This is a genomic window from Veillonella montpellierensis DSM 17217, assembly GCF_000426745.1.
Taxonomy (GTDB): Bacteria; Bacillota; Negativicutes; order Veillonellales; family Veillonellaceae; genus Veillonella; species Veillonella montpellierensis.
On sequence record NZ_KE384563.1, the window covers coordinates 39,683 to 97,353 of the forward strand.

General features: G+C 37.8%; 45 protein-coding genes (1 of these 45 cut by a window edge). 42 read left to right on the forward strand and 3 right to left on the reverse strand.

Features of this window, described 5'->3' with window-relative positions:
- Nucleotides 1-1,309: 1,309 nt before the first annotated feature.
- From K357_RS0107350 to K357_RS10125, 5 genes are all read left to right on the forward strand, one after another.
- Complete coding sequence (locus tag K357_RS0107350) at nucleotides 1,310-2,152, forward strand: fumarate hydratase (RefSeq protein ID WP_028258104.1); 843 nt, start codon at nucleotides 1,310-1,312, stop codon at nucleotides 2,150-2,152.
- A 19-nt stretch (nucleotides 2,153-2,171) separates the two neighbouring features.
- Nucleotides 2,172-2,732 (forward strand): Fe-S-containing hydro-lyase, encoded by a 561-nt coding sequence (locus K357_RS0107355; protein ID WP_028258105.1) that lies wholly within the window; start codon nucleotides 2,172-2,174, stop codon nucleotides 2,730-2,732.
- A gap of 599 nt (nucleotides 2,733-3,331) precedes the next feature.
- Nucleotides 3,332-3,916: a TIGR01440 family protein gene (locus K357_RS0107360; RefSeq protein WP_051212175.1), complete on the forward strand. Its 585-nt coding sequence runs from the start codon at nucleotides 3,332-3,334 to the stop codon at nucleotides 3,914-3,916.
- Nucleotides 3,917-4,073: 157 nt separating this feature from the next.
- The gene (locus K357_RS0107365; protein WP_028258107.1) at nucleotides 4,074-5,678 is read left to right on the forward strand and encodes an LPO_1073/Vpar_1526 family protein; all 1,605 of its coding nucleotides are present in this window, start codon (nucleotides 4,074-4,076) and stop codon (nucleotides 5,676-5,678) included.
- Between the two features lie 426 nt (nucleotides 5,679-6,104).
- Nucleotides 6,105-6,242: an IS1/IS1595 family N-terminal zinc-binding domain-containing protein gene (locus K357_RS10125; RefSeq protein WP_425314975.1), complete on the forward strand. Its 138-nt coding sequence runs from the start codon at nucleotides 6,105-6,107 to the stop codon at nucleotides 6,240-6,242.
- A gap of 83 nt (nucleotides 6,243-6,325) precedes the next feature.
- On the opposite strand, the gene K357_RS0107375 is transcribed toward K357_RS10125, so the two are convergent.
- The gene (locus K357_RS0107375; protein WP_028258109.1) at nucleotides 6,326-7,042 is read right to left on the reverse strand and encodes a Crp/Fnr family transcriptional regulator; all 717 of its coding nucleotides are present in this window, start codon (nucleotides 7,040-7,042) and stop codon (nucleotides 6,326-6,328) included.
- Between the two features lie 379 nt (nucleotides 7,043-7,421).
- On the opposite strand from K357_RS0107375, the gene hcp reads away from it, so the two are divergent.
- From hcp to K357_RS0107430, 11 genes are all read left to right on the forward strand, one after another.
- Nucleotides 7,422-8,999: a hydroxylamine reductase gene (gene hcp, locus K357_RS0107380; protein WP_028258110.1), complete on the forward strand. Its 1,578-nt coding sequence runs from the start codon at nucleotides 7,422-7,424 to the stop codon at nucleotides 8,997-8,999.
- Between the two features lie 707 nt (nucleotides 9,000-9,706).
- Nucleotides 9,707-10,372, forward strand: a complete 666-nt coding sequence (sdaAB, locus tag K357_RS0107385) for an L-serine ammonia-lyase, iron-sulfur-dependent subunit beta (protein ID WP_028258111.1) — start codon at nucleotides 9,707-9,709, stop codon at nucleotides 10,370-10,372.
- A 316-nt stretch (nucleotides 10,373-10,688) separates the two neighbouring features.
- On the forward strand, nucleotides 10,689-11,561 hold the full coding sequence (sdaAA, locus tag K357_RS0107390) for an L-serine ammonia-lyase, iron-sulfur-dependent, subunit alpha (protein ID WP_028258112.1): 873 nt from the start codon (nucleotides 10,689-10,691) through the stop codon (nucleotides 11,559-11,561).
- Nucleotides 11,562-11,833: 272 nt separating this feature from the next.
- Nucleotides 11,834-13,276 carry an HD domain-containing protein gene (locus K357_RS0107395; RefSeq protein ID WP_028258113.1) on the forward strand — a complete coding sequence of 481 codons (1,443 nt, stop codon included), beginning with the start codon at nucleotides 11,834-11,836 and terminating at the stop codon, nucleotides 13,274-13,276.
- Nucleotides 13,266-15,221, forward strand: a complete 1,956-nt coding sequence (locus K357_RS0107400) for a penicillin-binding protein (protein WP_038113923.1) — start codon at nucleotides 13,266-13,268, stop codon at nucleotides 15,219-15,221. The genes K357_RS0107395 and K357_RS0107400 overlap by 11 nt, the downstream gene beginning before the upstream one ends.
- 135 nt (nucleotides 15,222-15,356) lie before the next feature.
- Nucleotides 15,357-16,214, forward strand: a complete 858-nt coding sequence (locus tag K357_RS0107405) for a bifunctional 5,10-methylenetetrahydrofolate dehydrogenase/5,10-methenyltetrahydrofolate cyclohydrolase (protein WP_028258115.1) — start codon at nucleotides 15,357-15,359, stop codon at nucleotides 16,212-16,214.
- The gene (hypA, locus tag K357_RS0107410) at nucleotides 16,207-16,548 is read left to right on the forward strand and encodes a hydrogenase maturation nickel metallochaperone HypA (RefSeq protein WP_028258116.1); all 342 of its coding nucleotides are present in this window, start codon (nucleotides 16,207-16,209) and stop codon (nucleotides 16,546-16,548) included. The genes K357_RS0107405 and hypA overlap by 8 nt, the downstream gene beginning before the upstream one ends.
- A 150-nt stretch (nucleotides 16,549-16,698) precedes the next feature.
- On the forward strand, nucleotides 16,699-17,349 hold the full coding sequence (gene hypB, locus K357_RS0107415) for a hydrogenase nickel incorporation protein HypB (RefSeq protein ID WP_028258117.1): 651 nt from the start codon (nucleotides 16,699-16,701) through the stop codon (nucleotides 17,347-17,349).
- Nucleotides 17,350-17,358: 9 nt separating this feature from the next.
- Nucleotides 17,359-19,437 carry a hypothetical protein gene (locus K357_RS09430; protein ID WP_051212170.1) on the forward strand — a complete coding sequence of 693 codons (2,079 nt, stop codon included), beginning with the start codon at nucleotides 17,359-17,361 and terminating at the stop codon, nucleotides 19,435-19,437.
- 31 nt (nucleotides 19,438-19,468) lie between these two features.
- Nucleotides 19,469-19,936: a BREX-3 system P-loop-containing protein BrxF gene (gene brxF / locus K357_RS0107425; protein ID WP_028258118.1), complete on the forward strand. Its 468-nt coding sequence runs from the start codon at nucleotides 19,469-19,471 to the stop codon at nucleotides 19,934-19,936.
- A gap of 399 nt (nucleotides 19,937-20,335) precedes the next feature.
- Nucleotides 20,336-22,168 carry a carbon starvation CstA family protein gene (locus tag K357_RS0107430; RefSeq protein ID WP_028258119.1) on the forward strand — a complete coding sequence of 611 codons (1,833 nt, stop codon included), beginning with the start codon at nucleotides 20,336-20,338 and terminating at the stop codon, nucleotides 22,166-22,168.
- A gap of 556 nt (nucleotides 22,169-22,724) precedes the next feature.
- Here K357_RS0107430 and K357_RS0107435 read toward each other — a convergent pair.
- Together K357_RS0107435 and K357_RS0107440 are read right to left on the reverse strand one after the other, a co-directional pair.
- Entirely contained in the window at nucleotides 22,725-24,356 is a 1,632-nt protein-coding gene (locus K357_RS0107435; protein WP_028258120.1) for an L-lactate permease, read from the reverse strand.
- Nucleotides 24,357-24,767: 411 nt separating this feature from the next.
- On the reverse strand, nucleotides 24,768-25,901 hold the full coding sequence (locus K357_RS0107440; RefSeq protein WP_028258121.1) for an Ldh family oxidoreductase: 1,134 nt from the start codon (nucleotides 25,899-25,901) through the stop codon (nucleotides 24,768-24,770).
- Between the two features lie 1,390 nt (nucleotides 25,902-27,291).
- On the opposite strand from K357_RS0107440, the gene brnQ reads away from it, so the two are divergent.
- The 26 genes from brnQ to mreB form a co-directional block, all read left to right on the forward strand.
- On the forward strand, nucleotides 27,292-28,647 hold the full coding sequence (brnQ, locus tag K357_RS0107445) for a branched-chain amino acid transport system II carrier protein (RefSeq protein WP_028258122.1): 1,356 nt from the start codon (nucleotides 27,292-27,294) through the stop codon (nucleotides 28,645-28,647).
- The gene (locus K357_RS0107450) at nucleotides 28,647-29,714 is read left to right on the forward strand and encodes an iron-containing alcohol dehydrogenase family protein (RefSeq protein WP_028258123.1); all 1,068 of its coding nucleotides are present in this window, start codon (nucleotides 28,647-28,649) and stop codon (nucleotides 29,712-29,714) included. Before brnQ ends, K357_RS0107450 begins: the two co-directional genes overlap by 1 nt.
- 620 nt (nucleotides 29,715-30,334) lie before the next feature.
- Nucleotides 30,335-30,577: a DUF1653 domain-containing protein gene (locus K357_RS0107455; protein ID WP_028258124.1), complete on the forward strand. Its 243-nt coding sequence runs from the start codon at nucleotides 30,335-30,337 to the stop codon at nucleotides 30,575-30,577.
- A gap of 15 nt (nucleotides 30,578-30,592) precedes the next feature.
- On the forward strand, nucleotides 30,593-31,372 hold the full coding sequence (locus tag K357_RS0107460) for an HAD family hydrolase (protein WP_028258125.1): 780 nt from the start codon (nucleotides 30,593-30,595) through the stop codon (nucleotides 31,370-31,372).
- 150 nt (nucleotides 31,373-31,522) lie between these two features.
- Nucleotides 31,523-32,077, forward strand: coding sequence for a peptidylprolyl isomerase (locus K357_RS0107465; RefSeq protein WP_425314976.1), 555 nt, complete (start codon nucleotides 31,523-31,525; stop codon nucleotides 32,075-32,077).
- 76 nt (nucleotides 32,078-32,153) lie between these two features.
- Entirely contained in the window at nucleotides 32,154-32,417 is a 264-nt protein-coding gene (locus K357_RS0107470; protein WP_028258127.1) for a GIY-YIG nuclease family protein, read from the forward strand.
- Between the two features lie 172 nt (nucleotides 32,418-32,589).
- The gene (locus K357_RS0107475) at nucleotides 32,590-33,048 is read left to right on the forward strand and encodes a YwiB family protein (RefSeq protein WP_028258128.1); all 459 of its coding nucleotides are present in this window, start codon (nucleotides 32,590-32,592) and stop codon (nucleotides 33,046-33,048) included.
- Nucleotides 33,014-34,678 (forward strand): arginine--tRNA ligase, encoded by a 1,665-nt coding sequence (gene argS, locus K357_RS0107480; RefSeq protein WP_028258129.1) that lies wholly within the window; start codon nucleotides 33,014-33,016, stop codon nucleotides 34,676-34,678. Before K357_RS0107475 ends, argS begins: the two co-directional genes overlap by 35 nt.
- Nucleotides 34,679-34,840: 162 nt before the next feature.
- Nucleotides 34,841-36,451 carry a CTP synthase gene (locus tag K357_RS0107485; protein WP_028258130.1) on the forward strand — a complete coding sequence of 537 codons (1,611 nt, stop codon included), beginning with the start codon at nucleotides 34,841-34,843 and terminating at the stop codon, nucleotides 36,449-36,451.
- Nucleotides 36,452-36,692: 241 nt separating this feature from the next.
- Entirely contained in the window at nucleotides 36,693-37,169 is a 477-nt protein-coding gene (locus K357_RS0107490; protein WP_028258131.1) for a S1 domain-containing RNA-binding protein, read from the forward strand.
- Between the two features lie 188 nt (nucleotides 37,170-37,357).
- On the forward strand, nucleotides 37,358-38,266 hold the full coding sequence (locus K357_RS0107495) for a Ppx/GppA phosphatase family protein (RefSeq protein ID WP_244869392.1): 909 nt from the start codon (nucleotides 37,358-37,360) through the stop codon (nucleotides 38,264-38,266).
- A 224-nt stretch (nucleotides 38,267-38,490) separates the two neighbouring features.
- Nucleotides 38,491-40,008 carry a tRNA lysidine(34) synthetase TilS gene (gene tilS / locus K357_RS0107500; protein ID WP_071838050.1) on the forward strand — a complete coding sequence of 506 codons (1,518 nt, stop codon included), beginning with the start codon at nucleotides 38,491-38,493 and terminating at the stop codon, nucleotides 40,006-40,008.
- Complete coding sequence (gene hpt / locus K357_RS0107505) at nucleotides 39,998-40,543, forward strand: hypoxanthine phosphoribosyltransferase (RefSeq protein ID WP_038113932.1); 546 nt, start codon at nucleotides 39,998-40,000, stop codon at nucleotides 40,541-40,543. Before tilS ends, hpt begins: the two co-directional genes overlap by 11 nt.
- A 157-nt stretch (nucleotides 40,544-40,700) precedes the next feature.
- Nucleotides 40,701-42,623, forward strand: a complete 1,923-nt coding sequence (gene ftsH, locus K357_RS09185; RefSeq protein ID WP_051212171.1) for an ATP-dependent zinc metalloprotease FtsH — start codon at nucleotides 40,701-40,703, stop codon at nucleotides 42,621-42,623.
- A gap of 560 nt (nucleotides 42,624-43,183) precedes the next feature.
- On the forward strand, nucleotides 43,184-44,161 hold the full coding sequence (locus K357_RS0107515; RefSeq protein ID WP_028258135.1) for a biotin--[acetyl-CoA-carboxylase] ligase: 978 nt from the start codon (nucleotides 43,184-43,186) through the stop codon (nucleotides 44,159-44,161).
- Between the two features lie 10 nt (nucleotides 44,162-44,171).
- Nucleotides 44,172-44,939 (forward strand): type III pantothenate kinase, encoded by a 768-nt coding sequence (locus K357_RS0107520; RefSeq protein WP_028258136.1) that lies wholly within the window; start codon nucleotides 44,172-44,174, stop codon nucleotides 44,937-44,939.
- Nucleotides 44,923-45,912 (forward strand): tRNA dihydrouridine synthase DusB, encoded by a 990-nt coding sequence (dusB, locus tag K357_RS0107525; protein WP_038113936.1) that lies wholly within the window; start codon nucleotides 44,923-44,925, stop codon nucleotides 45,910-45,912. The genes K357_RS0107520 and dusB overlap by 17 nt, the downstream gene beginning before the upstream one ends.
- Nucleotides 45,913-46,115: 203 nt before the next feature.
- Nucleotides 46,116-46,589: a transcription elongation factor GreA gene (greA, locus tag K357_RS0107530; RefSeq protein WP_028258138.1), complete on the forward strand. Its 474-nt coding sequence runs from the start codon at nucleotides 46,116-46,118 to the stop codon at nucleotides 46,587-46,589.
- Between the two features lie 51 nt (nucleotides 46,590-46,640).
- Nucleotides 46,641-48,149 (forward strand): lysine--tRNA ligase, encoded by a 1,509-nt coding sequence (gene lysS, locus K357_RS0107535; RefSeq protein ID WP_028258139.1) that lies wholly within the window; start codon nucleotides 46,641-46,643, stop codon nucleotides 48,147-48,149.
- Nucleotides 48,150-48,497: 348 nt separating this feature from the next.
- A complete protein-coding gene (speC, locus tag K357_RS0107540; protein WP_028258140.1) occupies nucleotides 48,498-50,678 on the forward strand; it encodes an ornithine decarboxylase in 2,181 nt (726 codons plus the stop codon).
- Nucleotides 50,679-50,988: 310 nt separating this feature from the next.
- Entirely contained in the window at nucleotides 50,989-51,939 is a 951-nt protein-coding gene (locus K357_RS0107545; protein WP_028258141.1) for a cation diffusion facilitator family transporter, read from the forward strand.
- Nucleotides 51,940-52,102: 163 nt separating this feature from the next.
- Nucleotides 52,103-53,392, forward strand: a complete 1,290-nt coding sequence (serS, locus tag K357_RS0107550; RefSeq protein WP_028258142.1) for a serine--tRNA ligase — start codon at nucleotides 52,103-52,105, stop codon at nucleotides 53,390-53,392.
- 50 nt (nucleotides 53,393-53,442) lie between these two features.
- Entirely contained in the window at nucleotides 53,443-54,087 is a 645-nt protein-coding gene (gene fsa, locus K357_RS0107555) for a fructose-6-phosphate aldolase (RefSeq protein WP_028258143.1), read from the forward strand.
- Between the two features lie 107 nt (nucleotides 54,088-54,194).
- Entirely contained in the window at nucleotides 54,195-55,160 is a 966-nt protein-coding gene (gene glpX, locus K357_RS0107560; protein WP_028258144.1) for a class II fructose-bisphosphatase, read from the forward strand.
- A 525-nt stretch (nucleotides 55,161-55,685) separates the two neighbouring features.
- Complete coding sequence (gene murA, locus K357_RS0107565) at nucleotides 55,686-56,948, forward strand: UDP-N-acetylglucosamine 1-carboxyvinyltransferase (RefSeq protein WP_028258145.1); 1,263 nt, start codon at nucleotides 55,686-55,688, stop codon at nucleotides 56,946-56,948.
- A 64-nt stretch (nucleotides 56,949-57,012) separates the two neighbouring features.
- Nucleotides 57,013-57,671, forward strand: the 5' portion of a protein-coding gene (gene mreB, locus K357_RS0107570; protein WP_081658431.1) for a rod shape-determining protein. The gene runs 433 nt beyond the window's last position; 659 of the gene's 1,092 nt are visible here — the first part of the coding sequence; the start codon lies at nucleotides 57,013-57,015; its stop codon lies off the right edge, out of view.

The window sequence follows — 57,671 nt, forward strand, 5'->3', positions numbered from 1 at the left end:
AGTACATTTGTTATTATAGGTGATATGTTGAAATAATGCAAGTCTTTTTTTTTAAAGATTTTGCTCGTCTTTTATAGTCGTTACCTATGTGTGACATAGACGGCTAATAGTACCTGTAAAAAGTACGTTTCTATCTATTCATTAGGTGATTAAAAATCAATACTATTTGCGCTATGTTGATATATCTACGTCTTAGTTGTTACACATATGTTACACATCGAGAAGTATTCTGATACAACTTGGTTTGGGCTTTTGAAGTCAAGAGTAGTCTTTGCTGTATTGTTATATCTTGTTTCATGTTTTCTACTTATTTGATGAATTTTTTTTCGCTTGTAAAAACTTTTCTACCATATAAAATTTTTCCATCTTCTTTATGACTTCTCTCAACGTTACCATGCTGCCATGGTGAGTAAGGACATTTCTTGCCTGAAAGTTGCACAAGAATCGCCTGATGCGCAGTATCGTTTAGTGCTATATTCATTATACAAGCACAGTAAGAATGACTCGTTGAACAATCGAGTAAAATTTAGTAAATATAGTCTATTAATTATAATATATACATATATATTGTAATTTTAAAATGGAGAAAGTGAGTAATATATATCATAAATGCATAATTATAGGTATGCTATGATTGAAATGCTTATGACAAAAATTCATAATACGATTATTTTTAGTAAGGTCTGATACCATGTTTATTAATAACCTCTATAGATAGGCATGACAGTAAAACGTCAAAAAAATAGATGGTTACTTATGTTGTGATAGAAATGATCAAAAATTTTTCTTTCTAAGTGGCAGATTCTGAGAATAGCTATATGTGTGTATACGATCTAAAAATTTATAAAAATATGATAATTACTATCAATAATAAGGGATAAAGGACCCTTGTATGAGGTAATAAATATAAATTAAACTGTTGTGGTTACAAAAAAATAATCTCGATGGTTTACTTGTCATAGAGAAGATGCTAGAAATTTTGCGTTTTTAAATGAATGAAGGAATGTTGATTAATACAGTTATTTACAATCATTGTGATAAATCCTATTAAAAATACAGACTATTAAAGTTTGACATGTAAAATACCGTGGCTAGACGAAAGAAATGTATTACATCAAAAATGTTCGTACTGGATAGATAAATGTCTATAAATGGTGGATATGATAAAGCTTCTCATAAATGAAAATGGCTTGATAAAACGGCATAGTATGTGCCTTGAATGACCCTATTTAGCATGTTATGATAATTTCATAGAGTTGATTTATGTTCAGTGTTTTGACTAAATCATGTTAATTGAGGAGGGATTATTTTGCGTACAATTAATGTTGCAGAAATTACAAAAGCGGTTAGACAATTATGTATGGATGCTGCTTACTACTTACCACAAGATATTTATGAAGGATTAAAAAAAGGTCGTGAAACAGAAGAATCTCCAGTAGGTTGCGTTGTATTAGACCAAATCATTAAAAACGCAGAAATTGCTCGAGAAGAAGATCGCCCATACTGCCAAGATACAGGCATGACATTAGTATTCCTTTCAATTGGTCAAGATGTACATCTTGAAGGTGGAGATCTTACTGAAGCCGTTAACGCTGGTGTAGCAGCAGGGTATGTTGAAGGATATCTTCGTAAATCCGTTGTAGCTGAACCATTGTTCAATCGTAAAAATACTGGTAACAACACACCAGCTATTATTTACACTGAAATCGTACCTGGCGACAAGATTGATATTCAAGTAGAACTTAAAGGTTTCGGTTCTGAAAATAAATCTGATGTAGCTATGTTAGTTCCTGCAGATGGTGTAGAAGGCGTAAAAAAAGCCGTACTTGATATTGTAAAACATGCGGGCCCAAATCCTTGCCCTCCAATCGTACTTGGTATCGGTATTGGCGGTACTATGGATAAAGCGGCAGTTATGTCTAAAAAAGCGTTACTTCGTCCTATCGATGTACCTCATAAAGACCCTGAATACGCTAAACTTGAAGAAGAAATTCTTGGCATGGTAAATAAAACTGGTATTGGACCGCAATTAGGTGGTACTACTACTTGTATTGGTGTAAATATTGAATGGGGTCCTACTCATATTGCAGGTCTTCCTGTAGCTGTTACCATCATGTGTCATGCAGCGCGTCATGCACACGTAGAACTTTAATTGATAGGAGGAACTCAGAATGGCTGAAACAATTCGCATTAACACTGAAGATTATAATGAAGAAGTATCTCGTAAATTAAAAGTAGGAGATAGCGTATTATTCACTGGTAAAATTTATTCAGCTCGTGATGCAGCTCATAAAGTTATGACAGAAGCATTGGCACGTGGTGAAAAATTACCAATTGATTGGACTAATAAAATTGTGTACTATTTAGGACCAACTCCTGCAAAACCTGGTGATCCAATTGGTTCTGCTGGTCCTACTACATCTGGTCGTATGGATGCGTACACACCAACAATGCTTGATCAAGGTATTAAAGGTATGATCGGTAAAGGATCTCGTAAACCAGAAGTTGTAGAGTCTATGAAGAAAAATGGTACAACTTATTTTGCTGCTGTTGGCGGTGCTGCTGCATTGATTGCTAAATCTATTAAAAAATATGAAGTATTGGCATATGAAGACTTAGGCCCAGAAGCATTGGCAGAATTGACTGTTGAAGATTTCCCATGCATCGTTGTAGGCGATACTGAAGGTAATAACTTCTATGAAATCGGTCAAAAACCATATAAAAGAGACTAATTGTAGTATTTATTAATACGTAGTTTTACATCATTAAGTGCTATCAAACTGTTAATCGGCATGAAGGTATTAACCTTTGTGCCGATTTTTTGTGCTGTTTGTAAAGCACTAGGCAGAACTAATAAGAAGTGCCATACATATAATTTGCTATGGAAAAGGAAACGTGTTGTGAGATACAAACATTAATTTATATGGAATGGCATTTAAACCATGTAGTTAAAGTATGTTGTATCACTCACATAAGAAAGATGCTGCATATCATTGTTAGTAGTATCATCATGGGACTAGTAAGATAAGAGTTTTTTACAGTAATGATAGACATATGGGGCTGAGTAGTATCTTATCGATTTAGGGGGAAGTATTTTAAATTTTTAATACTATTTTTCTAAAAAATACGGCGTCACATAATTATAAAAATAAACTATTTTTACCTTTAATGGATACGTAAAGTATGATAGGATATAACGTAGTGGATATATAATTCCATATAAACATTTAGAGATGAGATGAAAAGAGGGGTTGGTGTGGGACCTAATAAGAGAGTCTGTCACGCTCAGGCAGAAGAAAATAGGGATGACTACCCAGTGCAAATGACTTGTATGAAACAAGAAACGAGTCCCGATGATGAAAAACGTCGCTGGTTAGATACGATTACTGGTGCTACAAAGCAGGCGGTCATAGAGTTAATCGAAGTGGCCAAGTTAAGAGAAGGAAGTCGATTGATTATCGGCTGTTCGACTAGTGAAATTGCAGGATATCATATTGGTAAAGCATCTAATTTACATGTGGCAGAAGCTGTATATACTGGTTTATATGATGTGACACAAAAGCAGGGTATTCAATTGGCCATTCAATGTTGCGAGCATTTGAACCGTGCATTGGTCATTGAAAAACAGACGGTTACTACCGAAGAAATTGTCAATGTGATACCTCAACCCAAAGCGGGAGGGTCGTTAGCTACGGTGGCCTATGAACGATTTAAAGACCCTTGCGTAGTTGAGTTTATTCGTGCTGATGCGGGTATTGATATAGGCGATACTTTAATCGGCATGCATCTTACACATGTGGCGGTGCCAGTTCGATTATCTGTTACAACGATTGGATATGCCCATGTGACAGCAGCGCGCACACGCCCTAAAAGCATTGGCGGTAGTCGTGCCATATATAATGAAGAATTAGGATAGCTAAATCTATGGGATTGTCGTTGTCTACGATGAACGATGATTAGCGGATGGATTGAGCTACTTTTTATGAATATAAATTGTAGATTGTATAGATGATTAGACTCTAGATACTAGATATACTAGAAATATATAGTGAGATGTATGTGTAGGAGGAATTATGGAAGAATTCATACCATATCTGGTCATTGCAGTTGTGGTGATTATCTTTTTTTTAATTTGTTATTGGCTATTTAAATCGCCACAATCGAAAGATGCTAGATTGCGTCAAACTAATGGAAAAAGAGCGGGCGAGAAACGATATAAGGCACAATCGAATCGTCAGGAACGGGCGAACAGTATGCCGTATAGACGTGATGATACACGTACATCGATGAATACATATAGTGAAACTACGACTGATGATGAAAACACATCGCTATCTAATCGAAAACATGCTATCGAAGAGGCAGATCGCATGGTGGGAAATCGATTAACGGGGAGCCATACAACCGTAGTGCCTAAGCAGTTAGTAGAAGAAATGCCCGCAACCGATGGGGTGGAAGACGATGTAGAACGCGACTTTTATAGCCCTATTGATGAACCGTATGATGATATAGACATAGATAGTAATGATACAGAAACATCCGCCACATTAGTCATGCCTGCGGTAGATACGCAACATAGAAATGTACCAATGGATGAAACACGTGTGATTTCTACAAGTGCTATGTGGGATACGCATTCTATGGGAGAAACCTGTGGCGTAGCAGATGCAAGTAGAATGGGTATGGATCATAACAAAGACGCCACTGAGTCGATGGTGCCTAAATCTCATGTTGATATCGCCATGGCTCCGTTTCTCCATTATTTTGGAGGCGTTAGTGAAGCAACACGTAAGGTTGTTACAGAGATTACAACGGATGCATTGTATCACTTAGATGTGACACATCCTGAAGAGGCACAAGCTTTATTAGAAAGTATTGTTGTACAAGAAGCTATGCTATGTATGCAGAAAGCCTATGCGGCAACACCAACGTTTTGGATGAAATCGGCAGCACTAGAAGCGTTTTTAGATGTAGTGCAAGAACCAAAATCTAGTACGCCTTATTTAGTGGCCTTTGATGCATTACGTATCTTACCACATTTGACACTAGGTCACTTTCAAATTATGGCCATCATTTTGCTGTTGCAATATTCTCGTAATTCTAATAATTACACCTTAGATTATTTTCAACATTATGTAGAAAAATATATTGAACCATTTATTTCGGATATTCCACGAGATAATTCGGTATTCCGTCAATTAGAATATTTGCGTTGTAGTATGCCGGAACGGGAACAAATTACCTTTGCCCACTTAATGAGTAATTCCTATCCATTCGTATTCAACTTTAGAGGATTTACCATTGAGGAATTAGAACGTGCTATGGGTGGAGAAACCTTACCAACATCGTTTGTTGTTAAAAGTATGAATTCTTCATTGTACAAACTTGCTATCGTAGATGAATCAATGGCACAAGCCTTATTCCGTCAAGCACATATTAACGATATAGATATACAACAACGATTAATCGGATTAATGAAATCGAAACCTACCTCATTCTCTGGGGCAGAGGCTCGCAATATTTTAGAAAAAATTTCTCCTGTGTTGCTCGATTTGGCAGATATATTTGATAGCGGCGAATTATCGAATATATCCTTAACCTTGTTGGGGTTATATTTAGGACGAGCTCATGTGAAAGCTACCATCGGTGAGGAATTTGACATTAGCCGTTGGTTCTAATCAGTAGAACTTGTATCAATCTATGATGCCACATTTTACTGATAGTGTAGGTATTGAGAAATATAGTGACAGAAAAAGCGATACAACGTATAACTTGCTGATAGTATAGTTATGGTGAAACTAACATGGGCAAGGTAAAGAGTAGATGATGATAGGCTATTTATAAATGATACCATCTTATAGATAGATATCAACGCGGCTATAGAAATGTTGGTTTATCTGGTGTGGAGAGCGTTATATAATAAAAACCATATAAAAGCACTGAGTCTAGTACTCTTACTAGACTCAGTGCTTTTTGTTTGTTTTGGTGGATATTTTAGGCTTATAGGACAAAAAGAGTTGGTAAAAATACTCGAAACTCTTGAAATCTTAAGGAAAATTAGTGTTATATCTTCTTTAGAAAATGAATTTTCGGAGGTAGATATAATGAAGAGGGTTATCCGTCCTGTTTGCAATAGTATTTGTATGAAATATAGCAAGAATAAATCAGGTTCTCAGAGATGGTTTTGTAAAGAATGTTCATCTATAACGACTCAGTTAGGTGGAGATTGCATGCTTATATAGAGATGGTAAATGAGTTGTATGTCTTAGAAACATGGTAAGCCTAGGTATAGGTGTTAGAAATGATTTACGTACATGCATACATACTAGAAACGGTATTCTAAAATAGTATCTAATTCTTGTAGATGTACTGTTTTACCATGAATGGCAATGATATGTTCATCTCGTAGACGACCTAGCTCACGGCTTAAGGCAGTGCGGCATACATTGAGGGCGTCTGCCATTTCTTGGCGTGAATGTGGTAGTTCCAATGTCGTGGATTGTTGCATCGTGTACAGATCGGTTAAATAGGCAAAAATTTTTTCTCGCATACCTTTCAACGTTAAATAATGAACTTTTTTAGTCAGTGTTAATGCTTTTTCTGACAGATCATGGAGCAAATTAGTTAACATCTTAGTTTGACAATATTGACAATTTGGCAACGTTTGGATAAAACTGTCTAGCGGTATAAAGAGTACAGTAGTAGGTTTTGTTGTTTTAATCGTAGCCGGCCATAAGGGGCGAGCAGTAAATAGTAAGGCTTCTCCGAACATAGATGATTGTGTTAATTCTGTCATAATCACTCGCTGGCCAAGTACATTTTCACGAGTTAATAGGGCACTACCTTCTACTACGATGCCGATACCTTCCATGGGATCTCCAGAAATAGCGATAAAGTCATGTTTTTGATAGTTTTTTAGTAAAATAGGAACAGATTGCAAATAGGATAATAACTCATCGCGCTGTAAACCGCGAAATAGAGGACAAGCAGCAATGGCTTCATAATGACTCTCTAGTAATGAAATCGTTGAATTTTTTACCATATATATCTCCTTTTATGCGTGTTAGATATTTTATACGATTACATATGTTGAAAGCTAGTTATAGTAGAACACGAAAGGTGGATACCACAGGACATGAATCGTATGACACGGGTAGCGATTAGATAATACGTGTATAATAGGTCAATTATACATTGGTACTATTGTATAAAAAATCGTATACAGATCTCTGATTGGTCATAGCCATGATGGTAGTATGAAACTTTCAGCATATAAAATATCAGATGTAGCTGAAGCTACAGATTTTGTTCTATGATTATAGTACACTATATTCGTAGTTATGACAAAGGTCATATCGTACAAGATATGAATAAGAATGAATAGTATATAAAGCGAGAAAGTCTCGTGAAGGAGGATCATTATGAGTATGTTTTGCTTTCAATGTGAACAATCAGCAGTACCAGGTGGTTGTACAGTACAAGGTGTTTGCGGTAAGAGTGAATCAGTTGCCACATTACAAGATCAAGTAACGGCGGCATTGATAGGATTAGCACGTGCTTGTAATGCGCATCGGGCTACAAGAGAAGCGATTAATATATTAAAAAAAGGTCTATTTATTTGTGTAACGAATGTAAATTTTGATGATACATCGATCAAAGCCTTTTTGGAAGAGGTACATGCGTGCCGAGATAGTATCGATACATCGATAGCAGATTTTGATTGGGAAGCACTTTGGACGGGAGATGAAGATATTGTATCCTTGCGCTCTACCTTATTGTTAGGATTGCGTGGTATGGGTGCCTATGCTTGGCATGCGGCGATATTAGGGTATAATGATGAACAGGTAGATGCTTGGTTCGTTAAGGGATTAGTGGAAGTGGCTACTGATCATTCTCCTGAAGAATGGTTAGACTTATTGATGGAATTTGGTAATGTTAATTTAGCGTGCATGGGTTTGTTGGATGCTGCTAATACAGAAACCTATGGTACACCAGAACCAACAACAGTGCCTTTGACGGTAGAACCAGGACCATTTATCGTGGTTACAGGTCATGATTTACATGACTTGAAAATGTTATTGGAACAAACGAAGGGGACAGGCGTTAATGTGTATACCCATGGGGAAATGTTACCATGTCATGCATATCCAGAATTAAAAAAATATCCACAATTAAAAGGAAATTTTGGTACAGCATGGCAAAATCAGCAACAAGAATTTGATAACGTGCCAGGGTGTTTCTTGTTTACTACCAACTGTATTATGCCACCAAAAGAAAGTTATCAATCCCATATTTATACTACCGATATGGTGGCTTTCCCAGGGTGCTCTTATATTCCTACGAAAGAGGACGGAACGAAGGATTTCTCGCCTATCATTGCACATGCTAAACGATTGGGAGGCTATCAAGAAGCACAAGAATTTACAGGTATTAATGGAGGCCACGAAGTGACTACTGGTTTTGGCCGTGGTACAGTTCTTAGTGTGGCGGATACAGTTATCGACGCAGTAAAAGCAGGACAGATTAAACACTTCTTTTTAGTGGGCGGTTGTGATGGTGCTAAAGTAGGTCGTAATTACTATACTGAATTTGTTAAACAAACACCAGCAGATACCGTTGTGTTAACGCTTGCTTGTGGTAAATATCGATTTAATGACCTTGATATGGGGACTATTGGGGGACTACCACGTATTATGGATATGGGTCAATGTAATGATGCGTATTCAGCCATTCAAGTGGCATTAGCGTTAGCAAATGCCTTTGATTGCGATGTGAATGAGTTACCGTTGACACTCGTTTTATCTTGGTACGAACAAAAAGCGGTTTGCATTTTATTGACTTTATTAGCATTAGGTATTCGCAATATCTATATTGGGCCATCGGTTCCTAAATTTTTCTCATCCAATGTGTTGCAAATACTAGTGGACAAATTCCAATTACATCCGATTACGACACCTGAAGCGGATATGAAAGAAATACTAGGCTCTCATCAATCATAAGATATAGAGTAAGGTACTCTTATTTTCAATATATCGATATTGTAATAGATTCATCATAAAATATATAGCATGTTACAGTGCATCGCGTATGGTAGGATACGTTGCAAGTATCATAAGTTATCTACTATGTTTCAGTGTATAAAGGTTTATATGACGATACACTACGATATAAGAGAGAACTGCTACGCATAAAGAATTGAAAGGCACCTCATACACTTGTTATGTGTGAGGTGCTTTTTTATGGAGTGATTTATATAATTATCATCGTTGTTTAACATTCATGGATTAGAGGTATAGCACATGGTTCGATACCACTGAACATAGTAATATAAAAGAATCCACCGTAGAAAGATTTGATGATACACCAGATAGTGTACCTAGGTGGTAAGACAGTCAAAATGAATGGATAAAAAAGATTGAAAATTTTCATTGACCTATGTGGTTAGAAAAGCCTCATTATGCATGCATTCCTCATGTCACATTAAAGAAACATCGCTAATGCGTGTGCGGCGGAAACTATAGCATTTTAACTAGCGAAATAGGTATTATTATGGATACGATGGATTGTCAATTCTATTGATGTGGTGCAGTATAGATATCATTTGCGTGAGAGGGCGATGGTAATTTGTGGTAAAACATATAATGGCGAGCTAGTTATAGACTTTTACTACGGTTATTTATATAATGAAAGCGATAGGAGGTGCTGTATGAATAGTATTTTTGATATCATTGGTCCCGTTATGATTGGACCGTCTAGTTCTCATACTGCAGGAGCCTCTCGGTTGGCTAACATGGCACGATATATTTTTCAAGAGCAACCTGCGAGAGTGGATATGACCCTATACGGATCATTTGCTAAAACCTATAAAGGACATGGTACGGATAAAGCGTTATTAGCAGGCTTGTTAGGACTTTGCGCCGATGATGAACGCATTCGAGAAGCGTACACACTAGCAAGTAAGAGTCATTTGTCATATCGCTTTATTGAATCGCCGATTGATGTAGGTCATCCTAATGTAGTGCGATTTGATATGTATAATGCGGATGATTCGCATCATGCTTCTGTGGTAGGCAGATCCTTAGGAGGCGGACGCATTTTAGTTACTGAAATTGACGGTATGGCAGTGGACATTACAGGTGATGAAGAAACATTAATTATTTTGCATAATGATAAACCGGGTGTTATTTTCGGCGTATCTGGTGTATTAGGTCAGAAACAAATTAATATTTCCGGCATGCGTGTATTTAGAAAAAATAAACATGAAGAAGCTGTTATGGTGATTACTACAGACTCGCCTGTGGATAAAGCGTCATTAGGAGAAATTCGTAATCTGCCAAATGTGACCGATGTATTAATGTTTGCTAAACTTTAGTGATGAGTAGATGGTTATCTAGCGCGAGCTATCTGGTTCTACATTGCGGTGATACGAGGTATCGATTGCATAGAATATGTAGTTCATATGATATAGGGCTTACTAGATAGGTAAACGCTTGATGCATTTACTTTTAGTTGTTAGTCATTGTATAGATGTACATGATAATAGAACGTGTGTTGTTAGGCATAGTGAAAGATAGATGGGCACTCATTGCGCCCATAGTATAGTTGGCGAGGAATAGGCCAGCATACGAGAAAAGTAGTTATTAGAGAGATAGGGGTTGTACTAATTAGATATGACGATGGGTGATACTATGAGATATCAGTATGAAACAATAGCAGATATTATTGAATTAGCACAAACGGAATCCATTTCTTTTAGTGAAGTCGTTTTACGGCAAGAAATGGCACAATATGAGAAATCTCGTGAAGATGTTATCAGAGAAATTCAACGACGGTTACAGATTTTTGAAGAGTCCGTTCAATCGGGGTTAGATAATATTGATCGTACGCAAAGTGGCATGTCGGGTGGTCAAGCGGCTAGGTTATTAGGCAATACGCCACGGTTTATGAGTGAACTCGCCTATCGTGCGATGACTTACGCCATTGCGGTCAATGAGGCGAATGCAAAAATGTATCGTATTGTAGCATGCCCGACGGCCGGATCATGTGGTGTGTTACCAGCCTGTTTAAAAGCAGTGGGAGAAGCCTATACATTGCCAGAATCTGCCTATATAGATGGTTTTTTAGCGGCTGCTGGCATTGGCAATGTGATTACGGAACGAGCTTGTGTGGCAGGTGCGGTTGGTGGTTGTCAAGCTGAAGTGGGCTCAGCAGCGGCTATGGCGGCAGGAGCAGTAGTAGCTATGATGGGGGGGAAACCTTCGACCGTAGGCCATGCAGTGGCATTATGCTTGAAAAATATATTAGGCTTGGTGTGCGACCCCGTAGCAGGACTAGTGGAAGTACCTTGTGTTAAACGAAACGGTGTGTATGCCGTGCATGCATTGACGGCGGCAGAATTATCCATGATGGGGATTGCCTCTCAAATTCCTCCCGATGAAGTGATTGAAGCAATGAATGAGATTGGACGGGCCTTGCCAAGCACGTTGCGAGAAACGAGTGAAGGCGGTTTGGCGAAAACTATGCATGGCGAATTAATTGCAGAACGAATTAGAAATTTATAAGTCCATAGAGTTTATATACTAGTGGCAAGGTGTTTCTTTTAACACTCGTTTTCGTAAAAAATAATTTTTATGGATACCTATTTTACATGTCCTATGCGTATTGTCTATAATGAATTATGTAATCTTGTTGAAGAAAGATACATAGTATCACGATAGGCATACGCATTTTTAATGCATAAAACATATTCCTGTAGTACAATAAAATAATAGTTACTAGTTGTATCGATGTGAGTCTTATTCTTGGTAGGAGGTGACGTATGAATATATCAATTATGTGGAAAGGGGCTAATCGTATTTTAGCGGCCCTTACTGCAGCTGGTTATGAAGCATTTATTATTGGTGGCGCAGTCCGTGATATTGTGATGAAGCGAGAACCGCATGATTTTGATATTGTTACCTCTGCTAGACCAGATACGGTTGTACAGATTATGGAACGCAACGGCTACCAAACGACTGGACTCGTAGGAAAATCATTCGGTGTTGTAGTAGTTATCACGCCAGAAGGTCACTATGAAGTGGCTACGTATCGTCGAGAACAATATGGAAAAGATAGTCATCGCCCTACTTCTGTGGCATACGCAGATTCCTTGGAAGAAGATGTTAAGCGACGGGACTTTACTGTCAATGGGATGGCCATGAATGAAACTGGGCATATTATCGATTTAGTAGGCGGCGTTCATGCGATTTCTCACAAACGGTTGGAAACAATCGGTGATCCTCATAGACGCTTTCAAGAAGATGCATTGCGTTTGTTTAGAGCGTGTCGTTTCGTGGCCAAATTAGACTTTTCACCTAGTGAAAGTTTGGTAAATGCTATGCCATCTGCTTTTTCACGCGTAGAAGGACTTTCATTAGAACGGGTGAAAGCAGAGATAGAGACATTATTGTTGGAACCGTTTGCTGAAAAAGGCTTAGATTTACTAGTGCAATCAAGATTGGGAAACTGCGCTTGTAAAGTTGTGCGCCATGGACAAATAGAAATGGTCCCTATTTTGCCAGAGCTATATCATTTGGTGAATTTACCGCAAGAAAAACGGTATCATGAATTTGATGGATGGCATCACACCTTGGCGGTGGTTCATGCTACACAACCAGATTTAATTTTGCGATGGGCCGCATTATTGCATGATGTGGGTAAAGGGTTACCAGAGGTGCGAGGCATTCGTAATGGAAAAATTACGGATTGGGGCCATGATGAAGCTGGTGCCGTGTTAGCACAGCAGATACTATTACGGTTTGGATACGATAAAAAATTCGTCAGTCGAGTTGTATGGTTAGTGCAAAATCATATGCGCTTTCATTATTTTGTCAGTCATCCAGAGGCGAATGCGGAAAAGTGGATGCGCAAAGAAGCCAATAGTGGATCTTTTCGATATAGCCGCGAATTACAAGAAGCATGCGAGCAACAATCGAAAGTGTGTGTAGCTGATATTATCGGTACGGGCAAGTCGGAGCAGATGGTGGATGATACGGTGACATTTGGAAAAAAATTAGCGCGTATCGCAAAGAGTATACCTATTCATACGCGGGATTTACAGTATGATAGAGAGCTATTGACAGTGATGGGGGATCGCGTAGGAGAATTATTACCCCATGTATTACATCAAGTGCAGTCTAAGCAGGTAAAAAACACACCAGAAGCACTGATGCATGCAGTGAAACGTAAATTGATGAGGGATACGATTAAACAAGAGGAGATAGAAAATGGAGAATAAAGACGTTAATCGCATACAAAAACGGTTACACATTTTATATCTATGCATTCTATGCTTTATTTTCTTATTAGTAGGCCGCTTGTTTCAGTTGCAAATTTTTGATGCCCGTGAATTGATTGGTAAAAACAATGCACAAGTAGAAGTGGATCGTAAGTTGCAATCGCCTAGAGGGACCATTTATGATCGCAATGGCAATCCATTAGCCATGAGCATGATGACGAAATCCCTCTATGCTGATCCGGCGATGATTAAAAAAACACCAGAGGAAATCGCTGAACTGTTAGCACCGTATGTAACGATTCCTAAAGATGAAATCGCAGCTCGTCTTAGACAGGACACAGCTTTTGTATGGTTAGATCGCATGATGGATCCAGATAAATCAAAAGCGGTACAGGAGATTATGGCACAAGAGGGCTTGGAAGGACTTAATTTTGTGGAAGAAAGTCGGCGCTTTTATCCAAATAGTGAATTGGCAGCACAAGTATTAGGATTTGTTGGTACAGATGATAAGGGATTAGATGGCCTTGAAATGGTGCTAGATGACACGATTAGAGGAACGATTGCAGAGGAATTAATTGCTACTGATGCTAAAGGAAATGCTATATTTGGTTCTGTCATGTCTAAATTTTTACCCAATAAAGGGGAAAGTGTGACCTTGACCTTAGATTCTACGGTACAGTTTATAGCGGAACGAGCGTTAGATACTGCTATGGCTACTACAAAACCAGCCCATGCGAGTGTTATCATTATGGACCCTAAGACGGGGGAAATTTTGGCCTTAGCTAATCGACCTACCTACGACCCTAATCATTACGAAAAAGGGTCGAAAGAATCTTTTAAAAATATTGCAGTTACTAACTTGTACGAACCGGGATCTACGTTCAAGCCAATCATTGCATCGGCGGCACTAGCTTCTAATAAGTGGAGCCTTGACACAGTGTATCACGATGTAGGCTATATTAAGACGAATGACCATGTTATGAAAAACTGGAATGGAGAAGGTTATGGGGATGTGCGATTGTTGGATATCCTTAAATTTTCTATCAATACAGGGATGGCGAAAATCGGCATTACGACAGGTCCTAAGATTTTAGTGGACTATGTGAAAAAATTCGGGTTCGGACAACCTACGGGGATTGAATTGCCTGGCGAAGGGGAAGGTATTTTATTTGAAGCGGATCAGATGGCAGATGTCGATACGGCCTCTATGTCAATCGGTCAAAGTATTGCAGTTACGCCACTTCAAATGGTGCGTGCTTTTGGGGCGATTGCTAATGGTGGTAAAATGATGAAACCACATATTATCAAGTCCTATAATAATTCAGATGGTTCTGTTGTGAGTACTACAGAACCAGAAGAAGTAGGACAACCAATTCCGTCATCAGTAGCTCAGACAATCGTAGATATTCTAGAAAAAGAAGTATCCGAAGGGGGCGGTCACAATGCCATGGTAGAAGGATATCATTTTGCTGGCAAAACGGGGACTGCTCAAAAATTAAATACTGAGTATGGCGGATATTTAGATGGTCGCTATATAGCATCATTCATAGGGTTTGGTCCCGTAGAAGACCCTCGGTTTGTGGCGTTAGTGGTAATTGATGATCCTAGTCAAGGCTCTATTTATGGCGGACAAATTGCAGCACCAGTATTTAAGGATATTATGTCCCAATTAGTACGATACTATCAAATATCTCCATCTGTGCGCGAACAAGAAAAGACGACAAAAGTAGAAAAACGGTCATTGCCAACTGTCACTAAACAAGGGAATGAACGCATCGTGATTCCTGATTTTACGGGCTATTCTTTCGGTGAAGTTAGACAGTGGTTACATGAGGCGGGTCTTGCCTTTATACCTGATGGTACGGGATATGCCGTATCACAAGATATACCGGCTGGCACAGAAGTAACCGACGATGAAACAGTTCGAGTTGTCTTTTCCCATTAACATATATGTTTAGCTAGATTTCATCAAGAAATCATTCGTAGTTGGGTATAATGAAATCATGTTTTTTAGCGTGTATTGCTTTGGTCAATACACATATAGTAAATGGTTAGTTAGTTGAGAGATGGAGAGATAGTTATGTTGGAATTAAGAGGTAAAGCTGTTGCAGAGGCACATAAGAAAATATTATTAGAAAAGTTAGGGGCATTGAAAGAAAATAATACGATTCTTTCTATGGCGATTATATTGGTAGGCGATGATAAAGCGGCTGCTATGTATGCTAAATTTATGGAAAAAACTGCGTTACAAATAGGATTCAGTTGTCGACGTATTACATTGCCTACAACAGCTACACAAGAAGAGGTAATTGGCGTCGTGCAATCATTGAATGAGGATCCTAGTATTCATGGCATTTTACCATTAATGCCTATGCCAAGTCATATTCATACAGATGCTATTATCGATACATTGGCACCCAAAAAAGATATTGATGGACTCACCACTTACAATATAGGGCGCATGACTTGTGGCAAACCAAGTTTAGTACCATGTACAGCTAAGGCGTGTATGGCGATATTAGCACACTATAACATCTCTGTGGCAGGTAAAAAAGTTGTTGTTGTAGGTCGCAGTCAAGTGATTGGAAAACCGGTGGCATTAATGGTATTGGCACAACATGGGACAGTGACTATTTGTCACTCCCGTACGGCTGATTTGCCTGGCACCGTGAAAGATGCAGATATTGTGATTGCTGCGGCTGGCAAGGCGCATATGATTACTGCGGATATGGTAAAAACAGGCGCTGTTATTATTGATGTGGGCATTAATGATTTAGATGGCACCACTATAGGCGATGTAGATTATACAAATGTAAGCAAAGTAGCTAGTGCGATTACGCCTGTACCAGGTGGAGTAGGATCAGTGACTACGACTATGATGCTAGAGTCTGTATATGAAGCGTACCAACTACAAAAGGCAGGGGATATACATGCATGAAATGTCGATAGCAGAGGGAATTGTTGATATTGCACTCGACACATTACAGAAAAATAATGGGACGGTGGTTCATAGTATTCAATTGAATTTAGGTCGTATGAGTGGTGTTGAAAAAGAGGCACTCTTGTTTTGCTTTGATGCCGTTACTAAGGGAACACCTGCGGAAGGGGCAACACTTGCCATCACAACCTTGCCAATCGTGGGTCATTGTGTGGATTGCGATAAGGAATTTCCCGTTGAAAACTATCGGTTTGTATGTCCCTATTGTAAAAGTCATATGATTGCTACCGTAAGTGGCCGTGAATTACAAGTGACATCCATTGATATGGATTAATATTTTATTAGATTTGTCATGCAAAAAAAGATAAAATAATATATGATATAGATAAGGTAAAAGTTACTAGTCCATGACCTCGGGTCTAACTAGTAACTTTGTTAGTATAGTAATTTAATAGATACATAGAATACTAAGAGGCAAATACGTATGGAAGTACCAGTAATGACAAATGTGCTAGCTAAGAATGATGCCATAGCACATAGTTTAAAAGAAGTATTTAAGGATAAACATATTTTTGTATTTAATTTATTAGGTTCTCCAGGGGCGGGGAAAACGTCTTTACTAGAGGCTACATTAAAAGATTTAGTGAAAGACTATCGATTGGCTGTCATTGAAGGTGATTTATTTACATCAAAAGATGCAGAACGAATTCATGCATTGGGTATACCTGTATTGCAAATCAATACAGTAGGAGGGTGTCACTTAGATGCACAGATGATAGAAAATGCATTGCAAGAATTAGATTTAGATGCATTAGATATGATTATTATTGAAAATGTAGGTAATTTAGTATGCCCTGCAGAATTTGATATTGGGGAACATATGAAAGTGACTGTATTATCCGTTACAGAAGGGGAAGATAAACCGCTAAAATATCCTCTTATTTTCAAAGAGGCTGCTGCGGTTTTAGTCAATAAAATTGATTTACTTCCGTATATTCCCTTTAATAAAGAAGTGGCGTTACGAGATATTCATAATTTAAATCCCCATGCAAAGATTTTCGAGATTAGTTGTACAACAAAGACTGGTCTCGATGCGTGGACATCATGGTTGCGGCAGCAGTTAGATAAACGGTAGAGGTATAATATGCATAAAAGACAATGGTTAGTAGCAGTTATTTTGAGTAGTATGGTAGGTGCATGTAGTAGTTTGTCTATGGCTACATCGGAAGGCAATCAACAGGGATTAGTAGAACTAGCACCAAAAGAAGCGGCCCATCATCAGGTACAACTTGACAATACGAAGCCCCATACAAGTGACACATCTCATAAAAGTATGGATACCACATCATCTTTACAAGAGGATCACAAACATGGGGTTATGCATGATGATTTTGATTTAGCAAAAGTGGGTACCGATATTACGGCTAATAATTTATTTCCCATTGAAGGCTCTGACTTTTCCATGAATGGCTATTCCCTAGGTGATGTATATAGAGGGGCTAAAATCGTCAATCAACATGCAGCATTCTTACTTTCAGAGAAAGAAAGAAAGGATGAGGAAACAAAGAAAAAGGACACGATGAATACGAATCAGTCCTTAGCGGAGCGATTGGCGGCAAAGCGAGATAAACATGAAGGTCGTAAGGATGGGCATGACAAAGTTACATCTGATACGAATGAACATACTGATTCTGTTACGTCAACACAGAAAGAGTTGAAGAATAGTCAAGAAGATAAGGATGGGCATGCAACGGAGGCATCTCGGGTAAATCAGGATGAAAAGTCTTGCAATAAGGATAAAAAACAGTCACTTGCTAAGACAGCACCGACAAAGATAAAAAGCACTACAGAAGAGAAGACTGTTGATAGGAACGATAGTAGTGAAGGTCAAGACATAGGCTCTTGCGAGAAAGAGTTGGATCATGATCGCATGCAGCCTAAGGGTAAGGTGGAACCAAGCGTAGATGACAATAAGACGGCTAAGAAAAAGGAAACATCCCTATCAGGACATCTTGTGTGTGCCGTACCCGCTATGGAAATGATGGAAGAATCGTCTTCAACGATGCATAGTGAAATGAAGAAAGGTGTAAAGAATATTAGTTCTGGTGAAGATGAGCATGTCCAGCATACAACGGTAAAGGATAAGAAAGTGGCGGATCTCAAGACAGATTCTTCTAAGAAACATACACAGTCTACTAATGCAAAGCAAGCTACTAAGCATAGTCATAGTGAAAAACAACAGCCTACGGCAAAGGATGAAGAGAAGGTAAAAGATAGTTTTACCTTGCCAGAAGGTATTGGTTGGCATGATGTGTTACAGGTTAAGAGTAATGATAATTTTACGACCTATACAATGATAGGCTCTACTATTACTACCTATACAGGGGTTGAATCAAAGCGGTTTGCTCATCAACGCTTGCGTGGGCAAGGAGCACATTATTTTTATTCAAAGGATGGTACAATTACTAATATCCATGTAGAGCATGGAGAGGGAACTACTGTACGGGATATCGGTATTGGTAATACACGAGGCGAAACATTGTTTGCCTATGGAGCACCTAATGTGATTTGGCGCGATGCGAATACATCGGATTTGCTATTTCTCTATGAAGGGCATAGTCAGTTTTATGATATACGAAATGATCGTGTCACTCGCGCACCGCGTATGACACAAGATGCGGCTTCGCAAATGAAAAATAAGAGATATTTGTTATTCACATTCCATGATGATAAAATTAAGGCCATTGATATGATTGATGGGCAAGTGTGGCCACGATTAGGTGCGCCTAATCTAAGAATGAATCATTTTCAGGCGGGACAATTAACCTCGGAAGATTTTGTATTGCGTGGCTTACAGTTAAATGATACTTTCCATGGTAGTGTAGATGGAGAATGGAAAACGAGAGGCACTGTATTTAATTCAGATTTTATTTCCTATCGAGATTACGCAGTAGGCATTGACAAGAAACAATGTATTAATCGCATATTTTTAAATGGTAATTCGTCGACCACACGACGTGGAGTAACTATTGGTGACACTAAGTATTTACTATTATATATGTATGGGGAACCAACACATATTGAAACGGTAGATGGTGAACATATATATGAATATAAAAATCCATTTGCAAATAATAGTTACTTGTTGTTTACTATAGATAAGAAGGATAAATTTATTAATATGGTTATGGTATCGGATCGTCCTGCCAGTCGGCTACGATAAGATGATACACTTCATTATTAAGGAGGTACCTATGATTTCAGCACAAGATGTAAAAGCAAGATGGGAATCGATTCAAAATGATGATGAACGTATTTTGTTTGTTGTAGGTGGGCCAGGCAGTGGCAAAAGTAGAATTATTCGCGAGTTAGCAGAACAACGTGGATGGAAGTACATGGAAGCAAAACATTTGATTGATGCAGATTTTTTAGAAGTGCCTAGGGAAGAACGGCCTGCATTAGCCGAAGAAAGCATACGTCGTGCTCTAAATATGAATATTGTAGAAGTAGCGTTAGTGGATGGCATTAATGTTCTTTTTGCACCAATTTTAAATTTAGAACCTATTGAATTGCTCCGTAAACTTAGTACGACCATTCCTATTGTAGTGGGGTGGCGCGGCCACTTAGAAGGTAATACATTATACTTAGAACATAATGGAAATACGAAATATGCCTCCTTTGAAGTACAAAACTTAAATCATATTATTACCATTGATGAATAAAGATGGTATATAAAATTTGCATAGATATTGTAACTAAATGTAATAAAATCATTTTTTAGTGGTGCACAACTACTATTGTTGTATGTGTATAAGGTAATACATATATGATATATATATCATGAAAATGAGTTATGTATCATAGAAAATACTATATAATATGCAGTATACAATATATCTGCCTAGTTATAAATCATTATAACTAGGCAGTTTTTTCTATTCTTTTATGAAAGGTAGATACACTGAAAAAAATAATATATGAAAATAAATCATAATATAATACCGAAATATGAAATAATGGTTGACATATTACAAAATTAAGATTAATATTATAACTGTATTAGATTTCAAGAGCATTGGCGTTTGAAATTCTATAGTACTTGTATGTTGGAGGTGTTATTTGTGGTAATGAATGGTATTTATTTAGTCATTGCATCAGCCTGTATCTTGATGTTAGCATATAGGTTTTATGGTGCATTCTTAGCCGCTAAAGTATTGACATTGGATCAGTATCGTTTGACTCCATCGGTAGTACATAATGATGGACATGATTATGTACCAACGAATAAGTGGGTTACCTTTGGTCATCACTTTGCAGCGATTGCTGGAGCAGGGCCATTAGTAGGTCCTGTTATTGCCGCACAATTTGGTTATTTGCCAGGTGCTTTATGGATTCTTATTGGATCTGTTATGGCTGGCGCGGTGCATGATATGGTTATTTTATTTGCATCAATTCGTTATGATGGTAAATCAATTGCGGACATCGCTAAAGAAGAAATTAGTAAGCTAGCAGGCTTAGGTGCTATGTTGGCAACGTTGTTCTTGCTTATTATTACCTTAGCAGGGATGGCTGTTGTAGTAGCGAATGCATTGCATAATTCTCCATGGGGATTCTTTTCCGTTAGTATGACGATTCCTATTGCTATTTTTATTGGTATTTATTTACGTTGGATTAGACCTGGTAAAATTCAAGAAGCTACTATTATTGGCGTGTTACTTATTTTTGCAGCGATTATTTATGGTCCTGTTGTTGCAGAATCTTCCTATGCTTCCTGGTTTACTTATGATTTACAAACGATTGAAATTATGTTAGCTGTGTATGGTTTCTTCGCAGCAGCTTTGCCAGTATGGTTATTATTAGCGCCCCGTGATTATCTATCTACGTACCTCAAAATTGGTACTATTGGGGCATTAGCATTAGGCATTATCATTGTTATGCCAGTTATACAAATGCCAGCTGTCACTCCGTATATTTATGGTGGCGGCCCTGTATTGAAAGGCTCTGTATTCCCATTTATCTTTATTACCATTGCGTGTGGTGCTTTATCTGGATTCCATACAGTTATTGCGACAGGTACTACACCTAAGATGATTACGAATGAAAAAGAAATCTTGCCAATCGGTTATGGTGCTATGTTGACAGAAGGGTTTATTGCTATGATGGCATTAATTGCGGCCACTGCATTACATCCGGATGATTATTTTGCGATTAATAGTACAGCAGAATCTTTCAAAGCCTTAGGCTTGCAAGTGCATGAATTGCCAGTATTGTCTCATATGGTAGGCGAAGATTTGATGCATCGTCCTGGTGGAGCCGTATCATTAGCTGTAGGGATGGCTCACATATTCTCTAAACTTCCTAATATGGAACAATTGATGGGATATTGGTATCATTTCTGTATTATGTTTGAAGCGTTGTTTATTATGACCTTAATCGATGCAGGGACTCGTGTAGGGCGTTATTTATTACAAGAATTATTGGGGCGTTTCTATAAACCGCTTGGCAATGTTAATTGGAAACCTGGTGTGTATGGATGTGCCGCTTTAATTTGTCTTACATGGGGATACTTAGTATTGCAAGGTAACATTGGTATTATTTGGCCACTATTTGGTGTATCGAATCAATTACTAGGTACTATGACATTAGCTGTTGGTACTACTGTTATTATGCGACTTGGCCATAAACGTTATGCATGGGTTACTGGTGTGCCATGCGTATTAATGGCAATTGTAGCTATTGCTGCGGACTATGAAAATGTATTTAATAGTTATATTCCAGCAGGTAAGTGGACATTAGTAGCATTTAGTGTCATTATGTTTATTATGATATTAATCGTTTTAGTAGAAGCTGTTCGTAGTTGGATTCGTTTATCGCGTATACCACAAGACTACAGAACACAAGAAGAAATTGAAGCTGAAACATTAAAACAATTACATGCACAACAAAATGCATAATACATTATAAACATCTATACCAGCTATACGTATAAGTAGTAACTTAGATACGTGGCTAGGCGAATGCCTAGTAGAACTACATATCTATACGTATAAGTAGTCATGTAGTATAGGATGAAAGTAAAAGATTAGCAAGTAGCAACTATATAGTTGCTACTTGCTTTTTATCCTTGTATGAAAATAGATGCACCCTAGTTAAACTAGGGTGGGAGTAAAAACTTTAGAGAATAAGACATAGATCGTGATAGGCTTGGATGCTATAGGCTCCAAGCCTATAGTACTTCTGATTGTTATAGTGATTGTAACGATACTATACATAAAAGTATCATAGGAGTGTAATTAATTACGTAACATAGTAGCCTTATGATACTAGGAAATAGGTTAGCTAGTTATGATAGTCAATGTAACATAAGATGGTGTACATGATACAATACATGGTCACCGTGTAGGTCTAGCGCACAAAAAAGTAGCAGATAGCTGATTATAGTATCAACTATCTGCTACCGTTAGCAGTTATGAATCATTTAGTATAGTTTATCTGTTCTTTATGTATTACTTATAGAAGAATGTCATAAAGCTGGAATACTAATTGTAGACCAAAGTAGGAAATTAATCCATCAGCAATTAAGAATAGTAAGAAGTATCCTACTACAGCTTGCATGATAGAACTTGCTTCGATGGATTTGTTTAGTTTGTCGGCTTCACTAGCATTCACGTTGTTTTCCTTAACAAATGCGGCAAGTGCAGGTCCCACAGCGCCAATTGCGATAGCAATGGATTGAGGAGAGAACATTTTGCCGATGCCGGCAGCACCAGAGTTAATACCTGCTAACCAAAGTGCTAAATGTGGATGTGATGGATCTAATTGAGCAGCAGCGGCTATTTGTAGTGGTCCAAATAGTACATTGGCATTTGTACCAGAACCTGTTAAGAACGCACCTAAGGCACCAACTACAGGAGCAAACGCTGGATACAAGGAGCCTGTAGCAGCAACTAAGGCATTCGCAATATCGATAGTCATACCGCTATATGTCATTAATTTTGCAGTAATAACAACGGCGATAATAGTAATATATGTGAATTTTAATCCTTTGAAAGTATTTCCTAATACATTAAATATTTCACTTGCTTTTGCTTTTTGTACGAAACCACCGATGAAAGCAGAAATAAAAATCATAATACCAGGAGTGGCAATCCAAACGAATGTGTAAGGTTTAGCTCCTTCACCTTGATAGATTGGCACAGATGTTTTAATGGAAGCTAAAGGTCCATTGATAGCTGGAATTAATTTTGATGTACATAATAACAATAAGAAAATTAAAATAAATGGGCAAGTAGCAATTAACCCTTCTTTGAAGGAAATTTTTGTTGTAGGTGCTTCTACTTGGTATTCAGGTTCATTGTTAGGCATAATTTTGGCCATAATAATGATGATAGCCATGATTATGATGGAAGAACCGATAACAGATAATTCAGGGCCCATGAATTTATTAATAAGTAATTGAGGAATAGCTAATGCAAAACCACATAGTAAAGTGATAGTAAATACGCCTTTAATAGCGCGGATACCACCAGCGATAATAGCTACAATAAAGAATGGGGTAATTACATTTAGAATAAATAATTGAGCGGAAATGAATGTACCTAAATGTAATGGATCAAGTGTTGTCAAAGCAGCTAATGTAGTTGTTGGAATACCGATAGAACCATATGTTGTTGGCACAGAGTTAGCAACTAAGCAAGCTACAATAGATTTTAATGGATTGAATCCAACAGCGACCATCATAGCTGCAGGAATAGCTACAGCGGTACCAAAACCAGCCATACCTTCCATAAAGTTACCGAAACCCCACACTAATAACAATGCGAGAACACGTTTGTCGGAAGTTACAGAAGAAAGCATAGTTTTTATAGTTTCCATAGCTTTCGTATGCACTACTAGGTTATAGGCAAAAATAGCAGCAGTAATAACTAGTAGAATAGGCCAAATGGCAAGCGCGGCACCTTCAGCTGCACCTGATAGCATGATAGCAGGACTTTTGTCATAAAATGAAGGTATTATAGCAATAATGAATGATACGATAGCAGCGATAGAACAAGCTTTCCATGCAGGAATTTTTAATATAGCCAGTGCTAACACTAACCAGATGATAGGTATAAGTGCAATTAATACCATAAGTGACATGATAATTCACCCTTTCCATAATAAATATAAACTTTTATATATACGATATATTAGATTTGCTTTGTGAATTACTTTAAGGCTATAGACATATTTGTATAGGCACATAATAATAGCAGTAGGTATAATACGCATGATACATACTATACCTCTAAATAATTGATGGACTATAGCAAAAAAAGTTATCACTGTGAGTAAAAAAAATTTAACTATAGATACAGTTTATAATTAAATAAAAGTTATTATATTATTGATTCCTATAGTTAGTAATATTTTACACGATACTAACATAACATAAATGAGAATAATAAGGGGAAATAAACCTGAGTTTATTTCCCCTGTTTGGTATATAATACTCGTTTATTAGAAGTATACTCAGATAATAGCTGAATTTATGACTTCTGCTATCGTATAGTATTAGTAGTTACCTTTAAACATTGTTTGAGGTGCTTTTGGTACATAATCACCAAAGTATGATTTAAAGTCTAAGCCTAATTCATTGCAAAGATCTTGAACTTCTACCATTGTACCTTCGATAATTGGCACACCTTCTTTAAGAACGCGAGCTACAGATTCATGTTCTTTTTCACCATGAGTGTAGATACGAGGTTGACCGTCAGCTTTAGGAGCATCACGAAGTTCTTGTAAGAATGTGCTGAAATGAGCTTTGATTTCAGCAGGGTCACCAAAGAATGCTGGGTTGATAGCCATGAAACCATGACAAATGTTGGAACGACCATCTTTCATACATTTATTGGATGTACCACCTTGAGAAAGAATGGAAGCGAATAATTCGGCAATCATACCGTTACCATAACCTTTATGGGAACCAGAGATTTCAGTAGCTCCGCCTAAAGGTAAGATACCGCCACCTTCATGACGAGAAATGTTGCCTAATACTTCAGCTGCATTAGTAGAAGGAACACCTTCTTTATTTACAGCCCAACCATCTGGAGTAGCTTTACCCATTTTGTTGTACATTTCTAATTTACCGCGAGTTACTACAGTTGTAGAGCAGTCAAAGAAGAAATCTACTGGATCAGCAGGTACAGTCCAAGCAAGTGGGTTAGAACCTAACATAGCTTTACGTGCATAAGTTGGAACCATGATTGCTTCGGAGTTAGTACAAGAGAAACCAATCAAGCCTTGGTCACTTGCCATTTTAGCGTAGTAACCAGCGATACCATAGTGGTTGGAATTACGAACAGAAACGATACCAACACCGGATTTTTTAGCTTTTTCGATAGCCATTTCCATAGCTTTGTGACCGATAAGTTGACCCATGCCATCTTCACCGTCGATAACTGCAGAAATTGGAGTTTCGAAAACTACTTTGCCTTTAGAGGCGATTTTAATCAAGCCAGAAGTAATACCTTTGTGGTAACGAACCATACGTTGCATACCATGGGATTGAATACCAAATAAGTCGGAAGTTAGAAGTACATCTTGAATGATGTCAGCTTCTTTTTCAGTGAAACCGAATTTTTGGAATGCATCCATGGAAAGTTTTTTTAGAGTTTCATAAGGAAAATAAACGATATTTCCAGCCATTGTCAAAACCTCTTTTCAAAATATAATAATGTACCTAGAATGCTACGGCAAGAAATGTAAATATCAACTAATCGTTTATAATTAAACGCTCCACATTAGATGATATCCTCTTGCGTGCTTCCTTTAATTGACAATGTCAGTATAGCATAGAATACAACATTGTTGAATAGTGTTTGACAGCGAATACCCTTACTAAATATGCATAGAACTAGCAGTTTTGACGAAAAAAAGACGGTGCTATTCAAGAGAAAGTAAGAATTAATCAACGTTAATTCAATGATGAATTTTAGTTATAGGTAATCTAACTATTTGTATTGTCAACGTGCATTTTTATGAAAAACATGAGTTTTTTGCATAGATTATACCTAAAATAGATGATAAATATAAAAATACATTCTTATAGCATTGGTAGAGAATATAGAGATATTTAAAAATATAAATTGGGTTATTTTTATTCTTGTTAATGAATAAAAACTCTGTATTGCGTTGTGGACATCACTTTCTTAAATATATCGATATGTAATTCGTTTCAAGAAAGACTATTAATTTAGTATATAGTAAATGTATTTATCAATAAGTTAAATAATAAATGGGAAAATTGAGCCATACGTATTACATAGAGATACTAGTTAGATGATGTGATAGAGTATAAAACTTAGAGGCTGGTGATAGAGTATATAAACCATATATATCAACCTATTTTATGATTTTAGATCCCTGCAGGTTGAGTATAGAGGTAAGTGATCATTATGCCACCGTAAGTTCTGCTATTATACGAATTGTTTTGTGTGCTAGAAATAGTTGTAAAGCATTATATAAAAGTAAGAAGAGATACTTAATAGCGTGTAATGGTTGGCGTAGGTCTGAGCATTGCTATGCATCATATTTAATTGTTAGTGCATAATTATAGTTAAGTTATAGCATGTATAGTCATGAAATTATATTGATTATCTATGACTAACCATAGAGAATATCTACTATACGCTGTGGTGGAACGTATACTATGATGAAGAAGCTAATATAGTGTTAATGATACACAACAATCGTTGGGTCTATCATTCATACATTGAATCTTGATGGATTCTATTAGTGATAGAATTCCATAGTTTAATAGGCAACAGTACTCTATACGTTAGCATATAGTATTCATATATTTATTAGTATTTGGTGAAGATATAGAATGCAATGCTACTATAAAATTTGATTATGATATACATTATAGATTGTCATATGTGAAACTTTAGTTTATACTATATAAAATAACTACTGTTGATAGAATAGATGATTCGTACTCCATATGTTCTTACATGTGTTGTTATAGACATTATTTTCTAAGTAAGTAGAGATTATGTGGTAAATCATATATGTGTTATTGTAGAGGAGCATTGTTATGAAAAGTTCTCAAAATTTATCTGGCCGTGCGTATGTGGCGATTGGACTTATGCTGTTCGCCTTGTTTTTCGGCGCGGGCAATTTGATTTTCCCTGCCGCCTTAGGGCAACAGGCAGGTGTTAATGTGTGGTGGGCGATTATAGGTTTTATACTTACTGGTGTAGGACTTCCACTATTAGGTGTATTGGCAATGGGCCATTCTGGTTGTAAAAATACTGATGAATTAGCAGGGAGAGTTCATCCTTGGTATGGTCGAATTTACACAGTGCTATTGTATTTAGCCATTGGACCTATGTTCGCCATTCCTCGTACAGGGACTGTATCTTATGAAATTTCAGTTAAACCCTTTTTGGATGCCAGCATGTATTCACTTGAAACATGGTTTCTATTATTGTTTTTCTTGATTTCTTTATGGCTATCGATTAATCCTGCTAAATTAGTAAATCGCATTGGTAAAGTGTTAACGCCTTTATTGTTATGTGCCATTTTATTACTCATTGTAAAATCTTTAATAAGCCCTATGGGAAGTTATGATGTAGCACAAGAGGCCTATGCCACACCAATGATTGCTACAGTACAAGGCTTTTTAGATGGTTATAACACGATGGATGCATTGGCATCGCTGGTATTTGCTATTTTAGTGATTGATTTTGTTAAGTTGAGTGGCGCTACAAGTCGCGAAGAAATTACAGCATCTACAATGAAAGCCGGTATGATTGCCGTAGGACTACTTGGCTTTGTATATATATTTATTGGTAATATTGGTGCTACTAGCGTGGGGCAATTGGGTCTTTTAGAAACGGGAGCTCCTGTTTTGGCTGAAAGTGCGAAGTACTTTTTCGGTAACTTAGGGGCCGTAATCTTAGCCGTTATTGTTCTATTGGCTTGTTTGACTACTAGCATTGGGCTTATTACATCATGTGCTAGTTACTTCCATCAAATTTATGGTCGTATTGGATATAAAACATATGCCGTTATTTTTACACTTGTATCTTTTGTAGTTAGTATGTATGGATTGAAAACTATTATTTCTGCGGCAATTCCAATTTTAATGCTCTTATATCCATTGACGATTGTGCTTATTTTCTTGGCACTAGCACATAATATATTTGGTGGACGCCGCTGTGTGTATGCCGTAACTATGGCATTTACTTTGGTTTCAGGTGTTGTAAGTGGTTTGGAAACGGCAGGTTTTGCACCAGCAACGGTAGAACTTTTATTTAAAGAATATGTGCCACTACATAGTGTTGGCATGGATTGGTTACCACTTGCCATTGTAGGCTTTATTATTGGATTAATTGTAAAAGCAATGACAAATGGAACAGATTGTGGAAATGAGAGAAGGGCTAATTAATGAATACTAATTTTTTACCTAATTATACGATTGGTGGTCATGAGGCATATGAAGCAGTACCACATATTGTAAGACCTGTGGGAAAACGTGTTTGTATTATTGGGGGAAAAACAGCATTATCTAAGGCGATGCCTATTTTGCGACCTATTTTAGTGAACAGTGATTTGGAAATCACTGGTGAAATTGTATATGGTAAAGAATGTTGCTATGAACGAGCTGATGAAATTGCATCTATGCCAGAAGTGCAAGATGCGGATGTACTTTTTGCTATCGGTGGGGGACGCGCAATCGATACTGTGAAAATTGTATCGGGGCGACTTGGAAATAAACCATTTTTTACATTCCCTACGGTAGCGTCAACCTGTGCAGCCACTTCGAAGGTAGCTGCTACATATACACCAGATCATATCTTTCGCGATGCTTATTATTTGGATCGCCAAGCAATTCATTGCTTTATTGATGCACAAATATTAGTAGAAGCGCCTGTTAAATTTGTTTGGGCCGGCATGGGAGATACGATTGCTAAGCATTATGAACCAGAATTTTCTTCTAGAGGGCAAGCATTAACCTACGAGTCTGAATTAGGTGTTACTGTATCGCGCCTATGCTCAGAACCTATTAAGCGAGATGGGGTTGCTGCCTTACAATCGGCTAAACGAGAAGAACGATCCGAGGCATTTGATCAGATTTGTTTAGCCATTATTGTAACCACTGGAATTGCCTCAACGTGTTTGATAGAAGGATATAATAGTAATTTGGCACATGCTATTTGCTATGGTGCGTCTACCTTTGAAACGGTGGCGACAAGACATTTACACGGGGAGATCGTTTCTTATGGCGTACTTGTGCTTTTAACGTTGGATAAACAAATTGAAGAACGAGATACGTGGCTTGCTATTTATAAAGAAATGGGGTGGCCTACGTGTTTGGGAGATTTGGAGTTAGACGTAGCCGCAATCCCAGCTATATTAGATAAAGCTATGGCTGTACCAGATACGAATGTGAGTGCTTACCCCGTCACACGCGATGCTGTGGAAAAAGCGATATATGAATTGGAAAGAGTATAATTTATATGATTTATGCCATCTAATGGAGATTCTATTAGATGGCATATTTTTAGAATTATAGGACAAAACGTGTTGTTTTAAATGCTGATAGAACTAGAAAATACCTAGCTTCATCGGCATTTTATCTTTTTTGTGAACTTTAAAGGGCGTACACAATGTGTTGCAAAAAAGCTGAAAACACTTTCATTTACTGACCTAAATAGGGTTTTATCTTTCTAGAAATATATTTTTTTATGTAGTTTTAGAAAAAAGAGGGTATTTGAACTATGTATCTAGTATGTGGCGCCACGTTGTTAGATGCAGAATACTTTATTACATACAAGAATCTTTCGCTACATAAAGGAAATATCTAATTAGAATATACAAACAAGCTAGGTAATGATTCATTTTGCATAGATAGGAGTTATGAAAAGAATTCATTGTATAACACATTATGCGGATCTACTATAGAATTAGTGAATAATTACTAGTAAGAGTATCAAGGAGGAGTAGAAAAAATTAGGAAAATTTGTTAGTATAATGAATAGAAATTATTGGAACTTAAAATATTATATATGCAGAGAACTATCTATTGGTGTAGTCGTGCATAGTGATAATTCAGTGATGATAGAGAGGTTTATATGCATGAAATTGTAGTAGGAGGATTATACCGTCATTTTAAAGGAATGCTATATTATGTTTCTAATATTGCTATTCATTCTGAAACGGGTGAACCCTTTGTAGTATATCAACAATTGTATGGGGAACGAAAAACCTATATACGTCCGTTAGTCATGTTTGCTAGTGAAGTGGATCATGAAAAATATCCAGAAGTAACTCAAAAAGAAAGGTTTAAACTGCTGTCTGGAAGAGATGAGAGATAACGATTAGGAGGTACTGTGGAACAAAAACTTTTCTTTTTTGACGTGGATAATACATTGGCTGTTTGGCCAGATTGCCATATTCCTGATAGCGCTATATATGCATTGGCACAATTGCAACAAGCGGGGCATCGTGTGGCATTAGCTACAGGCCGTATTCAAAAGGATGCAGCTAGATTTGCGGCACGCTTGGGGTTGACAGATTTTGTGGCAGATGGGGGCTATAGTGTTACGATTGATAATACAATACATTGCATGCAAGGCTTACCCCATGATACATGTCTTAACTACTTGTCCATGTTGGAAGAAAAAAATGTGTACTGGGCGGTTACTGACAGTAATGAGTTGCGTCGCATTACGCCTTATAAGGAAATTTTGGAATGGCATCCTGAATGGGATGTATTTCACACTGTTGTTGATCCGTCATATGATTATCGACAATCAAAGCAGTTTTACAAAATTTATGTATTTTTTAAGCCAGGGGAAGAAGAGGCTAAACAAATTACGCATATGACAGAAAAATTAATCCGTTATGGTGAAGGCTGCCTTTTGTTTGAACCTATGGATAAATCACGGGGCATTTATAAAATGCTTAATTATTTTGGTATGCGTGAGGATCAAGTCGTTGTGTTTGGTGATGGTTATAATGATTTATCTATGTTTAATCCGGCATGGACTAATATTGCCATGGGCAATGGTAGAGAGCCGTTAAAAAAGGCCGCAGATTATGTAACGGCTTCTTGTGATGATGATGGTATTTTGAAAGCTTGCCAACATTTTGGATGGGTCGATACATAGATATTTGATGATATAGATAGTGATAATGTACAAGTGGTCCTTCGTGGCTACTAGTAAAGGATAATGATGAATAGTAAACAAATTTTATGTGTTATGATGTTAGTAATTATGGCCGTGATAAGTTCTGCTTGTAGTCTAAATACAACGCAGATGAGCGTTCAGTCAAAAGGCACTGTAGAAAGCACGGGCATGCCTAACTTTACACCAGAACCAATAGCAGATAGTTATGCCACATTTAATACAAACATGGGAACATTCAAAGTTCGCTTATATGGGTCCAAAGCACCAATTACGGTGAAAAATTTTGAATATTTAGTGAAGCAAGGATTTTATAAGGGGCTTACATTTCATCGTGTTATTGATGGATTTATGATTCAAGGCGGCGATCCGGCTGGCAATGGTACAGGCGGACCTGGCTATGAAATACCAGATGAGTTTTCTAATGATTTGCACTTTAACCAAATGGGTGTGTTAGCGATGGCTAATCGAGGCCCTAACACAGGGGGATCGCAATTTTTTATTACCTTAGCACCTACGGATTGGTTAGAGAATAAACATACTATTTTTGGTGTCGTTGTACAAGGTATGGACGTGGTTATTAACATTGGAAAAGTACCGACTAATGAGCAAAATAAACCTAAAAAGCCAGTTATTATTAACTCTATTGTTTTAGAACCAATTCCAGAAACTAAATCGAGTAAGTAACAAGCAACATGAGTAGGCATGACTTGTAAAAATGATTATGTAATAGAGTACTGATATATACTTATATAGGAGTAACGTGAATTATACATATATAGTGGAATGTAGTGATCATACATATTATACAGGATGGACAACAGACTTAAAGCACCGCATGAAAGCACATAATGGTGTAATCGCAGGTGGTGCCAAATATACGAGAATACGTCGACCTGTGCAGCTTGTATGGTATGCAGTATTTTCTACAAAGCGTGAAGCACAAGCAAAAGAATATGCGATTAAACAACTTTCTCGTAAGGATAAAGAAAAACTGATCGAAACTTTTACCGGTGACGATTTGTGATAAAGCATGATTATGAGATGGAGTTGATAGGTTGGTTAGCATGCATTCTGCTAATGGTGCGATAGAAATTATAAAAGAAACTAAGATATAGAAGTCAAATCATCTATTATATGATATACTATAAAAGATTAAGTAAAAAAAGTAGGTTTCCATAGGTCAAGGGAGGAATCGGATGAAACAGGTGTTAGTGTCTGTTAAAAGTATTCAGCGAGACCGTGATGGCGAAGACACCGTTGTAGAACTAATTTCATCGGGTCGTTACTATGAGCGACAAGGTGTAAAATACATTATATATAATGAAAGTGAAGTTACGGGATTAGAGGGCGTTAAGACAACTATTAAAGTCTATCCTAATTCCGTTGTTTTATTGCGTACCGGTGATGTCAATATGCGTCATCAATATGTGCTCAATGAAAAGCATGAATCTGTATATCAAACACCGTATGGACAACTTCATATGGCAGTATATACACATGAGTTTAATGTATCTATTCAAGATGGCATAGGAAGTGTTCACTTAGGATATGATATTTCAGTAGATGGAGAATGGCAATTTTATAATCAATTAACAATTACATTGCGGGAGGATACAGAAAATGGATATGAAAGAAATTCTAAAGGAAGGGATTAATACAGCCTTACAACAAGCAATTCAAAAAGGTCATTTACCAGAAGGTGTGTATCCAGAAGTAGTACTAGAAGTGCCACCGCAAAAAGAGTTTGGAGATTTTTCGTCGAATATTGCCATGCAGTCAGCACGTGTGGCCCGTAAAAATCCAAAAATGATTGCAGAAGCGATTATGGAAGAAATGAAGTTTGACTGGTTAGACCATGCAGAAGTGGCTGGTGCAGGGTTTATTAACTTTTACTTGCAATCTGATGTAGTATATGACACATTAAAACATATATTAACTACAGGTAAGGAATATGGTAATCAACCGCTTCGTGAAACTGATACAATTCAAGTTGAATATGTAAGTGCAAACCCTACGGGACCATTGCATGTGGGACATGGCCGAGGTGCTGCCTACGGCAGTGCATTGGTAAATTTGTTGCGTGCTAGTGGATATCATGTGCAAGCAGAATATTACATCAATGACGCAGGCAATCAGATTAATAATTTAGCTAAATCAGTGGAAGCACGGTATCAAGAATTGTTAGGTAATAGCGTGGAATTTCCTGAAGATGGGTATCGTGGGGCAGATATTGTGGATACTGCTAAATCATTGTTAGCCACATATGGCAATCAATTAGCAGCCATGACGGTGGAAGAACGGCATGCATTTTTTAAAGAAGAAGCATATAAATTAAAATTAGATGCTTTAAAAGATACATTGGGAAAATTTAATGTTCATTTTGATAAGTGGTTTAGTGAACGCACATTGCATGATTCTGGAGATGTGATGGCAGCCATTAAAGAATTACAAGACAAAGGCGCTATTTATGAAAAAGAAGGTGCATTGTGGTTGAATTCTACTGCCTATGGTGACGACAAAGATCGTGTGGTTATTCGTGATAATGGGGTACCTACTTATTTGGCAGCGGATATAGCATACCATCGCAATAAATATCAACGAGGCTTTAAAGAAATGATAAATATTTGGGGGGCTGATCATCATGGGTATGTGGCTCGTGTGAAAGCGGCTATGTCCTCCTTTGGCTTTGATGCAAATCGACTAACCGTATTGTTGTTACAAATGGTGGCATTATTCCGTGATGGACAACTTGTTAAAATGTCGAAACGGACTGGTGAATCCGTTACACTCGATGAATTGATGGAAGAAGTAGGCGTTGATGCAGCGCGATACTTTTTCTTAATGCGTTCCTTAGATAGTCAATTAGATTTTGATATTAATTTAGCAACATCTCATAGTAATGATAATCCTGTGTACTATATACAATATGCCCATGCACGAATTCACAGTATTTATCGACAAGTTAGTGAAGCAGGCATTTTTTATGGCGATTGGAATCACACTGATTTTACCGTATTAACGGCGGAATCTGAATTAGAATTGATTAAAAAATTAGGCTCCTACGAAGAGGAAGTACAGGTGGCAGCTAAATTACGAGCACCACATCGAATTTCTCGTTATTTATATGATTTGGCGGGTATGTTCCACTCATTCTATCGCCAAGGCCGTATCATGGGTGTGGATAGCCAATTACAACAAGCACGCTTAGGATTGATTACGGCAATAGCTTTGGTGTTGGAGCATGGACTTAATATATTAGGCGTATCGGCACCAGAAAAAATGTAAATGGCACTTTCTACGACGTATCATAGGAATTCTAATGATTAATTGGTAATTAGAGATAACAAATTTAGAAAATTAGTATATAATAAAATGTATGAGATTTGATGTATGACAATGACATAGTATTATATTCACATAGTTTCAATTTTCGCTTTGGGAGGCATCATGGCAACTAAGTATATTTTTGTAACAGGTGGTGTTGTATCTTCTCTGGGAAAGGGAATTACAGCAGCTTCGTTAGGTCGTTTATTAAAGAATCGTGGTTATAAAGTAACAATTCAAAAATTTGATCCTTATATTAATATTGATCCTGGCACCATGAGTCCGTATCAACACGGTGAAGTCTTTGTTACTGACGATGGGGCAGAAACCGATTTGGATTTAGGCCACTATGAACGATTTATTGATATTAATTTAGGAAAGCGCTCTAATGTTACAGCAGGGAAAGTATACTGGTCTGTTATTAATAAAGAACGTCAAGGCGATTACTTAGGGAGTACGGTACAAGTTATTCCTCATATTACGAATGCGATTAAAGAAAATGTCTATAAAGTAGGTAAAGAAGAAAATGCCGATTTTGTGATTACAGAAATTGGCGGTACTGTAGGAGATATTGAAAGCTTGCCATTTATGGAAGCCATTCGTCAGGTGAAAAAAGATGTGGGCCGTAATGATGTATTATATATTCACGTTACGTTAGTACCATATATATCGGCAGCAGGAGAACTTAAAACTAAGCCTACACAACATAGTGTAAAAGAATTACGTAGCATTGGAATTCAGCCAGATATTATCGTATGCCGTGCAGAAAAACGATTAACGGAAGATATGAAAGAAAAGTTGGCTTTATTCTGCGATATTGATAAAGAAGCGGTTATTGAAAACATGACCTGTAACAGTATTTACGAAGTGCCATTAATGATGCAAGAAGAAGGACTAGATAGCATCGTAGTAAGAAAAATGGGATTAGAAGACGTACCAGCAGACATGACTGAATGGCAAGCTATGGTAGACAAAATATTGAATCCTACGCAAGAAATTCAGGTGGCCTTAGTGGGTAAATATGTAGCTCTACATGATGCGTATTTGTCCGTAGTAGAGGCATTAGGTCATGCAGGTATTGTGGCCGACACAAAAGTCAATATTAAATGGATTGACTCTGAAGAATTAGATAATGCATCACAAGATGAGTTGGCAGAAATTTATGCAGATTGTGATGGTATTGTAGTACCTGGTGGATTTGGTCATCGCGGTGTGGAAGGCAAAATACGTACAATTCAATATGCCCGTGAACACAAAGTACCATACTTAGGACTATGTTTAGGCATGCAATCGGCAGTTATGGAATTTGCGCGAAATGTATGTGGCTTAACTGGTGCGACATCTAGTGAATTTGATGAAAGTGCAAAGCACTGTGTAATAGACTTGATGCCAGATCAAGTGGACGTAGATAAAAAAGGTGGTACGTTGCGATTAGGTTTATATCCTTGTAAAACCGTAGAAGGCACAAAAGTACGTGAAGTATATGGAGAGGATTTAATTTACGAACGTCATCGTCATCGCTATGAGTTTAATAATGAATATCGTCAACAATTGACTGAAGCGGGATTAATATTATCTGGTACATCTCCCGATAGTCGCTTAGTAGAATGTGTGGAAGTGAAAGATCACCCATTCTTTGTAGGCGTTCAATTTCATCCAGAATTAAAATCCAGACCAACTCATGCACATCCTTTATTTAAAGGGTTTGTAGATGCCATACTTGCTTTGAAATAATGTATTGTAAAGATAATAGGACTATTTTGATTCGTGAATAGTCCTATTTTTCATAGCTCTTTTATGAAGAAAACCATCGAATTACTACTGGTTAGATAGAAAAAGTAATTATTGACAATGTTTTTTATAGACCGTTATAATGATACAACAAGTAGTTTTTAGTTAGTAGTCATGTACTATAAAGTGAGAAAGCTGAGAACTTAATTATTGATGTATAATCTTGTGGAGGAAAGAAGTTAGCATGGCTATTGAAGTAGGCAATGTTCTAGAAGGAACAATAACAGGAATTACCAAATTTGGTGCCTTTGTAGATTTAGGAGAAAAACAAACAGGACTGGTTCACATTTCTGAGGTTTCTAACGAATATGTAGAGAATATTAATGATTTTTTAAAAGTGACCGATCAAGTAAAAGTAAAAGTGTTAACGGTGGAAGGTAATAAAATCAGTTTATCCATTAAACAAACACAACCAAACACGGTTTCTGCTAAAGAAGAGGGAACGGCTAGAAACTTTGATAGTACTTCTACAAGAGGGTATGTAACGGATAAAGGCCTACGGCGAGATAGCTTTGATAAAAAACGAACAGCGAGTCGAAGCGGTCAATTGTCGTTTGAAGAAAAAATGAAACGCTTTTTGAAAGACAGTGATGAGCGTTTAACCGATATAAAACGTAATACCGAATCTAAACGAGGCGGTCGAGGTGGCCGTAGAGGTTAATAAACAAGAGGTGACAGTTAGATGTCATCTCTTTCTTGTTATAGGGTGAGCAAATGAGTTATAGAGCTAGTAGATAGTAGAGAAATATAATAGATAATTCATGCATAAGGAATATGCTAAGTTCATTTAAATTGTAAATGAAGCGTACTAATATGCATGTTAATCGATTAAATTGTTAGGTGTAGGGTATGATGAATGTAAATGGTATAGGTAAAAAAGTCGCTATTGTTGATATGGGGTCTAATTCGATTCGTTTATTATTAGGTACATTACAAAAGGGTGTATGGCATAATGAACCAAAGCGATTATGGACTACACGCTTAGGCGATAGACATAGGGATGGTTCTTTGAAGAAAGAACGCATGGAGGCTAGCTTTGAAGCACTTTCAGAAATTTATACGCTAGCGCAAATGTATGGAGCTAGTGATATATATGGATTTGCCACTAGTGCTGTGCGAGAGTCGACGAATGGAAAGACATTTTTGACAATTGCGAAGAGTTATTGTCCGATGCATACGCGTATATTGACGGGAGAGGAAGAAGCGTACTATGGATTTCAAGGCGCTTTGCAAACCTATTTGCCGGATGGAAAGCAACATGCCCTTATAGATGTAGGTGGTGGTAGCACTGAAGTGGCCTTAGGATCGATACAGGGCGTTGCGTGGAGCACATCATATTTGGCTGGTGCAGTACGATTACAATCGGTTTCTGAAGAAGGACCGCAAGCGGTGTGGGAAGTAACACAAAGTATGTGGCTATCTATGCCGATGAAAGAACCGTTTGGCGTGGTTGTTGCTATTGGTGGTACTGCTACCACATTAGGGGCTATTGATGTAGGAGTGGATGTCTATGATCCTTTACGTATTCAGGGACATATGATGAGTCGAGAAACGATAGAAGGCCTTGTCATGAGACTTAGATATATGTCTATGGAAGAAAGAAGACAAGTGGTAGGATTACCAGAAGGCAGAGCAGATATTATTGTGAGCGGCGGAGAGATTATTACATCATTTTTAGATTTTTACGGCATTTCAGCAATATATATTAGTGATACAGATGGTATGGAAGGCATACAAGCATCTTTGTATGAGTTATGATGAATGTATAGTGTGTCGTGCATAAAGTGATACTTTCATCGTGAACTGTCATATCCGATAGACGTGATGTATCAAGAAAAGCGTATGTACATAACATAGATACGATACTGATAGTAGCCAACGCGTGTATGAGAGTATATCGTTGCTATAGTCTGTTCTTCTATAAGGATTTGATAGATGTGATGGGCGTAGTAGATGATTAGAGAAAGTGGGGTTTTGTATATATGGTTCAGCTTTGCGTGGAAACAATTCGTCATACTTGTGAAAGAGAGCATTTATTCGATCAAGTGTCACGTATATTAGTGGCCTGTTCTGGAGGACCAGACTCAATGGGGCTCTTATATATACTACAAGAACTATATCCACAGTGTCATATAGGCGTTGTGACTCTAGATCATCAGTTGCGCTTAGAAAGTGGCGAGGAACTCTCCTTGGTAGAAAGAATAGCACAGAAAGAAGGCTGGGACTTTTATGGACAGTCCGTAGACATTACGTCGTTGGCAGAAAAAAAGGGACTTTCCATCGAAGAAATGGGACGCATTATGCGCTATAAAATCTTTCAAGACATTGCTACTCTTCATGAGTATGACTGTATTGCCGTTGCTCATCATAAGCGCGATCAAGCGGAAACGATACTGGCGCATATGATACGTGGTTGCGGACTCAATGGCTTGCAAGGTATGAAATATCGCACCGATTCAGTGAGCGGCATACCCATCATACGACCGTTGTTAGATGTGACAAAAGAAGAACTGGTGGAATATGTAGAAGCGCATCATATTCCCTATGTAATCGATCACTCTAACTTTGATACGCAGTATACGCGTAATCGCATACGTTGGGACGTGCTCCCCCCTATGGAAACGATAAACCCAAAGGCGGTGGATGCCATACTTCGATTAGGTCACTTGGCACAACAGGCCTATATGTATATCGATAAAAGAGCGCAAGAAGCGTTAGAAGCATGTGTATTGCTATCGGATCAAGAAAAAAATGATAGACATAGGAATAGTACTACTACGGATAGCGATGCCTTACCCTTCCATGAGAAACGAGCGATAGGGCAGCAGCAACATGATGCGTATCCGCTAGAAAGTTGTTCCTACATTAGTTTATCAAAAACTGGTATGCGTCAGTTGGATAGAGCGATGTTGCCCTATGTGTGGCGGCGAGCGTTTTCCATGATTAAAACGGCCTCTATCGATGGAGAGCTGGTGGCTCGTCGTTTGGAAGAAGTGCATGAAAAGCAACTATGTACGTTACTAGGTAGTAAAGAAGTAAAAGTTTTTGCTATAGGACAGATGAAAGTTGTAGCGCAATATGATAAAATAGTAATCGGTGTTGCCTCTGTTGTTGATGAGGTTTTCAAGTCTAGCGTGCAGCAACTAGTGACCATTGAGAAGGTGTGTATACAAGATACTGCGCCTAGCATGTTAGATAATAATCAATTTTGTATACCTTATGAGTGGGTAACGGATGCGATTACAATACGGAATCGTGCACCAGGTGATCGTATTATTTTATTAAATGGACAGGGACAACGAATTGGTAGTAAAAAATTAAAGTCCTATTTAATTGATAGAAAAATACCGACCTCAAAGAGGGATGTGTTATATTTTATAGCGATTGGACATCAATTGGTATTGCCTTATAGAAACAATTGTGCACTACGCGTAGTTGATAGCACTGCGAGCGCATACTATGTAGGAACCATTAAGGAGACGGATCATAATGTTACATAACGATGTGAAAAAAGTACTATTATCAGAAGAAGAAATAAAAAAACGGGTACAAGAATTAGGGGAGGCGATTTCTCAAGACTATAAAGGAGAAGAACTTGTACTTGTCTGTGTCCTTAAAGGGGCGGTTGTATTTTATACAGATTTAATTCGCGCCATTGGTAATGATGTAGATGTGTCGCTAGATTTTATCTCTTGTTCTAGCTATGGTAATGGCACTGTTAGTAGTGGAGAAGTACGGATTATGAAAGATTTAGATCGATCCGTTGAAGGCAAACATGTGTTAGTAGTAGAGGATATTGTAGATACAGGCACTACATTGCATTATCTACTAGATAACTTGAAAGCTCGTCAAGCTAAGTCTGTAAAATTAGCAACCTTATTAAATAAACCAGAACGGCGTAAAGTGGAAGTACATGTAGACTACAATGGATTTACCGTGCCAGATTATTTCGTGATTGGCTATGGTTTAGATTATGCAGAACGTTATCGTCAGTTGCCATATATTGGGATTTTGAAAGAAGAAATATATCAATAAGTACTATCTACCAGCATAGCTTTTACTAGAGTGAACACTACTATCTTGATTGTCTAGTTCTATCAAATGTGATACAATAGCAAAAGGTATATCTGCATAATTTATGAGATAGATAGTAAAATGATATAACAAGTATAATAATGAAAGGAGTCATACATTGGGCCGATTTACAAAAAATGTCCTTTTGTATTTACTGATTATTGTAGCAGCGGTAGCAGCTATAGACATGTTTGCTAGCTCTACTTCTAATAAACCAGAGATTAGTTACTCTGGTTTTATGCAACAAGTAAAAACAAAGAATGTAGAAAGTGTTTCCATTACAGATAATCACTCGATTATTGGTAAATTAAAAAATAATGGTACGGAATTTACAACCTATGCACCGACAGATGCTACGTTGATTCAACAATTAACAGAAAATGGCGTAGAAATTACAGCAAAACCACCGGAACAACCATCTATATGGATGAGTTTACTGACATCTATTTTGCCAATCGTGTTGTTAGTAGCTGTTTGGTTTTTTATTATGCAACAGACGCAAGGTGGCGGTGGCCGTATTATGAATTTTGGCAAAAGTAAAGCCAAAATGATGGAAGGTAATACGAATGTTACGTTCAAAGATGTGGCTGGAGCTGATGAGGCAAAACAGGAATTACAAGAAGTTGTTGATTTCTTGCGTAATCCAGCAAAGTTTAATGCCATCGGAGCCAAGATTCCTAAAGGAGTGTTATTATTTGGCCCTCCAGGGACTGGTAAAACCTTATTGGCTAAAGCAGTAGCTGGTGAAGCGGGCGTTCCTTTCTTTAGCATTTCTGGATCTGATTTTGTGGAAATGTTTGTCGGCGTTGGAGCTTCTCGTGTGCGTGACTTGTTCATGCAAGCTAAAAAAAATGCACCTTGCATCATCTTCATTGATGAAATTGATGCAGTTGGTCGTCAACGTGGCGCCGGGTTAGGTGGCGGTCATGATGAACGAGAACAAACATTGAATCAATTATTGGTAGAAATGGATGGGTTTGGTGCGAATGAAGGTATTATTACTGTAGCAGCTACTAACCGTCCTGATATTTTAGATCCTGCATTATTGCGCCCGGGTCGATTCGATCGCCAAATTACTGTAGGTCGTCCCGACTTGCGTGGTCGTGAAGCCATTTTACATGTACACGCTAAAAATAAACCATTAGCCGATGATATTGATTTGAAAGTGATTGCTCGTAAGACACCTGGATTTACAGGAGCTGATTTGAGTAACTTGCTAAATGAAGCAGCTTTATTAGCAGCTCGTCACAATAAAAAAATTATTTCTATGGATGAGTTGGAAGAAGCTAGTGAAAAAGTTATGATGGGTCCTGAAAAGCGCAGTCATATTGTGAATGAAAAAGAACGTCGATTAACGGCGTATCATGAATCAGGACATGCCATTGTGGCTCATTTATTACCAGAGGCAGATCCAGTCCATAAAGTAACGATTATTCCACGCGGTGGTGCCGGTGGTTATACATTAATGTTGCCAGAGGAAGAAGTAAACTTTAAGACGCGTTCCCAATATTTGGCGGATATTCGTGTAGCTTTGGGGGGACGTTGTGCAGAAGCCCTTATTTTACATGAAATTAGTAGTGGCGCTTCTAATGATTTACAACAGGTGACCAACATTGCTCGGACAATGATTACTCGTTTGGGTATGAGTGATGAATTAGGACCAATGGTATTTGGTGAACATCAAGAGCAAGTATTCTTGGGACGTAATTTAGGCCACGAACGAAATTATGGCGAAGCAGTGGCGGAAAAAATTGATAAAGAAATGCATGCTATGGTAGCTGATGCCTATAATGATGTAATGGAATTATTAGCGAATAATATTGACTTCTTACATAATATGGCGCATGCTTTATTAGAAGAAGAAACGATTGATCATACACAAGTGGAAAATTTGTATAAGTATGGTACTGTTACATCGCCAGAGGTAGATGAATCGAAAGATGCTAAACATGCATTAGAAGAAGCGGGCATAGTAGTGCCTAAAGAAATTATTACACCTGGTGTATTAAAAGACACTACATCAGAGGCAGATAAATCATAAGCATGAGTCATTGGGCTATGAATATAAATTATTGTTCTTAAAAAGACTATCTCTATATGATACTATCATATAGAGATAGTTTTTTTATATGTGCCATTCATAGAATGTCAATTAGATGTAGAACGTATTACTATGAATGACATAATCTACTTGTGTAGGTTTAGTGGGGTGTATTACTAGTAGTCAATGCTATTGATAGTGATGGGGCGTAAGCAATGATATAAATATAGATATAGGCAAGTGTACTAGATAGTCTGTAGGCCTATTAAGGCGCGTGTTACGATTCATTTCACATATCTATACATAGATATGTGAAACATTGTAAGGAGGTTACTATTCTAGATAGTCGTTATAGGGGAAAGGTTTATTTTTCTATTGCGTATAGATATATATTTTGGGCTATTTCTAATAGTGGTGATAACTGGTAAGGCATAGGACAGGATACAATTTATATAATTTCCTATGAATAGGAGTCTATCAGCTCATAAAAACTTGATTTACATTTCTATTTTATTGTAGAATCGTATTGTAAACTTAAGTTGACAAAAAGGAGGGGTATTATGAGAGACATGGTTTTAGATCTATTAAGAGCTAAGAATGGAGAATTTGTATCTGGACAAGATATGTCGAACACGTGTCATGTATCTAGAACAGCAATTTGGAAACATATTAAAGCATTACGCGATAAGGGGTATGTAATTGAGTCTTTTACTAAAAAAGGATATCGTCTTATAGAAGAACCAGATCTACTAAGACCTAGCGATGTACAAAAAGATTTACATACAAAGTACTTTGGTCAACATTATATATACATGGATAGTACTGATTCATCGAATCGTGAAGCTAAATTATTGGCACAAGAAGGTGCACCAGAGGGGACAATTGTGGTGGCGGAAACGCAATCAGCAGGGAGAGGTCGATTGACACGAGGTTGGTTTTCTCCTTATGGCAAAGGTATATGGATGAGTTTAATTTTGCGCCCTAAATTTTCACCCATAGAAGCGCCTAAATGTACGTTAATGGCTGCAGTAGCGTTAACAAAAGCTTTTCATGCATTAGGACTAGAAGCAGCTGGGATAAAATGGCCTAATGATATTTTAGTGAAAGGGAAAAAAATAGTTGGCATTTTAACAGAAATGAGTGGCACTATGGAAGAAATTTCCTATATCATTATGGGCATGGGGATTAATATTAGTGTGGAAAAAAGTGAACTGCCTGAAGATATTAAGGATATTGCTACGTCATTTGCGATGGAAGGTGTAACGGTTGATCGCAAGGTTGCGTTACAAACTATTTTACAAGAACTAGAAAATCAGTATAATAAAGTGGTTAGTGGTGGATTTGATACGACTCTTGAAGAGTGGAAACAGTTAAGTGTTACATTGCATCAAGATGTAGAAGTTAGAGCCCCAGGTAATACCTATGTAGGTCATGCTATCGATATCGACCGAGATGGTAATTTAATAGTTCGCTTGCCAAATGGCAAAACAGAACGTATTATAGCAGGTGATGTATCTATACGACCAGCTATGAAATAGGAGGATTATAATGTTATTAGTAATAGACGTGGGAAATACCAATATTGTATTGGGTGTGTATGATCATGAACATTTAGTAGGACATTGGCGAATTTCCACGGATCGAGTTCGTACGACAGATGAGTACGGTGTTATTATTATGAATTTATTCTTTCATGATAGAAAGGTAAATGTTAGCGATATTACATCGATTATTATTTCGTCGGTTGTACCCCCATTGATGCCAACCTTGGAGCATGTGTGCTTACGCTATTTTAACGTAAAACCATTAATTGTAGGACCTGGCACCAAAACAGGCATGGCTATTAAGTATGATAATCCTCGCGAAGTAGGAGCTGACCGTATCGTTAATGCGGTGGCCGCTTTTGAAAAATATGGTGGACCTAGTATCATTATCGATTTTGGTACGGCGACTACCTATTGTGCCGTTTTAGAGAATGGGGACTATATGGGTGGTGTCATTGCACCAGGTGTTAATATCTCAGCAGAAGCACTATTCCAACGGGCTGCTAAATTGCCGCGCATCGAAGTGCGTGATCCAGGTAGAGTCATTTGCCGTAATACTGTTTCCTCTATGCAATCAGGCATGTTTTATGGATATGTGGGACAAGTAGAAGGCTTGGTTAATCGTATGAAAAAAGAATTACCAGAAGGTGTGACCGTTATTGCCACTGGTGGATTGGCTAATTTAATTGGCAGTGCTACAGATTGCATTGATTATGTAGAACCTATGTTAACACTAGAAGGATTACGGTTAATCTATGAAAAAAATCAATAAAAAACGTTGGCATATTGGGAATGTGGAAATTCAAGGACAGGCTATTTTAGCACCTATGGCAGGTGTTAGTGACATAGCCTATCGGTTACTAGCCAAAGAACATGGAGCGGCCCTTGTGTGCACAGAAATGGTTAGTGCCATGGGGCTTAAATATAATAATGACCGTACGCATGAATTGTTGCGGATGGAAGATGGGGAACATCCTGTATCGATGCAAATATTTGGTTCTGACCCTAGTGCGATTGCATTGGCAGCCCAAGCGGTTGAAAGAGCAGGGGCTGATATTGTAGATATTAATATGGGATGCCCCGTAAAAAAAATCGTGTCTTCCGGTGATGGATCTGCATTGATGAAAACACCAACCCTTGCGTGGCAAGTGGCTAAGGCCGCTGTTAAGGCTGTATCCATACCCGTTACGGTAAAAATGAGAATAGGATGGGATGAAGATCATAAAAATGTAGTTGACTTGGCTAAAGGTATGGCTGATGTGGGAGTCGCGGCTCTTGCTATTCATGGTCGAACCAGGGAACAAATGTATAGTGGTAGTGCTGATTGGTCTTTTTGCAAGGTGGTTAAAGAAGAAGTGGATATACCAGTGATTGCCAATGGTGATATAGTTGATGCTAAAAGGGCACTTGATGTGCTGACATATACTGGGTGTGATGCGGTCATGATAGGACGCGGTGCGCAAGGTAATCCGTGGATTTTTGATCAAGTAAATCAGTATTTAGCAGATGGCACATTACTAGCAGAACCAACAGGCATGGAAAAATTAGACATGTTGTTGCGGCACTTTCATCTATTATGTAACTATAAAGGCGACATGTTAGCCGTTCGTGAAATTAGAACGCATGCAGGATGGTATATTAAAGGCTTACCAGAAGCAGGCAGGTGGCGTAATTTGATTAATACGGTAACGACAGTATCACAGTTTGTAGAAACGATTCATCAATATAGAAGTTTATTAGGTTAAATTGATGAGCTGTAGTATAATAGACTACAAATGGTTGACTACGCTAGATGTATTACATATGTGCTTATGGATTAGCATTGACAATAAAATTGTATCTAGCTATAATAATATAGATTAATTATATATTTATTATATGATTGTAAAGGTGTCATCATTGTGACACTTTTTCCTTTTATAGACTTTAGGAAAGTGGGATTGTAAGAATGGCTGATGTAAAAGAAACTTTATTAACAGCTGAAGGGCTAAAAAAATTAGAAGAGGAATTGGCTTATTATAAATCTGTGCGCCGTATTGAAGTGGCAGAACGTATTAAAATTGCCATTGAATATGGGGATATTAGTGAAAATTCTGAATACGATGATGCGAAAAATGAACAAGCGTTTATTGAAGGTCATATTTTTGAATTAGAAAACAAAATAAATACAGCAAAAATCATCGACGAAAGTGCAAAAGGTGATGTGGTAACTGTAGGTAGTAAAGTTAAATTATTAGACACATCGTATGATGATGAACTTGAATATGTAATTGTAGGATCCTCTGAAGCAGATCCATTTAATAATCGCATTTCTAATGAATCTCCTGTAGGCAGTGCCATTTTAGGTAAACGCAAAGGTGATAATGTAGAAGTCATTACTCCGGACGGCCCTGTTACTTTTAAAGTATTGGCGATTAATTAAGTAATGCATCATAGTGGCGAGTGGTACAGTGTACGTACAAGGAGGTAACAAATGAGCGAGGAAAAACAAATTCCACAGACGGAATTAGAAAATTTGAATGATCAAATGATAGTGCGTCGTGATAAATTAGCTCAATATGAAGCAGATGGGGTATATCCATTTGGACAACGATTTGTAGCGAAACAGCATGCACAAGAAATTAAAGATGATTTTATTAATTTTGAAGATCAACCTGTGACCATGGCGGGCCGATTGATGACGATTCGATCACATGGAAAAACAGCATTTGCTAATATTCGTGATTTGTCTGGCGATATACAAATATATTTTCGTAAAGATGTATTAGGGGACGATAACTATAAACATGTTAAAATCCTTGATATTGGCGATATCATTGGCATTGAAGGCCATGTTTTTAGAACGCATACAGGTGAAGTGACTGTTAAAGTATCGAAATTAACACTATTATCGAAAGCGCTACGTCCATTGCCAGAAAAATGGCATGGTTTAAAAGATACAGAATTACGATACAGACAACGGTATGTGGACTTAATTGTCAATCCAGAAGTGCGTGATACGTTTATAAAACGAACACAAATCGTTGCGAAAGTGCGCGAATACTTAAATGGACAACAGTTTATGGAAGTGGAAACACCAATGATGCATGCTGTTCCTGGTGGCGCGGCAGCACGTCCATTTATTACGCATCATAATGCATTAGATATTGATATTTATATGCGCATCTCACCAGAATTATACTTAAAACGATTAATTGTTGGCGGGTTAGAACGTGTGTATGAAATTAATCGCTCATTTCGTAATGAAGGTATTGATAATCGTCATAATCCTGAGTTTACTATGATGGAATCATACCAAGCGTATGGCAATTATGAAGATGCGATTCGTTTGACTGAAAATATTGTAGCCTATTGTGCTAAAGAAGTATTAGGCACTACTAAGATTAACTATCAAGGTACTGAAATTGATTTGACCCCACCATGGAATCGAATTACTATGGCAGAAGGTGTGAAAAAATATGCTGGCGAAGATTTTGATGCAGTGGAAACGGTAGAAGTAGCTAGAGCTATTGCTGACCGCTTGCATGTTGCTTATGGACCTAATGATGGCATTGGTAAAATTATGAATCTTTGCTTTGAAGAATATGTAGAGGAAAACTTAATCCAACCAACCTTTGTGTATGGCCATCCAAAGGAAATTTCTCCATTAGCTAAATTGAAGCGTGAAAAACCGCTAACAACAGAACGATTTGAAGCATTTGTTTATGGTCGTGAATTGGCCAATGGCTTTTCTGAATTGAATGATCCAATCGATCAAAAAGAACGATTTGAAGCACAATTAAAAGAACGCGAAGCTGGTGATGATGAAGCGCATCGTATGGATGAAGACTATGTAGCAGCGTTGGAATATGGGTTACCTCCAACAGCTGGATTGGGTATTGGTATAGATCGTCTAGTTATGTTCTTAACTGATTCCGCTTCTATTCGCGATGTATTGTTATTCCCATTAATGAAACCAGAAGTGGCAGACCCAACTGAATAAATGTTTATTGCTTCGTATAGTAATAGTTATTGCTCTTTTAAGCTACTATAGGTATAGCGTATCTATGTGTCTTAGACAAGAGGTAATGATAGAAGCGTAGATGAAGATAGTGTAGTGTAGTCCTTATTATAAGGGCTACACTTTTTATATAGTTATGAATGTGAAAATAGGTACAAGTATCGGATTATACTAACATGTGAGTTATAATTATTTTTATAAACTTATGTATATGGAAAAAAGTTAGAAATTAACAGTAATCTGATAGCATCTGGTGGATAGTTGATAATTACTTGTGCCACTGGTGCGTATGTAGTTGATTGAAGATTGTATAGAGTAGGAGACCGTAGCGTGAAACCACTAAAAATTGCGTATTCAAAAATAGGAGCAACTTTATTTTCTCCATTGATTGAAAGAGAGTGTGTGCCCTTAGAGACAACCGACTTTTCTGACGTGGCAGCGATTGTCATGACAGATCAGGATATCACTCATTTTGAAAGGATACATGCGTTAGACATTCCTGTTTTTTTAATACGCACATCCTCTCAAAGAACACAATCGCATCTATTGCGACATAGGGCCCATATCATTGATACTGATGTGGCACAAAGAAAGTCATATATGAAAGACATTGCTAGCGCCGCTACAGAGTATGAAAAGAAACTATTACCTCCTTTTTTTGGCGCATTAATGGAGTATGTAGAGTCACAACCAGTGCAATTTGATTGTCCAGGACATCAAGGGGGACGCTTTTATACGCGCCATCCTGCAGGTAAAGCGTTTGTTGATTTTTATGGAGAGACTATATTTCGCAGTGATCTATGTAATGCAGATGTAGCATTAGGTGATTTACTCATTCATGAAGGGCCAGCTTGCCGAGCGCAACAAGAAGCGGCTCGTGTATTTAATGCAGATAAAACTTACTTTGTCCTCAATGGCACATCGGCGGCGAATAAGATGGTGCTCAATGCTGTCTTAACACCGGGAGATATTGTTTTATATGATCGAAACAATCATAAATCAATTAGTCATGGAGCTCTTATACAGGCTGGCGCAACACCAGTATATTTGGAAACGGCTAGGAACCCATTTGGTTCCATAGGGGGAATTTTAGAACATTGCTTTGATGAAACATACATCAGAGATGTAATAGGAAAGCGGGACCCTATTAAAGCCCAAGAAAAAAGACCAGTACGTTTGGCAGTTATTCAATTAGGCACGTATGATGGTTGTATCTATAATGCACGGCAAGTGATTGATGCCATTGGTCACTTATGTGATTATATTTTATTTGATTCTGCTTGGGTGGGGTATGAACAATTTATCCCCATGTTGAAAGAGTGCAGTCCATTGTTGTTAGAATTGGGCCCTGAGGATCCAGGTATTTTAGTAACCCAATCTGTTCATAAGCAACAAGCTGGATTTTCACAGGCGTCACAAGTGCATAAAAAAGATGCTCATATAAAAGGACAAGCACGATATATTAATCATAAACGATTTAATAATGCGTTTATGATGCATGCGTCTACATCTCCTTTTTATCCGCTATTTGCATCATTAGATGTGAATGCTAAGATACATGATGGTGAAATGGGACGACAATTATGGAAAGAATGCGTAGAACGTTCTATTGATGCACGCAAGGCAGTCCTTTCACAGTGCCATTATATACGCCCGTTGATTCCCCCAATGGTACATGGTGAGTCGTGGCAAGATGGCACTACGCGTGCTATGGCTGAGGATATTTCTTATTTTTCACTTACTCCAGAGGCTAAGTGGCATTCTTTTAAAGGATATGGTAGCGGCCAATATTGTATGGATCCATGCAAATTACAGCTCATTACACCGGGCATTAATGTGGCTACAGGTGATTATGAAAGTTTTGGCATACCAGCCACGATTTTAGCAAATTATCTTCGAGAACACGGAGTGATTCCAGAAAAATGTGATCTTAATACGATTTTATTTTTGATGACGCCTGCTGAAAGTGCGGATAAAATGAATCGATTATTGGCCGCTTTGGTACAGTTTGAGACAATGATTGACCAAGATGTACCCATGAAAGAGGTATTGCCATCACTGTATGAGGCCTATCACTATAGGTATCGAGACTATACAATTCGCCAATTGTGTCAGGAAATGCATGATTTTTATAAAAATCGTGGCATGAGTAGTTTGCAAAAAAGATTATTCTTATATGACTATTTACCAGAGTACGTGACTACACCACAAGTGGCAAACATTGCCTTTGTACGTGGAGAAGGAGAGTTAGTGCCCCTAGCTAACATAATGAATCGCATTGCCTTAGAAGGCGCTTTACCATATCCGCCAGGTGTTATTTGCGTACAACCTGGCGAACGATGGTCTGAAACAGCTAGAGACTATTTTCTCGTGTTAGAAGCAGGTCTTAATCAATTCCCAGGGTTTGCACCCGAAATGCAAGGTGTATATATAAGACGTACGGCAGAGGGAACTAGAGAGATTGAGGCATATGTATGGAAGAAAGAATCGGCTCCTTTCTTAAATAGATAATATTAGTGATAGCATGTATAGTAGACACATTTGAGGGCCCCTATACAGACGTAGTGCAGCTGGTAAGATATGGATCTCTTTGGACAGGCAACCTACTTATTTAGTACAATATATAGATAGAAAGATAATTACTAGCACGAAGGTAAGGGGCTATCCTATCAATAGTATATGGATGATTGATTTAGAGTTCTTAGTTTGCAGTATGTATTAGGGGCGTATCTTCTGTAGTAGGCATAATAGATTTTGTATAGATGCAGTTAGATTGAAAGTGTATATAAGACAGTCAATACAAATAAGGGAGCATGGGACAATGAACGTTGTAGAAGCGCGGCAATCAATTGAGCAAAAATTACTGATACAGTCCACAGCGTTGATGAGTTTAGTTGCCATTAGTGGTACGATTATGGGGATTGTTACGGGATCGAGTGCCGTATTACTAGATGGGGTATTTTCTTTTGTCGACGTAGTCATTAAGGTCATGATGCTGATGACATCAAAATTAATTGCTCGCGAAACGAGTAAGCGATTCCAATTTGGTTTTTGGCAATTTGAACCATTGGTGTTGGCCGTAGAAGGTTTATTCATTTTAGTCATCGTTTTATACGCTTTATCAAGTGGTGTTACCGATCTTCTGAATGGGGGCCGCGTAGTAGATTTTGGACCAGCTATCTTTTACGCCATCTTTTTTACTATTGCTGATGCGGCGTATTACTTGTATGTACATCGCATTAATAAAAGTTTGCAATCAAATCTTATCAAGTTTGATAATATTAGTTGGTCCGTTGATGCGTGGCTAGAAGCGGCTATATTAATTAGTTTTGTTATGGCGGCTGGATTAGAATTTACGGACTATGCAGTGTATGCTAAATATATAGACCCTATTGTATTAATCGTATTAGCGTTACAAATTTTGCCATCGGCTATCAAAATACTCATTCCATCGACAAAACAAATCTTAGGATATGCACCGCCTGCATTGCATGATGAAGTGCAAACGATTATGGATGAGTTCATGCAGCGGTATCAGTTTAAAGACTATGTGAGTAGTGTTCAAAAATATGGAAATGCTCGAATTATTGAAATCGATATTTTAATTCCTAAAGACTTTCCACAACAGAGCATTGTTGAGTTGGATCGCATTCGCAATGAAATTGATGCAGAAATTGGAGGCAATCCTACTGAAAAATGGGTAACCATATCATTTACTGCCACGAAACGATGGATGGCAAAGGATTATTTGCTAGATGAAGAGGATGATTGAGGATAGCAGTGATGACAGAATGTTACTGTCTATCGATTGGTATAGGTTCCTAGATGACGAAGGGTGTTAGATCGGCTACTAGTCGAAATAAGTAGTTTATGGTAAACTAAAATGTAATTGGATATTTCCATTAAGAGGCAGATAAATAAAAGAGGGTTTGTATATGTTAGATATGAAATTCGTCCGAGACAATTTGGACGCAGTGCAAGTAAATTTAGATAATCGTCATACAAAAGGTGATTTAGAAACATTTGCTACATTATATGATGAACGCAAAAAAATTATTCTAGAAGTAGAACAGTTAAAAGCAACACGCAATGCAGTTACTGCTGAAATTAGTCAATTAAAACGCAATAAAGAAAATGCAGATGATAAAATTGCAGAAATGCAAAAAGTAGGGGAAGCAATTGCTCAATTAGATGATCGTGCCAGAAAGGTGGCTGCTTCATTGCGCGATGTAGCACTTCGCTTGCCTAACATGTGCGATGCTACAGTGCCTGTAGGGGCAGATGAAAATGATAATCCTGAAAATCGTAAATGGGGCACACCACGGGTGTTTGATTTTGAAAGTAAAGCCCATTGGGATCTAGGTGAAAGCCTTGATATTTTAGATTTTGAACGGGCAGGGAAATTAAGCGGTGCTAGATTCACCATTTATAAAGGTTTAGGTGCTAGATTAGAGCGGGCATTAATTAACTTTATGCTTGATTTACATATAGAAAAACAGGGTTACACGGAAATGATGACCCCTTATATGGTAACGCGTGAAACATTAACTGGCACAGGTCAACTTCCTAAATTTGAAGAAGATATGTTTAAAATTCATAGTGATACGATGGATTACTTTTTGATTCCTACGGCAGAAGTAACCTTGACGAATTATTATAGCGGAGAAATTTTGAAAGCAACCGATTTACCAAAATATTTTACCGCACATACAGCTTGTTTCCGTGCAGAAGCGGGTTCAGCTGGCCGTGATACAAGAGGACTTATTCGTCAACATCAATTTAATAAAGTAGAAATGGTCAAATTAGTTGATCCAAATACATCGTGGGATGAATTAGAATCGTTGACCCATGATGCAGAAGAAGTGTTACAATTATTAGAATTGCCATATCGTGTGATTACTCTTTGCACAGGAGATATCGGATTTGGATCTGCTAAAACATATGATATAGAAGTATGGATGCCAGCACAAAATAAATATCGAGAAATTTCTTCTTGCTCTAATATGACAGATTTTCAGGCACGCAGAGCGAACATTAAATTCCGTCGTGGACCAAAAGAAAAACCTGAATTTGTTCATACTTTAAATGGTTCCGGATTGGCCGTAGGTCGTACTGTGGCGGCAATTTTAGAAAATAATCAGCAATCTGATGGATCAGTCGTGATACCGACTGCCTTAGTGCCATACATGGGTGGATGTACAGTTATCCGACCAAATAATAAATAGTTGTAGTGACAACCATTGTAGTTAGCAAGAAAGTATGAAAGTGTATATATATGAAATTTTTTATTGATACAGCGAATATTGAAGAAATTAAAACAGCCTATGCTATGGGATGTATTAGTGGTGTTACCACCAATCCATCGTTAATTGTGAAAGAACATCGTGATTTACAAGCGGTCATCAAAGAGATTTCTCAGTTAGTTGATGGTCCAGTCAATGCAGAAGTCATAGGAACGACAGCGCTTGAAATGATTGAAGAAGGTCGCGCAATTAGTCAATGGAATGATAATGTGGTCGTAAAAATACCAATGACTAGAGAAGGGTTACAAGCCGTGTCCGTTCTTCACAAAGAGAACATTAAGACAAATGTAACTTTAATATTCTCTGCAAATCAAGCTTTATTGGCGGCCCGTGCTGGTGCATCTTATGTAAGCCCATTTGTAGGTCGCATTGATGATATAAGCATGGATGGCATTACATTGATTAAAGATATTGCACAGATCTTTCAGTTACATAACATTGATACTGAAATTATTGCAGCCAGTGTGAGAACACCGCTTCATATAACTCAATGTGCTAAAGCGGGTGCTCATATTGCGACAGTACCTTATCAAGTCTTGATGAAAGCCTTGACACATCCATTGACAGATGCAGGAATTGCTAGATTTTTAGAAGATTGGCATACAGCAAATCAATAAGTGTATAATAGAATTAATGAGTGTGTACTAGGACTAAAATACTATAGTGATTGTACTATAGAGAATTAATGATTATATACATAAGCATATGCTTGAGGAGGCAAATTATGGATCGTTCTTTATCATTGGAATTTGTTCGTGTAGTAGAAGCTGCCGCATTAAATAGCGCTCGTTTGATAGGCCGTGGTAAGAAAGATGAAGCTGATGGACTAGCAGTTGATGCTATGCGTCAAATGTTTGACACTGTTAACATTACGGGGACAGTGGTTATTGGTGAAGGTGAAATCGACGAAGCGCCTATGCTCTATATTGGAGAAAAAGTGGGCCGTGGCGGTGAAGTCGTTGATATTGCTGTGGATCCTATTGAAGGTACTAACTTGATTGCTAAAGGTCAAAATGGTGCCATCGCAGTATTGGCAATTGCTCCGAAAGGATGTTTATTACACGCACCAGATATGTATATGCAAAAATTATGTGTAGGTCCACGTGCGAAAGGTGTTATTGATTTAGACGCATCAGTAACAGAAAACTTAACACGAGTAGCAGAAAAGATGGAACGTAGTATTGATGATATTACTGTTGTTATGTTAGATCGTGAACGCCATTATGAAATTATGAAAGAATGTCGTCAAGCTGGTGCCCGTATTCGCCTTATTACAGATGGCGATGTAAACCCTGCTATGGAATGTTGTTTTGAAGGTTCTGGTGTACATATGGTAATCGGTACAGGTGGGGCTCCAGAAGGTGTATTAGCAGCGGCTGCTTTAAAATGTGCTGGTGGCGATATGCAAGCACGATTACTTCCAGAAAATGAAGAACAAATTGCTCGCTGTCATGCCATGGGAATTACTGACGTCAATAAAGTGTTGACTTTGGATGACTTAGTTGGCGGCGATGATGCAATTTTTGCTGCCACAGCGATTACACCAGGTAATATTTTGAATGGTATTCGTACATTTAATGGTGGCATGAGAACACATTCTGTTGTTATGCGTTACAAAACAGGAACCACTCGATTTGTAGATACAATTCATAATTTAGATAAGAAATTAAAAAATTTGAAAGCTAAATAATTGATAATGGTATCAAGTGATATGCTAGAGTGAGTATCATGAAATGATAGTGTAACTGCATTTTATGATACTCATTTAGATAATAAGGATAATGCGGACTGTACACATAGGTGTCTACAATCCGCATTATTAGTTTGAACACGTGCACTAGTACAAACGTGTTAAGTATAGAAATTAACGATTAAGTTGCTCAGTGGGGCACAGTATATATTCCTTATGATATGCGTTATACATTATATACTATGTATAGTACTACAATCATAGTACATATTTTTTGTTTTAATGAGATGTATAAAAAGATATAATCAAGACTCATCATTGCATGAGCAATATTACTAAATGAGGCCTGTAAGCTACTAGTTTGATGTATATAGGTGAGGAACATCGTCACAAGGATTCCTTTGGAAATTAAAACGCATAATACTTGATGATACGAGTCAAATAATAGTATACTATAATGTAGTGAATTATGATGAACAAACTGAAACGTTACTATAGAAATGGGATTAAATAGGAGGAACTCTGTTGGAAAAGCTTATTATTAAAGGTGGTAATCAATTAAAAGGTAGAGTACGAGTTAGTAGTGCAAAAAATGCCGTCTTACCAATTATTGCGGCTACTATGTTAGCCACAACTCCTAGTACGTTACTAGAAATCCCAAAATTAGATGATGTGTTTACGATTTGCGATGTCATTGCATCATTAGGTGTGCGTGTGACGTTTAATCGCGATACAGATGAAATTAACTTTGATGCTTCGCAGTTAACCGCTATCGAAGCTCCTTATGACTTGGTTCGACGCATGCGAGCTTCTTTTTTAGTAATGGGGCCACTCTTGGCACGTAAAGGAGAAGCTAGAATTTCTCTGCCTGGCGGGTGTGCTATCGGTAGTCGACCTATTGACCTACATTTGAAAGCGTTTGAAGCACTAGGCGCTACCATCGAATTAACTGAAGGATATGTGTATGCCCATGCACCAAATGGATTACGAGGCAATACAATTTATCTCGATTTCCCAAGCGTTGGTGCTACGGAAAATGTTATCATGGCGGCCACATTAGCAGAGGGAAAAACCATTATTGAAAATGCAGCCGAAGAACCTGAAATTGTCGATTTGGTTACCTATTTGAATAGTATGGGGGCCAATATTAAAGGGGCTGGTACTAACATTATCCGCATCCAAGGGGTTAAAGAACTTAGCGGAGCGGTACATACGGTTATTCCAGATCGTATTGAAGCTGGTACCTATCTGATTGCGGCAGCTATGGCTAGTGGCGATGTGTATGTGGAAAACGCTTTGTCAGAACATTTAAAACCAGTGGTGGCTAAATTAAAAGAAGCTGGTGTTACCGTAGAAGAAGATGTAGATGGCATTCGCGTCATTAGTGATGGAAACCTCAAAGCGGTTGATATTAAAACATTGCCATACCCAGGATTTCCTACGGATATGCAAGCGCAATTTATGGCGCTAACAACGATTGCTACAGGTACTAGCTCTGTGACAGAAACTGTATTTGAAAATCGGTTTATGCATGTGGAAGAATTGCAAAAAATGGGAGCTCACATACGCATTGAAGACAGAAAAGCCATTATTGATGGGGTTGATCACTTGACAGGTACCCGTGTTCGTGCCACCGATTTGCGAGCTGGAGCAGCATTGGTGTGTGCAGGCTTAGCGGCCAAAGGTTCTACTGAAATTGATCATTTACATCATATCGATAGAGGCTATGATGATTTGGTAGGTAAATTGAAAGGGTTAGGTGCTGACATTGTTCGGGTGGACGAATAAGAAAAAAGCGAAGACTCTAACCATAGACGATAGGCGTAAAGCACGACGAGCAAGGCAAACACAAATGATTGCTAAAACAACGCCACAAATGACCATGAAAAAAGAAACAAAAAAATACAGAAAATCTCTTTTCGATATTGTAAGTCGTGTAGCTACTTATGATGTGGGCATTGATTTGGGAACGGCCAATGTGTTGATATATGTAAAAGGAAAAGGTCTTGTCTTAGATGAACCAGGTTACGTAGCACGAGACATTCACACAAAGGAAGTCTTAGCAGTTGGTAAAGAAGCGCAACATATGTTAGGACGCACACCGCAAGGAGTGGAGGTTATTCGCCCAGTACAGGCGGGCGTTATTGCCGATTATGATACTACTGAATTTATGCTACGCTATTTTTTAAAAAGTGTAGTATCTATTTCTGCGATTATACGACCTAGAATTGTAGTATGCGTGCCATCAGGTGTTACACCAGTGGAAAAAAGAGCGGTCTTAGAAGTTTTTTTGCGAGCCGGTGCTAAGAAAACGGTACTCATTGAAGAACCTTTAGCAGCTGCGTTGGGAATAGGCTTTGATACTGTGAAAGAAGCAGGTGCTATGGTAGTAGATATTGGTGGTGGTACTACAGACATTGCCGTAGTATGTACTACGGGCATTGTTGTGAGTGAATCATTACGCTTAGGTGGCGATATGTTTAATGAGTCAATCATTCGCTATATCCGTCG

Bases quoted from the DNA above. Each gene is read 5' to 3' on its own strand.
- K357_RS0107355 (WP_028258105.1), top strand. From the start codon at position 2,172: ATGGCTGAAACAATTCGCATTAACACTGAAGATTATAATGAAGAAGTA.
- glpX (WP_028258144.1), top strand. From the start codon at position 54,195: ATGGATCGTTCTTTATCATTGGAATTTGTTCGTGTAGTAGAAGCTGCC.
- K357_RS0107490 (WP_028258131.1), top strand. From the start codon at position 36,693: ATGGCTATTGAAGTAGGCAATGTTCTAGAAGGAACAATAACAGGAATT.
- sdaAB (WP_028258111.1), top strand. From the start codon at position 9,707: ATGAATAGTATTTTTGATATCATTGGTCCCGTTATGATTGGACCGTCT.
- brxF (WP_028258118.1), top strand. From the start codon at position 19,469: ATGATTTCAGCACAAGATGTAAAAGCAAGATGGGAATCGATTCAAAAT.
- dusB (WP_038113936.1), top strand. From the start codon at position 44,923: ATGAAAAAAATCAATAAAAAACGTTGGCATATTGGGAATGTGGAAATT.
- K357_RS0107395 (WP_028258113.1), top strand. From the start codon at position 11,834: ATGTGGAAAGGGGCTAATCGTATTTTAGCGGCCCTTACTGCAGCTGGT.
- hpt (WP_038113932.1), top strand. From the start codon at position 39,998: ATGTTACATAACGATGTGAAAAAAGTACTATTATCAGAAGAAGAAATA.
- K357_RS0107405 (WP_028258115.1), top strand. From the start codon at position 15,357: ATGTTGGAATTAAGAGGTAAAGCTGTTGCAGAGGCACATAAGAAAATA.
- hypA (WP_028258116.1), top strand. From the start codon at position 16,207: ATGCATGAAATGTCGATAGCAGAGGGAATTGTTGATATTGCACTCGAC.
- K357_RS0107450 (WP_028258123.1), top strand. From the start codon at position 28,647: ATGAATACTAATTTTTTACCTAATTATACGATTGGTGGTCATGAGGCA.
- K357_RS09430 (WP_051212170.1), top strand. From the start codon at position 17,359: ATGCATAAAAGACAATGGTTAGTAGCAGTTATTTTGAGTAGTATGGTA.
- K357_RS0107455 (WP_028258124.1), top strand. From the start codon at position 30,335: ATGCATGAAATTGTAGTAGGAGGATTATACCGTCATTTTAAAGGAATG.
- brnQ (WP_028258122.1), top strand. From the start codon at position 27,292: ATGAAAAGTTCTCAAAATTTATCTGGCCGTGCGTATGTGGCGATTGGA.
- K357_RS0107545 (WP_028258141.1), top strand. From the start codon at position 50,989: ATGAACGTTGTAGAAGCGCGGCAATCAATTGAGCAAAAATTACTGATA.
- K357_RS0107400 (WP_038113923.1), top strand. From the start codon at position 13,266: ATGGAGAATAAAGACGTTAATCGCATACAAAAACGGTTACACATTTTA.
- K357_RS0107365 (WP_028258107.1), top strand. From the start codon at position 4,074: ATGGAAGAATTCATACCATATCTGGTCATTGCAGTTGTGGTGATTATC.
- K357_RS0107520 (WP_028258136.1), top strand. From the start codon at position 44,172: ATGTTATTAGTAATAGACGTGGGAAATACCAATATTGTATTGGGTGTG.
- tilS (WP_071838050.1), top strand. From the start codon at position 38,491: ATGGTTCAGCTTTGCGTGGAAACAATTCGTCATACTTGTGAAAGAGAG.
- greA (WP_028258138.1), top strand. From the start codon at position 46,116: ATGGCTGATGTAAAAGAAACTTTATTAACAGCTGAAGGGCTAAAAAAA.
- lysS (WP_028258139.1), top strand. From the start codon at position 46,641: ATGAGCGAGGAAAAACAAATTCCACAGACGGAATTAGAAAATTTGAAT.
- K357_RS0107495 (WP_244869392.1), top strand. From the start codon at position 37,358: ATGATGAATGTAAATGGTATAGGTAAAAAAGTCGCTATTGTTGATATG.
- K357_RS0107375 (WP_028258109.1), bottom strand. From the start codon at position 7,042: ATGGTAAAAAATTCAACGATTTCATTACTAGAGAGTCATTATGAAGCC.
- K357_RS10125 (WP_425314975.1), top strand. From the start codon at position 6,105: ATGAAGAGGGTTATCCGTCCTGTTTGCAATAGTATTTGTATGAAATAT.
- fsa (WP_028258143.1), top strand. From the start codon at position 53,443: ATGAAATTTTTTATTGATACAGCGAATATTGAAGAAATTAAAACAGCC.
- K357_RS0107360 (WP_051212175.1), top strand. From the start codon at position 3,332: ATGAAACAAGAAACGAGTCCCGATGATGAAAAACGTCGCTGGTTAGAT.
- K357_RS0107485 (WP_028258130.1), top strand. From the start codon at position 34,841: ATGGCAACTAAGTATATTTTTGTAACAGGTGGTGTTGTATCTTCTCTG.
- K357_RS0107465 (WP_425314976.1), top strand. From the start codon at position 31,523: ATGAGCGTTCAGTCAAAAGGCACTGTAGAAAGCACGGGCATGCCTAAC.
- K357_RS0107475 (WP_028258128.1), top strand. From the start codon at position 32,590: ATGAAACAGGTGTTAGTGTCTGTTAAAAGTATTCAGCGAGACCGTGAT.
- serS (WP_028258142.1), top strand. From the start codon at position 52,103: ATGTTAGATATGAAATTCGTCCGAGACAATTTGGACGCAGTGCAAGTA.
- K357_RS0107515 (WP_028258135.1), top strand. From the start codon at position 43,184: ATGAGAGACATGGTTTTAGATCTATTAAGAGCTAAGAATGGAGAATTT.
- argS (WP_028258129.1), top strand. From the start codon at position 33,014: ATGGATATGAAAGAAATTCTAAAGGAAGGGATTAATACAGCCTTACAA.
- sdaAA (WP_028258112.1), top strand. From the start codon at position 10,689: ATGAGATATCAGTATGAAACAATAGCAGATATTATTGAATTAGCACAA.
- hypB (WP_028258117.1), top strand. From the start codon at position 16,699: ATGGAAGTACCAGTAATGACAAATGTGCTAGCTAAGAATGATGCCATA.
- hcp (WP_028258110.1), top strand. From the start codon at position 7,422: ATGAGTATGTTTTGCTTTCAATGTGAACAATCAGCAGTACCAGGTGGT.
- K357_RS0107440 (WP_028258121.1), bottom strand. From the start codon at position 25,901: ATGGCTGGAAATATCGTTTATTTTCCTTATGAAACTCTAAAAAAACTT.